A 55763-nucleotide genomic window follows, 5' to 3' on the forward strand; every position below is an offset into this window, starting at 1 on the left:
CGTCCGCCTCGTCCGCGCCTGCCGCTTCGAGACTCTCCCGCGTGAGTTTGAACTCGTCTTCGGCGTACGTCGGCACCGGGAGTGGGTCGCCGCCGGCGAATATCGCACCCGGCGTGTACGAGATGTACGACGGTTGCGGGATAGCGACCACGTCGCCGTCGTCGACGAACGCTCTGAACGCGAGGTCGACCGCTTCGCTGGCCCCTGTCGTGACGATAATCTCGCTTTCGGGGTCGTACTCCTGTCCGTAACGTGTCACGCGCTCCGAAATCGCCTCACGGAGTTCGCGCATCCCGCGGTTCGACGTGTAGGAGGTCTTCCCGCGTTCGAGCGAATCGATAGCGGCGGTTCGGGCGGCCCACGGCGCGGAGAAGTCGGGTTCACCGACACCGAGAGAGATGACGTCGTCTACCTCTTCGGCGAGTTCGAAGAACCGCCGGATACCGGATGGCGGAACCGCCTCGACGCGGCCGGAGATGTGGTCTCCGAGCGTCATGGGGACACAGACAGACGGTCGTCGTCGTCACCGTCACCGAGTTCGATGCCCTCCTCTTTGTAGGAGTCCATCACGAAGTGCGTCACCGTCTTGGTGACCTCCGGAATCGGGGCGATGCGCTCGGAGATGAAGTTCGAGATATCGTGCATCGAGTCGCCTTCGACTTCGATGAAGAAGTCGTAGTCACCGGAGACGAGTCGAAGCGTCGCGACTTCGGGGAACCGAGCGATACGACGGGCAATCTGTTCGTACCCCGTCTCTCGGTCGAGTTCCACGTCGACTTCGACTTGCGCGCGGACGTGTTCGTCGTCCACGCGGTTCCAGTCGACGACCGCTTGGTACCCGCGGACAACCCCGTCGTCTTCGAGTTCTTCGAGCGCTGCTGCCACTGCATCGGCGTCTGCGCCCAGTTGTCGGGCAATGTCGTCTACACTCTCTCGAGCGTCGTGACGCAGCAGGTCGAGCAGTGACTGCTTGTCCATGGGCAGTCCGTTGCAGGCATCAGTAAAATGGTTTGCCCAACCGGGATGAATTGTCGTGACAACCAATCGAGCGGACAGACCGCAAACCACCCCCACCAGTCTGCGGAAAACTATTCCAGTGCGGGCTGAGACGTGGCCGATATGGAAACCGAATTCGAGCCCTCCGAGTTCGATTGGCTGACCCTCGACGCCGACGAAGAAGTTCTCTGGGCAGACACGCCCCACCCCTACAGTCTCGTCCCTATCCTCGTCGTCGGTATCCCGCTCTCACTGTTCGTCATCGGCATCCCCCTCGTCGTGGGTGCGTACCTCTCGTTCAAGAACACGAACTACGTCGTCACCTCCGACGCACTGTACAAGAAGACGGGCGTCCTCTCGCGGAACGTCCAGCGAATAGAGTTCGACAAAGTACAGGACACCTCGTACAGTCAGTCGTTCCTCGGCGCGCAGTTCGGATTCGGGTCTGTGAACATCAGCACTGCCGGTGGAAGCGGTATCGAGATGAGTTTCCAGAACGTCTCGGAACCGCAGTCGCTGCAGACACTCGTCAACGAACGAATAAAACGTCGTGGTGGCCGCGACTCGGAGTCTGGAGGAAAAGCGGCCGTTCTCGACGACATCCTCGCAGAACTCCGAGCGATTCGCGGAGCGGTCGAAGGTGGCAACGGCGTGTCGGCGTCGGCGACGAATCCCGAAGACTCGCCAACTGACGACGCCCCCGAACCGGTCGAATCGAGCGACTTCGACTTCGACCAGTCGGTAACCGACGAACGATGACCGTCGACGAGTGGATGGCCCGCGCTCCCGACGAAGTCGTCGTCTGGGAGGGCCGGCCACGTGCTCAGACGATTATCCCGTCGCTCGTCGTCGGGGTGGTCATCGTCGCCGGTGCTATCGCCGGTGCGACGGTGACGAACGAACCCCTCGTGGGTCTCGTCGGTGTCTTCGGAGTGTTCCCACCGGTCTGGTCGTACGCCCGCGTGACCAACACTCGATTCGTCGTCACGGACCGAGCACTCTACCGAAAGACGGGCGTCCTCTCACGGAACGTCCAACGCGTCTCGCTGGACCGGGTACAGAACAGCACGTTCTCACAAGGTATCGCCGGGTCACTGTTCGACTACGGCACAGTCACCGTCGAAGCGGCCGGTGGCGGCAGAATCCAGTTCGAGAACGTGAACGACCCGCGGGCGGTCCGCACCGAAATCGACCGTCGACTGGACCGTGACGAGATTCCGGGAACTATCGACCAGTGGACTGCGGTCCTCGACGAAGTTCGAGCACTCCGGACTGCGCTCCGATAGGCAGTCGTCGGGGGGAGTTGTTCGCCGTTGCAGACGTTCTGAGCCCCGACGCTCGACTCGCACTGGTTACGCTTCGTCCTGACCCGGAATGCCGTGAGCGCCCTCGACGAGTTCACCGAACCGTTTGACGAACCGAGTCGCGGGCGCACCGTCGACGATGTCGTGGTCGAACGTCACAGTGAGGTGGAGGAACTCGCGGTTTTCGAGTTCTCCGTCGACGAACCGCGGTTTCGTACTGATGCCGCCCACGGCAACCTGCACCGTGTAGTTCGTCGGCGTAATCGCCCACCCGCCACCGCTCCCAAACATCCCCACAGAGGTCACAGAGACGGTCCCTGCCATCCGCTTCCACCGTCTGGGGAACGATTGCGGAAGTCGCCACACGAGACGGCGAACGAATCCGGGGAGGCGAAGACCCAACTCGCTCCACCGGGAGAGTTCGGTCGGGTCAGCGGACGATTGCGCAGTTCGGATTTCGTCGTGAATCGACCGCAGAGACCGGCGATTCGCGCCTCTGACGACGTGAGGTGCACCAACTTGTGTGCCTCGGATTGTCGTCTCGACGAGGACGTTCACGTCCACGTCGTCGAAGACGTGTACGCGACCACGCCAATCGCGGTACGCGTTGATGTGCGGGTGTTCGTCGATGGCGTCAGCGAGACAGACCACGACGAACGCGGTGAACGACAGTCGCTCACCAGTCTCTTCTTCGATCGTTCGAAGACGGTCTCTCGCGTCGGTCACGTCGAACTCGACGAGGCCGTGGACGTTGCTTCGCTTCCCTGCGACACGCATGTAATCGACTGTCCCCCGGCGACGGGTGGGAAGCGGTTCGATGCGCTCACCTCCTGTCCTCATGCGAATTCGTACTCCCGCGAGAAACATACCTCTTGAGTCGATATCGCTCTCGGAGAACGTCCGCCCTGTGTCTCAGGGACTCGGGAGGCAGATGGTCACGACGTTCCCGCGTGGTTCGTTCTCGTCGAACGTCAGCACTCCGTCGGAGTGCCGGACGATGAGCGTCACCAGCCACAATCCCATGCCACTCCCGTGGTACAGTGGTTCGATATCTTCGTCCCACGAGAGCACGTTTCGTTCCATCTCGGGAATCGGGTCACCGTCGTCGGCGACGTGAATCGTCGTGGTGTGTCCCCCCGGTTCGATTCGAACGCCCACAGACGGCGTTTCTCGGGGTGAGTGAACGACCGCATTTTCGAGGAGTTCCCGAATCGCCCGTTGGATGGCCCGTGTCGTGACGACACGACACTGGTCGGGGCAGGTGACCGAGATGTCTGCGTCTGGGTGCTGTGATTCGACGCGGGACACCACGGTTTCGACGATTGGAACGACGTCGATGGCCTCGTTCGCCGGCGGCGACGAGAGGAACGACGTGATTCGTCGCCACTTGGACGCAGTTCGGAGCAGTTTCTCACTGGTCTCGTATATCTTCTCGGCGTTCGACGCAGACTCCGTGTCGTCTATCAACTCCGCAGACCCCTGAATGACGTTCAAGTCGTTACGGAGGTTGTGTCGGAGGACTCGGTCGATAACCTTCATCTGCTGGAGTCGGTCTTCGCGGTCGGAGATGTCTCGAATGAGGCCGACGAATCCGCCTTCGACGTCGCGGGCGTTTCGGTCGAATATTGTCACCTCCGCCGGGAACACCTGCCCGGATTTCTTCTGGCAGTGTATCGTGGTGGATACCGTGTCGTTGTGGGACTTCGTTTCGAGCGTCTCGCCGACTGCTTCGAAGTCGTCTGCCTCTGCGTAGATGTATCTCACAGACTCTCCTTCGATTTCGGCGACGTCGTAGCCGAAGAGCGTCGAAAATGCCGAGTTCCCGTCGACGATTCGACGGTCGCTGTCGACGACTAATATCGCATCCTGAATGCTATCGAAGAGCGACGAGTACCGTTGCTTTTGTGCTCGAATCTCGCGTTCTCGCGCTTTCGCTTCGGTGATGTCCTTGACGACACCGACGCCGGTGAGCGCTCGCCCCGATTCGTCGAACTCGAGTTCTCCCTTCTCGCGGACCCACTTCGTCTCGCCGTCGACGACGATTCGGTGTTCGACGTCGTATGGTTCACCGTCGAGCGCCGTGTCCCACTCGTCTTGGACGTACGCCCGGTCATCCGGGTGGACGCGTTCTAAGAACCGTTCATACGTCATCTCCACGTCCTGCGGAATACCGAAGATTCGGTGACACTCGGCGGACCAATCGAGCGTCCCTTCCAAGAGATTTAACTCCCAACTGCCTACGTTCGCTATCTCTTGGGCTTGTGCGAGGTGTTTCTCTCGCTCACGAGCGTCGTCCATAGGGAGTGGTCCGTCGTTGGTAGTGACTGGTGTGAGAACAGTTATTGTAGTTGTCGGGACAATAATCTAATTTGATAATTCACGACGGGTGTTGAACCGCCCGACACCGGCTCACTCGGTGTATTCGTGGACGACGTGTTGGAGAAACGAAACGTTGTTGACGTCACCGGGTGCAGTTGACGAGTATGACCTCGTGGAAACACTTCGTCGCGTTCTTCGTGTTCGGGTCGCTGGTACTCGTCGGTGTTGCCCTCTTCGTCGTCCACGTCGACTACGACTACCACTACACGTACGAACGTGAGGTGGACGAATTTCCACGTGACACACTCACGATGGAGTACGCAGCACTCCAGCCCGACGAGCGACGAGTCGTCGACGAGGCGTTCGAGACTGGCGGTGTCGTGATGCAAGACGGGTCGACGATACCGGATGAAGGAATCAAAAAAGATGGCCACAAGTACCTGTTTTCGGCCTACAAATCGTTCGACTGGACCGACCCCGGAACGTTCGGGCCAACATTCGTCGGACTCGTCGGCGGGTTCGGCGTCCTCGCGACCATCAGGGCTGACATGAAGAACTCGTTGATTCGGTGAGGACGCCCGTGAGGTCAGTCGTCTGCGGGACTCGCCGGTGCGTCCCCTGCTCCCGTCGCGTTCCCGGCGAACCCGACTCCTGCGAGCACGAAGGCGAACAAGACGAGTGGCGAGAGATAGCCGAACAGGTAGTACGGGGCGTACGAGAGCGTCGCCACACCGAGGACGCCCGACATGTACGCGCCGCCTGCGTGCCACGGGAGGAGTGCACCCGTCGGCGTCCCGGCGGATTCGATGGCCTGCGAGAGGTCCGAACTGTCGAGGCCGAACTCGTCGTAGGTGTTCCGGAGCGTCATGCCCGGCACGACGATGCTCATGTACTGTTGGGCGGTGAGCGCGTTAGTCAGAATCGCGGAGACACCAGTGGCGGCGACGAGCGACCCAGTACTCCGAACGCCGCGTTCGAGGCGGTGCGCGAGGACGGCGAGGACACCCGTCTGTTCGAGGAGACCACCGAGGGTTAGCGCGGCGACGACGATGGCGATGGTCCACGCAGACCCGGAGACGCCGCCGGCGGCGAGGAGACTGTTGACGAGGTCAGACCCCGTCTCGGGGCTGGTTCCGCGCATGAAGACTTGCCACGCCGTGACGAACGTGGTGCCCTGAACGAGGAGACTCGTGAAGGCACCAGCGAACGCGCCGGCGAGGAGGACGTTGAGTGCCGGATAGCCGGCGGCGGCGAGGCTGAAGGTGACCGCGAGTGGGAGGAACGCGAGGAGTGAGATGTTGTACGAGGACGCGAGTGCGGTCTGAATCTCGTTGATTTGGCCGGCGGGAATCGACCCAGAGAAACCGAGGCTGAGGACGACGAACCCGACGACAGAGAGACCGAACGCGAGCAGCGTTCCGTTGCGCATCGCGCGGATGTGCTCGTAGAGGTCGGTGTTCGTCACCGCCGCGGCGAGGTTCGTCGTGTCCGAGAGGGGCGACTGCTTGTCACCCGCGTACGCGCCGGTGAGGATGGCACCGGCAGTCATCGGTTCGGGGACGCCGAGTCCAGACCCGATGCCGATGAACGCGACACCGAGTGTCCCGACTGCCGTCCACGACGACCCGATGGCGAACGTGGTGACGCCGACGAGGATGGCCGTCGCCGGCAGGAAGATTTCCGGCGTGAGCAGGTCGAGACCGAAGTACATCAGCGTCGGAATCGTCCCGGCGGAGACCCACGTCGCGACGACGCCGTAGATGATAAACAGGATGAGGAGCGCTTGCAGACCCATCGAGAGGCTTCGCTCGATACCCTCGTAGAGGTCCGTCCACGTGTAGCCCCAGACGTATCGGCCGAGGAGGCCGACGAGTGCGATACTCCAGATGAGCGGGATGTGCGGGTCGAGTTTCAATACAGCGGACCCGATGCCGAGGAACGCGACGAGACCCAAAACCGGAACCAGCGCCTGCAGGAAACTGGGGCGCGTCTCCGGGGAGAGGTCCTCGAACGACCGCGGCGTGTAACTGTCTGTTCTCATCGTACCTCAGCAAATAACTTTGGAGCATAAAATTGTGTCGTGTTATGAATCAAGAGCATTGTTATGCAGTCACGTAGTTAGAATTGACAAGTATATTAGTCTCAGTAATACAATATCGTCGGACTGTTCACGATTGTGGACAGGTCCGAATCTCAGAACGTGTCAACGAGGAAAAGTTCAATGCCCGTCGCGCGCGAGAAGTAACGATATGGTCCTCGACGAGTTCTTCTTGTTTCCCCTCGGGCTCGTGGCACTCCTCGGCGTCGTTCCACTCATCGTCCTCTACTTCCTGCGACCGGAACCGACGCGCCGAGTACTGCCCACGTTCCGGTTTCTCGCAGAATCTGCTGGACGAAGTGCGACGAACCCCCTCTTCGACAGATTGCTTCGGAGTCTCCTCCTCCTCATCCAACTGCTCGCTATCGTCGCCTTGGTCGCATCGCTCGCGACGCCGTACGTTCTGGTTCCGGAGTCCGAGACGGTCTCCGAGACAGTCGTCGTCCTCGACACCAGCGCGAGTATGGCCGTGCAGGACGGGGGTGGAACGCGATTCGACCGTGCGCTCGGTGCTGCACGTGACGAAGTAACCGGAACCACCTCCATCGTCGCGGCAGGGTCGACTGCCGACGTGGTGGTTCGGCGGGGGAGCGGAACCGACGCACGTGCAGCACTCGATGGCCTCGGCGTAACTGCCGTTCCGGGGGACCTCCGCACGGCGATTACGACGGCGACGACGATTGCCGGCGAGGACTCGCGTATCGTCGTTCTCAGTGACTTCGCAGACGACTCACCGTGGGAAGAGGCCGTCCGTGAGGCCCGTGCACGGGGACTCGTCGTCGAACTCCGCCAGTTCGCCGGCGGCGGCGCGAACAACGTCGGTATCGTCGACCGGCAGTTCTCGGGGACGAACGTCACCGTGACGGTCAAAAACTACGGCGATAGCCCGACTAGACGGTCGCTCTCGCTCGCTGGGGCCACAGAGCAGGTCGAACTCGACGCAGGTGGCGTCGCGACGGCGACGCTCCCAGTTCCTCCGGGTGGAGGCCAAGTCCAACTCTCACCGGGTGATGGGTTCCCGACCGACGACAGATTGTACGTCGCCGCACCGGAGGACGCATCGATAGACGTACTCGTCCTCACGAACGACGAGAACCGATACCTCACGGCGGCGTTGTCGGTCATCCCAGAGGTGTCGCTGACGGTCGACAACCCACCGACGAGCGTCTCGTCGTCGTACGACGTCGTCATCTACAGCAACGTCAACCCCGGACGCCTGCTCAGGGGGAACGTCGATGCGGGGCGTGCCGTGCTCGCAGACGGCGGTGGCGTCGCGATACAGGCCCAAGAAGAGACGCCCAATTACGGTGACCTCCTCCTCGTCGCCCCCGAACGAATCGGTACGACACCGACGGTTCGGTCTGTCGAGGAACACGACGTAACCCGTGATATCACGTTCCCGCCACCGACCGAATACGTCGTCGGGGACCTCCGTGACGGAGAGTCACTGGTGACCGCGACCGATGGAACGTCGCTGGTCGCCATCTCTGACCGCGGTGACGGTCGAATCGTCTACTACGGGTTCATAGAAGAGCAGTCTGCGTTCAAGTTCAACTACCAGTACCCGGTGTTCTGGAAGCGCACCGTGTTCTACCTCGCCGGACGCTCGACACTGACCGAACTCAACCGGCCGACTGGGGGGTCACTCGGCGTCAGTCCGAACCAGACAGTCGAGACGCCGACCGGTCCCGCATCCGGGCCGGAGATTCGACTCGACGACGCCGGATTCTACCGTGTCGGTGACGAACGGTTCGCGGCATCGCTCCTCAGCGAATCGGAGTCGGACGTGGTCGCACCGTCGCTGACGGACGAAGCCGCGCCCGACGATTTCCCGACGAGAGTCGAAGAACGACTCGTTCCCGACCCGTTGACCGAGTGGGTCGTCTTCGTCGCTCTCGGCATCACGTTCCTCGAACTCGTCTACCTACGACAGCGGGGTGACCTCTGATGACGTTCGTCGCGTGGACGACCGAACTGGGTGACATCACGCTCGGACTGTCGAGGCCCCTGTTCCTCGTCGCCTTCCCAGTCGCCGTCGTCCTCACGTGGTTCCTCATCTTCGGCCGTGCGAACGGGACCGCTGGAACGCGGTCACGGCGCTTGCTGTTCGCCTCGCGCCTGTTCGTCGCACTCTTGCTGGTCGTCGCCGCCGCAGGTCCGTACACGATTACGACCAGAGAGACAGACGGCGACCCACGAGTGACGCTCCTCGTCGACGAGTCCGACAGCATGACGGTGTCGTCCAGCATCGCAGAACAACTCGCAGAAGACATCGAAGACGAGGGGATTCCCGTGACTGTCTCGACTATCGCCCGCGGCGACGAATCCGCCCTCGGCGAGGCGTTGGCCGCAAACCTCCGACCGGAGGGGACAGTCGTCCTCGTCTCCGACGGACGGGTGACGAGGGGGCGAAGTCTCGGGTCTGCCGCCTCCCTCGCGAGCGACCTGAACGCGACGGTGAGCGCGGTTCCCCCGACGACGAGCGACCGTGAACAGTACGTCTCGGTGAGTGGCCCGTCGAAGACGAGTGTCGGCGTCGACAACGCGTTCCTCGCGCAGGTCAGTGGTATCTCCCCCGACGGTCCGTCTGACGTCGAACTCGTCGTCGAAATCGACGGCGAGGAAGTCGCCCGCGAGACTGTCCAGTCGTCGGGTGGCATCCAGTTCACTCGGACGTTCAATTCGACCGGTGTCCACCGAATCACCGCTCGAATCGACAGCGACGACCAGTTCGACCGAAACGACGTGTTCCGGAAGACGGTCCGCGTCGTCGAACCGCCGAAGGTACTCTACGTCTCGCGGAGCGCCTACCCATTCCGGTCGTACCTCTCTGAGTTGTACGAAGTCGACACCGCAGACCAGGTCCCCTCGGACCTCTCGCGGTACCACGCCGTCGTCCTTCAGGACGTTCACCGAGACGATGTCGGCGACGTGGACACACTCCAGCGGTTCGTCATCGACGGTGGTGGTCTCCTCGTCGTCGGTGGTCGCAACTCGTTCGAAAACGGTGAGTACGACGGTTCCAGTCTCGCGTCGATGCTCCCGGTCACGACTGGTGAAGGTGCGTCGCAGAGTACGAACCTCGTCTTCGCCATCGACGTGTCCGGGAGCGCCGAGTCCGGCATGCGCGTCCAGAAGAGCGTCGCGCTCAACGCACTCGACCAACTCGGCGACGAGAATCAAGTTGGCATCGTCGGGTTCAACTACCGCGCGTACGAGGTTGCGCCGCTTCGCCCGATTGGACCGAATCGAGAGTCGACTGCCGACCTGATTCGTCGCCTCGAATCTGGCGGTGCGACGGACATCGCTGTCGGACTTCGGGGGGCAGAACAGCAACTCGGCGAGCGTCGCGGGACGGTCATCCTCATCAGCGACGGTCAGGACCGGTTCGAAGACGCGGCAACCGTCGCCGACCAACTCGGCCGCAACGACATCCGCGTCATCGCTATCGGGACCGGACCGAGTCCGAACGAGAAGACGCTCCGTGAAATCGCCCGCGCGTCTGGCGGGAGTTACCTGCGCGCCGACGAGACGAATCGCCTGCGAATCCTCTTCGGCGGTGCTGACCGCCAGTACGCCGGCGACGGGTTGACCATCGTCGACCAGAACAACTTCGTCACCGCTGGGGTGGAGTTGACCGCGAACCCGGGCAACGTCAACGACGTGTCGATGCGTCGTGGAGCGTCGTTCCTCGTCGCGGCAGACGACGGGACGCCCGCGGTGGCGACGTGGCGCTACGGACTGGGCCGTGTGGCGACCATCACCTCCTACGGGGGCGATGGGTCGCTCGATGGACTCCTCAGTCGGCCTGACTCGTTGTTGCTCACGAAGTCGACGAACTACGTCATCGGTGACCCTGAGCGAAAAGCCGGGGGCGTGACGGATGTGAGCGACACCCGCGTAGGGTCGCCCGTCACCGTCGTCTACCGCGGAGAGGCACGCCCCGAAGCGACGGAGAACCTCTCGTTTTCGACGGTCGGTCCCGGCGTCTACGAGGCGACTATCGTTCCGACAGAACAGGGCTATCAGGACGTGCTCGACAGCGCGTTCGCGGTCAACTACCCCGTCGAGTACGGCGGATTCGGCACGTCACCAGCACTCGAAGCGGCCGTCGCCGACACTGGCGGCCAACTGTACAGCGAGAACGAAGCCGCCGAAATAGCCACGTCTGCGCGCGACAATGCGTCGGGTGTGAAGCCCGTTCGCGACGACTGGGCGAGATACCTCGTCCTCAGCGCCTTCCTCGTGTACCTCGGAGAGACCCTCCTCCGGCGTCTTCAAGTGTATCGGGGTCGAACCCAAAGTGAAGGTGGTTTGATATGAGTTCCATCGGCCGGTCCCTGAACCTCGGCCTCGTTGCCCTCGTCGTCCTCCTCACCGCTGGAACCGTCGGTGCGACGATGTTCTACCAACATTCCGTCGACACGCTCGACCAGCAAAACGAGCAGTTGCGGGAGCAAAACGAAGCGTTAGAGACTGACCTTTCACAGACCAGACAGAACCTCTCGGTGGCCAACGAAGAACTGGCCAACCTGAACGATAGCCTCGAACGGACGCGCGGCGACGTGTCGCAAGTCTCGACGAACCTCGAAGACACCGAGGCGAGACTCGATTCGACACAGACCGAACTCGAGTCGACTCGTGCGGTACTGACGCAGACTGAAGAAGAACTCAGTACCTCTCGGAACCGTATCGATGCACTCGTCGCCGACTTGAACGACCGGAGAGCGATTCAGGAGCGACTGGAGACCGAACTCAGCACGCTCGAACGGGTGAACGAAGACCTGGAATCGGCGAACGACAACCTCGAATCCCAAATCGACAACCTCGAAACCGACGTCGAACTGCTTGGAGCGGAAATCGACCGCCTCGAACAGCGTGTCGACCGCCTCGAATCAGACCTTCAATCTGCGTGTGCGGCCATCGAGGGCGACAAACCCCCTGCGTGTGATGGCGTCTGAATATCCCTCCTCCGACGACCCGAACGCCTCACCGTCAGCGACTGCTGCCGACCACCGTGCCAAGATGGCCACTGCCGTCGCCGACGTTCGACGCGAGGTCAAGAAGGCCGCAGTCGTCCCGAGTATCGTCGATGCCGCAGCGGTGACACTTCTCGCAAACGTCGTGTTGCGAGTCGTCGAGCTGCCGTTTTCGGACTCGCTCTCACTCGCGCGACTCCCCGTCGTCGACACGACTGCGATGGTCCACGTGGCCGTCCCAATCGCACTCGTCCTCGGACTCCTCGTCGCCGTCGCCGAGTACACACTGCGGATGTGGGAACCGCCAGTCGAACAGTTCGAGCAGGTCAACCCGTCGGTGGCCGAAGCCTTGCGGACTGCCCGCGATACGATGTCGTCCGACACCACCTCGGAGATGACGCTCGCACTCTACGACGACGTTACCACTCGGCTGAAGTCGACGTCGTCAGTGGAGTTGCTCCCGACCCGACGTGTCTTTTTGACGCTGGTGTTCGCACTCCTGCTCTCGGTTGCGAGCATACAGGTCGCTATCGAGGACATCCAACTCGACGTGCCCGGTGGACAAGCAGGCGACGGTGGGAACGAACTCGACGCGCAGGACCCATCGACCGAACTCCAGAACGGGAGTGCAATCCTCGGGGACCCCGAAGACGTGACCGCCGGGTCCGAAGAACTCAACGCGACGCTGTCCGGGGTGAGCGGTGGCAGTGACGACCCGAGTTCGTCCGCGGCGGCTTACGACTCGACTGGATTCAGCGGTGAGTCTGGCGTCGAGAGTCAACGCGCTGGCTACCTCGAAGACGACACCCTCGAAGAGGCCGAACTGATTCGCAACTACACCCTCAAGATACGTGACCAAGACGATGAGTGACGAACACAACTGGAATCCCGCAGACGACGCCGAAACGAAACTCTCGGACGATATCGACCGAGCGAACACGACTCTCGAAGACCTGACCATCGAAGACCTCCAGTCGAGCGTCGCGTCGGTCACAGACGAAGTCGGAAAACGAATCATCGGACAGGAAGACGTCGTCGAACGACTCTTGGTCTGCGTCCTCTGTGACGGTAACGCGCTCCTCGAATCCAACCCCGGCCTCGGGAAGACGACACTCGTGCGGACCCTCGCGGCGGCGACCGACCTGCAATTCTCGCGCGTCCAGAACACGCCCGACCTGATGCCGTCCGACATCACCGGGACCGAGATTATTCGGGAGACGCCGGAGGGCCGAGAGTTCGTCTTCGAGCGCGGGCCAATCTTCGCCAACGTCGTCCTCGCCGACGAGATAAACCGCGCGACGCCGAAGACCCAGTCCGCGCTCCTCGAAGCGATGCAAGAAAAGCAGGTGACGGCCGCCGGCCACACCTACACGCTCCCCAGACCGTTCTTCGTCCTCGCGACGCAGAACCCCATCGACCAAGGTGGGACGTACCCACTTCCGGAGGCACAGACCGACCGCTTCCTGATGAAAATCCTCGTCGATTATCCGGACTTCGACGACGAACGGACTATCGTCAAGCAGTACGCAGAAGGTGCGGTCCTCCCCGATGTCGAACGCGTGCTTCCGCGGATGCACCTCCTCGCCGCCCAAGAACTCGTCCGAAAGGTCCCCATCGCCGACGACATCCGCGACCGAACCATCGAGTTGGTCCGGCGGACCCGAGAAGACGAGGCAATCGAATTCGGTGCCAGTCCCCGCGCGAGCATGGCACTCGTCCTCGCCGCGAAGGCGCGAGCCTTCGTCAACGGTCGAACGTACGTCTCGTGGGAAGACGTTGCCGAGATGGCGGCACCAGTCATTCGACACCGCATCATCCTCGACTTCCGCGCGGAACGCGAGGGCCTCACGCCCGACGACGTGGTCCAGCGACTGTTGGAATGATAGACCCCGACTTCCTCGACGAACTCGACCGATTCGACACGGCGCTGAAGCGTACCTCGAACGCACCGCTTCAGGGCGACCAGCAGTCCCCAGACGTGGGTGAGGGCCTCACCTTCAGCGACTACCGGCGGTACGTCGCGGGCGACGACCCTCGACTCATCGACTGGCGAGTCTTCGCTCGAACAGAGGAGTTGTTCATCAAGCGATTCGAGGCAGAACGAAACCTGACCCTGCACGTCCTCCTCGACGCCACGGCGTCGATGGATTTCGGCGACGGTGACCGCAACAAGTTCGAGTACGCCGCGAAACTCGGTCTGGGCTTTTGTCACCTCACGGCCGAGGACCACAACGACTTCCAGTTCTCCCTCATCGGCGAGTTACCCGACCGAATCGACACCGACACCTCGACACAGGGTGAGGTGCTTCGACTCGTCGACCACCTGAACCAGACGACACCGAGTGGCGACGGCGACATCAAGACGGCCCTCGAAGCGTACGCCGACACGATTCACTCGCGTTCGCTCGTCCTTGTCGTCAGCGACTTCCTGTTCGACCCCGACGACATCGCGGACGGACTCGGCGCACTCTCCCGAAACGACGTGCTCGTCGCACAGGTACTGACGCCCGAAGAACTCGGGCCGGCGACGACTGGCGACGCAATCTTCGAAGACCCGGAGTCCGACGAGACGCGACGGACCTACTTCGGCGGGACGGCGGCACGACGCTACGGCGACCGACTCCGTGACCACCTCGACGCCGTCGACGAACGGTGCCGTATCCTCGGCGTCGAACGCGAACTAATCGATACGGGCAGCGACTTCTTCGACACGTTTGCGAGACTCTGGCTCGGTGCTCGACTCGGCGGCGAGCGTCGTGTCAAGCGATGACGACCGTTCCCACTCTGCACCGCGGTCGGTCTCGCCGCGGACGGCGCGCTTTTCACGACTGGAACTGACCACTCTCCTGTGACGGATACGCAGGAACGTCGGGTCGTCGGCCTCGTCGCCGGGTCGCACGTCGTCAACCACGCCTACTTGGTCGCGCTCGCGCCGGTCATCGGTGCCGTCGCGGCGGAGTTCGACGTGAGCATCGCGGCAGTCGGCCTCGCAATCGGCGTCCAAGGGGGCGTCGTGACGCTCTTACAACTCCCGTTCGGGTACCTCTCTGACACCAAGAGTCGCACGCTCGTCCTCGCCATCTCGCTCGTCGTCGGGACACTGGGCATCGTCGCGACGGCGTTCGCCCCGACCTATCGATGGCTGTTGGTCTCGCAGGCCCTCCTCGGTGTCGGTATCGCGGGCCACCACCCTGCGCACTATCCACTCCTCGCCACCGCCTCGTCGGAGACGAATCGCGGCCGCGCGTATTCCTTGCACGCACTCGGCGGGTCGCTCGGGTTCGCCGTCCCGTACGCAATCGCGGCGGGAACCGACTTCCTCGGCTTCGACTGGCGCTGGGTCATCGGCATCGTCGCGGTCCTCGGCGCGGGGTTCGCACTCGTCGCACTCCCGGTCGCCCGCGGGTTCGCACCGCGAATCGCCCGACCGGCAACGCCCGAACAGCCATCGTCTCGCCCGTCCCTCGCGGGTGTCCGCCGCGGTGCGCTCGCACTCGTTAAATCGTCCGGGTTGATGGGTCTCGCCCTGCTGTCGTTCCTCACCTCGGCGGCGGCGTGGTGTATCAGGACGTACTCCCCGCAACTCCTCTCCGACGGGTATGGTCTCGCACCCGGCACCGCGAACCTCCTCGTCTCCGGGATGCTCGTGACCGGTGCGGGAATGATTCTTCTCGGTGGCACGCTCACCGACCGAATCGGCCCCGGAGACGTTGCGCTCGGTGGCTACGCGGCACTCGCCGGCCTCGCAGCACTCCTCGCCAGTGGGTCGCTCCCGCTCGCACTTCTCGTCTTGGTACTCCCGTTCAGTGGGACGATTAGCGTCTCCCGGCCGGCACGCTCGACGCTCGCCGACCGACTCTCCGAGCGGAGTGACCTCGGCAAGAACTTCGCCGTCGTCACTATCGGCATCTCGCTGGGCGGTGCCATCGCCCCGCCCGCCTTCGGGGCACTCATCGACCTCGGGAGCGTCGAGGCGGCGTTCGGCGTCGTCGCCGTCCTCGGCGTCGTCTCACTCGGACTCACGCAGTGGTTGCTCGGGCACGTCGATGGGTCGGCGAGAGACCCAGAGGCCGCCGCGAGTGACTAGCGCTGCGCTCGGTCCGAATCCGCCTGAGGAAAGTCGCTGGGACGAACACGGCGAGTGGTGAAACCGTTGCGAGTGCTCTCACCCGATTAGTTTCTCTGTGGACGTTCGTGACGGGAAGAATCCATTACTAAGCCACCTCTCGGCGTCTGTTCTAGTGGTGGTAGAGATGGCGACACTTACCGAGAAGGAACAACAGAACAGGGAGACAGCACTTCGAGTGGCAGAAGAACTGTGGAACAAGCGCGACTACGGCATCGTGGACACCGAGTACGACCCTCTCATCGAGATGCATACGTTCTCCGAACCGGACGCAATCGTCGGGGCGCAAGCAGTCAAAGACTTCGCACAGAAGTACCACGACGCGTTCTCCGACTTCCACGTCGAACTGTACGACCTGCTGGCCGTGGACGACCACGTCTACGCGCGGTACCACATGACCGGGACGCACGATGGGACACTCGTAACCCCGTCCGGGGATATCCCGCCGACCCACCGCAAGATGGACACGTGGGGACTCGTCGAATCACGCTTCGAGGGCGGACTCTGTGTCGAAGAGTGGAACAGCACCGATCAGATGACGCTTATGCGGCAACTGGGCGTCGTGCCCGAGTGACCGCCGTTCTGGTCGGACGTGTTCATATTTCTATTCGCCTTCGTCTTTCATGACAGCAAGAATACACAATTATGTCGACACCTCGCGTCTGTACGACTGGTGACAACTGATGGCTGAACTAACCGAACAGGAACAAACGCACCGCGAGATGTCGTTTCGAATCATCGAAGAGTTGTGGAACAAGAGGAACTACGACATCGTCGACGTCGAGTACGACCCACTCGTCGAGGCGCACGTGTTCTCTGAACCGGAGGGAATCGTAGGGATACAGGCAGTGAAAGACTGGGCGAAAAAGTACCACGACGCATTCTCGGACTTACACGTTGAAGCGTTCGACGTGAAGGCGGTAGACGACCACGTCTATGGGCGGTATCGCCTGACTGGGACACACGATGGAACGCTTCACAGCGCACGAGGCGACATTCCAGCGACGAACAATACGATGGATACGTGGGGACTCTACGAGGTTCGCCTCGAAGGAGGACTCGTCGTCGAAGAGTGGAACAGCACTGACATCATGACGATGATGCGGCAACTCGGCGTCGGTCCGGAGTGAACACTCTTCGAACAGTCTTCTTTTGAAAAATGGTCGTATCCTGCTGAGCGTCGTGACTCAGCCTGACCACTCGCCGCCCACGTCGTCGGCGACTGCATCGCGCCACATGCCGAATCCCTGTTGGCAGATTGGACTCTCGTCGATGTGGTCGATGAAGCCTGCGCCTGCGCTCTCTAGTTCGGCGAGGCAAAACGGGCACCGAGTCGGGTCGTCCCACGTGTGTGCGATGACCGAGGGGGACACTTCCTGAGACATGTCTACTCATATGCGATAATACTTGATAAATCTATGTTCTTTTTGGGTTTTTAGAAACAGAGTATTATTCACCCAACGAATTTGTGTTCGAGTATTCAGTCCCTAACGGTGGGCTGTCTTCGAATCGTAACCCTATACCTGCTTCCCACCCGGTACTCGAACGGTGACCTCTCCGTGAACTACATCTCGTGGGCAGTCGTCGCACTCGGCGCGTACTCCCTCGTCGCTCCGTTGATGAAAGTGGCGACGACCGGACAGGGAAAGATTCCGAGCGACGTTGCCGCCCTCATCGCGAACGGCGTCCTCGTGGCGGCGACCATCGGTGTCATCGTCGTCTCCGGACAGAACGTCTCGGACTCGGTCGTGAGTTCGAAACTCCCGTACGTGCTCTTCGCCGGTGTCTGTCTGGCCGTCGGCATCCTCTCGTACTATCGGGCGTTGGCACTCGGCCCCGTCTCTATCGTCGCCCCTATCTTCGGGATGTTTCTGGCCCTCTCGTCGGTAGTCGGTATCGTCGCCCTCGGCGAACCCGTCACGATTCGGAAGGCGGCAGGTATCCTCTTCGCCGTCCTCGCCGTCGTCCTCGTCTCCGTCGAGTGAGTGGGTTCCGTCTCCACGGGCCAACGGCTTTTGGTTCTCGCGGGCTAACCTCGGCGTATGGTACTACTGGAATCCGACTCAGAACTCGAACGCGGTGACGGCGCGCCCGACTTCGAACTGCCGGGCACCGACGGCGAGACGTACTCACTGGAATCGTTCGCCGACTACGACGCCCTGCTCGTCGTGTTCACGTGTAACCACTGTCCCTACGCGAAGGCGAAGTTCGAAGAACTGAACCACCTCGCCGACGCCTACGACAACCTCGCCGTGGTCGGCATCAATCCGAACGACGCAGACGAGTACCCTGACGACTCGTTCGACCGGATGAAAGAACTCGTCTCCGACGGCACGATTCAGTACACCGCTTACCTCCGCGACGAGTCACAGGAAGTCGCCGCCGAGTACGGCGCGGTGTGTACGCCAGACCCGTTCCTCTTCGAGAACATCGGCGACGGGTTCGAACTCGTCTTCCACTCCCGCATCGACGACGCGATGAGTCCCGACGACGAGGTGACGGCCTACGAGATGCGCGAGGCAGTCGAAGCGGTCCTCGCCGGCGACGACATCCCTGTCGACGAATATCCGTCGCAGGGCTGTTCCATCAAGTGGAAAGACGAGTGAGACCCGTCAGTTCGTGAGAAACCGTTACTCGTCGTCGAGAAGTGCCTCGCGGGCGTTCTCGACCGCTGCCTCCTTCTTCGCCGGGTAGGCTTCGACCTTCGCGCGGAGCGTCAGACCGCCACCACGGCGGGCCTCGCCTTTGAACGCGGCCTGCTTGTCCAGTCGCAAGAAGAACTCGGTGTTCTCCGTGACTCGGTCGTCGAGTTCGTCCAACAACCCTTCGAAGTCGGGGAGTTCCCGAATCTTCGAGAGGATGTGGCGAACGTCGTCTGCTCGCTCGGCGCGTGCCGAGAAGACGACGATTCTGTCGCCGTGGTGGCCGGTACTCTCCATCCGGTCTATCTCGAAGTCGTCGGGGAGGAAGGTCCGAAGCGCCTCCTCGACCCGCTTTTCGTCTTCTGTCTCGTAACAGAACGCTCGTAGGTCGACGTAGTGAAACGGAACGCGTGGCATTGTAAGGGTCTTTTCGGAGGCGGCGGTGCGGTCGGCTTACGCTTCGTCTTCGTCGACTGCTTCGAGCTGGTCTTCTGGGATGCCGACTTCCTGACCCTCGTCGAAGCTAATCGTGTAGGTCGGTTCGCCGAACATGCTCTCGATGACCTGCGTGACCGTTCCGGTCTCGCCGTCGAATTCGCTGTGCTGGTCGTGCAGGATGACTTTGTCGTCTTTCTCGAAGCTCATAGAGACAGGTTCCGCCCCGCCGAATAAAAGGGCGATGGTTAGCCGCGAGTCCGTCGTCGCGGGCGGGCGTGGCGACACCGTTCCAGCGACGTGTCGAAGCCGATTTGTGAACCCACGTCCAACTGCGCGTATGCGGAGTCGTCTGCTCGCACACCGACCGCCGGACGGAAGTCGATGACTGTCGACGACCTGTGGTTTCTCGCCGACCAGGCACGACAGCGGGCCGAACAGGCGTATCACCGCCTCCGACGGAATCACACTGATTTTCTCGAACCGGTCCACACGCGGCGCGTCTCACGCGAGCGGTTTCGAACACTCGCGACGCGTGTCAAGTCGACGGGGACCCCCTACGGCGCGCACACTGTCGTCCGCCGCGGTGACGACGAGGTCCTGTTAGTTCGCCACGAGGGCGTCGATATGTGGGTCCTCCCCGGCGGCGGCGTCGACGAGGGTGAGGGCTTCCGAGAAGCAGCACGGCGAGAACTGGTCGAAGAAGCGGGCATCACCGCCGACTACGGCGGGTTGGCGATGGCGACACGAGTCGATATTCGGTGCGGCGGCCACCAGACGTGGGGTATCATGCCCATCTATCGGGCGCGGGCCGAGGGCGAATCGACTCCATCGGCCGACGACCCCGACGGCGAAATCTCTGCGGCACGGTGGTTCTCCGTCGATAACGTGCCCGCCGACACCCGCGACAGAGCGGACCTTCGGGCGTGGTTCGACCACGTCACCGACGACTGACCGGTGGTTCGACCACGTCGTCAGTCGGTGGTGTCGTCGGTGACGTGCTGACCCCAAAAGCCTGGATACTTCTCGACGGTGAGGTCACCCAACACGAGCGTCTGGCACGCCAGTCTGAGTCCCGTGTCCCGGTCGTGCGGAGGGAAGCGAAGTCGCAATCGCTCTTTTTTCGTCCGGTAGGTGACGGGTCCACGAATGCGGACGGCACAGGTCCCACAGGACCCGCCGCCGCGACAGTTGAACCACGTGGAATTCCCGTTGTGGGGGGATTCACCGGCTGCTCGAAGCACGTCTCGGAGGACGGCTCCTCGTTCACACGAAATCTCGCGGCCACGAAATCGGACGGTCGGCACGTCTGTCGGGAGGAACTACGCTGATTAATCGGTATCGTTCTGCGCGCCACCGACGGTTCGGTCGGTCGGTCGTCCCCGGTGAGTCTAAGTACGACACATCCCTCCGTCAACGTATGCGACAGACACGACGCGCGTATCTCGCCGCGACGGCGGGTGCGTTGACCCTCGGCACCGCGGGGTGTCTCGGCGGGTCTGGCGGTTCCGGTAGTGACGACGGTTCCGTCGCTGCCGTTGGTTGTGACGTCCCCGAACGAGAGACGGTCGACTCCCTCCCGACTCCGCAGATGGGTCCCGACGACGCCGCTGTCGTCGTCGAGGGATGGGAAGACTTCGCGTGCCCCCACTGTGCGACGTTCAGTCTCGAAGTCCTCCCCAAACTCGAATCGGAGTACGTCTCCGAAGGCATCGTCGCGTACCGCCACCACGACTTCCCGATTCCGGTCGACGAGTGGTGGTCGTGGGTCGGTGCCTCCGCCGCCCGTGCGGTTCAAGACGAAGCCGACGACGCGACGTTCTTCGACTTCTCGCACACGCTCTACGAGAACCAGTCCACGTTCCGTGGGAGTGACGACGAAGAGGCACTCTCGACCCTCCAGGACTTCGCCGACGACGCCGGCCTCGATGGCTGTTCTATCGTCGCCGCCGCCGCACGCGAGCGGTACCGTCCCCTCATCGAAGCAGAGCGAGAAGACGCCGTCGAGGACCGCGGGTTCCAAGGGACGCCGACCATCCTCGTCAACGGCGAACAGGTCGCCCCTCGATGGGAAGACCTCAAATCGGCTATCGAGAACGCCCGATAAGCCCGATTCGAGGCGTACACTACCTCTCGCGCACGATTCGCGCACGACACCAGCGCTTCTTTAGGTCGAGGTTGTCTAGCCAGATGTATGAGAGCGATGCGAGTGTCTCCCGGGACGCGCCGGAGTGGTGATAGATGAATCGGCGTGACCTCCTCGGCGTCCTCGCGGGCGCGGGCCTCACCGGTCTCGCGGGATGTCTCGGCGGGGAAACCGGCGGTTCGTCTTCCGAAGCGACGACTGACGAGTCTGGGACTGCGTCGTCTGCCACCCCGTCCGACACCGGAGACCTTCCGCTCGTCGTCGACACCATCGAGGCGCAGGGGTCGTCCGTCGGCGCGATGCAAATTCCCGTCGACGGGACGCCGACAGTCCTCGACCTCTTCGCGACGTGGTGTGCCCCGTGTGTCGCGCAGATGGAATCGCTCCGGGCACTCCACACGGAGTTCGGCGACGATGTGGCGTTCGTCTCCGTGACGAACGAGCGACTCGGTGGCGGCCTGACGATGGACGACATCCGCGACTGGTGGGCGGACAACGACGGTAACTGGACGGTCGGACACGACCCAGAGAGTCGGTTGATGCGTGCCGTCCGAGCGAGTGGCCTGCCGTATCTCGTCGTGTTCGACGGCGACGGCGAAGTGACGTGGACCCACCGCGGACTCGCCAGTGAACCGAACCTTCGAGAGGCTATCGAGGACGCGCGTTGATGCTCGGCCTCGACCCCGCATTCGCTGGCACGCTGGCGTTCGCACTCAGTGCGGGCGTCGCCACGTTCTTCGCCCCGTGTGCGTACCCACTGCTTCCGGGGTACGTCGGGTACTATCTCTCGCGGGACGACGCTGACCTCGGCGGTGCAATCACACGCGGCGGTGTCGCATCGCTCGCCGCCCTCACTGCACTCGCGGGTATCGGTGTGATTCTCGCACTCGTCGGCGGGCGAATCGCGTCGCACATCGCACTGTTCGAACCCATCGTCGGCGGCGCACTCGTCGTCTTTGGCCTCCTCTTGTTCACTGGTCGCGCGCCGAGTCTGCACGTCGTCCTCCCCGAATACCGCTCTTCAGTTGCCGGGTTTGGCATCTTCGGTGCCGTGTACGGCCTCGCCGCCGCGGGGTGTGTCGTCCCCATCTTCCTCGGCGTCGTCGCCCAGTCGCTGGCCCTCCCGACTGCACAAGCCGTCATCTCACTCGCCGCGTACGCCACTGCGGCGGCGCTTCCGCTGGCAATCGTGACGGTGCTCGCCGCACTCGGCGGCGACCGAATCCGGTCGCTCTCGGGATACGTCGGGTCAGTTCAGAAAGTCGCCGCCGGCGTGATGGTCGCCGCCGGCGTCTGGCAGATTTGGCTGGCGCTGTCGTTCCTCGGGTACGTCTGAAAGGGTATTTCAGTCTTCGATTACAGACCTCTTTGCCCCAAGAATATCCTCGTATAATTTGATGGCCTGATCGACAGTTCCATCTCTTTCTGCAGGTGTCTTCTGAATCTGATGATATAGTTCGATGTCGTGTGCATAGTCGTTCCGGGAGTCACGTATCGAATTCACAATTCTGAACTCGCTGTCATCAATTATCCCAAAGTACCAACACTGGTGGAGGATTCGTTCAAATGGGGTATCCTTATCGATAATTGGGCTTGGTAGGTCGTTTTCTCGAAATGATTCGACCTTAGAGAGAAGTTTGTTGTAATAGTGGGATTCAAAGAACACTGATAAAAGAATAATCAACAGTCCAGTTTGGCCATTTTTATACGCCCTTGCAACCTCCTCGCGGTGGAACACCCTTGATTCAATAGATTCGAGGAACTGACTAATATGTGGAACATCACTCACCTTAGTAGATTGCAGTTCCATCAAATACGTTGAAATTACAGGACATACATTCGATCTAATTGACCTAGGTTCTGTTAGGTCTACAGAGATTGTCTCCTTGTCTTTTACCTTCTTTGGGGGTGTGTCACGCGGATTATCTCTGTGTAGTAACCTAATAATTGGAATAGTAGCTCCAGATTTTTCAGTTCGCTCGGAGTATTCTGCTTGAGTCTGATGCGGTGAGTTATATTCAACTTCGATGCCTAAAACGGGTATCTGTCTAGAGTATTTACTGATCCAATCGTCAAGTTCCCCGATCTCATAGAGATGTTTAAATTCTTTTGAGACATCGATGTAGACTACGATGTCGGTTGGCCTTCCAAGCCCGATATATTCGTGTGAGTAGTAATCGCCATCCAAGCCAAACTCGGGGAATCCGGATTCAATAACCTCGCCCTGTATCTCGGACACTACTGTAGAGACAATACCCTTGAAAGGTATCATTTAGTCACTGACACAAGTGGCGGGGATTAGAGTGTTTCCCCAGTCGGCGTCGGCAACGCCCGAATCCGACGCGGTGGGACGAGGAAGTTCCCGCGGTGCTTGGTAAAGAGGTACTCCAAGATGCCGTTGTTGACCCGTTGGCGGATAGTCGGAATGTCGGTCAAGTTGGTGCCGTTCATCGCTTCACGGACGTCTTCGAAGTCGGAGATGCCCCGCTGAAGCGACGGGAAGTGGAGGCTTGCGATGCCGTCGTCGGCCGACTCGAAGTGTCGGCGGAGGAGTTTGACGTTGCCGTCCTCGTCGCGGTTGGCACGGGCCGCCTTCTGCGCGTGGCCGACGTGGCCGAACTGCTCGGCGTCGTCGCGGATTCGGTCGAGCATCGCGTCGATACCGCTGTCGTCACCGAGGTTCTCCCCGATACCGTCGACGAGGCCTTGCTCGGCGTGTCCCGGCGAGAACAACTTCATGATGCGGTGGTACTGGTCTTCTTCGTCGTACCAGTCGGCGAGTCGCTGACGGACGTTCGCGACGTGTTTCGTCGTGCCACCGGCGAACGGGCCGTCTGGGATGGTGACGTACTCCTCGGTGGCTTGGTTCTTGGCGAACCCGGCTTTGAAACCCATGAACAGCGGCGAGTGCTCGGGGACCGGGTTCCCGTCGGGGATGCCGTTGAGGTCCGACTGGTGCTCTGCGGGCAACCCGGCACCGACGAACCCGGTCCGCCGAGCATCGACCGAGAAGAGACCGGAGAGGTCGGCATCGACGGCGACACTGTTCGCCGACTCGACTTCGCCGAAGAGCGCCTGTTCTGCTTCGAGAACGACGTCGGCGCGGTCAGACGCGAGGTGAACGAGTGCGTCCTGTCGGTCGAACTCTGGTGTCTCGAACGGTGAGAGCGCCCGCGGTTCTGGGAGGTCGATGGCTCCCGGGAGCGGTTCGTCGAAGCGTTCGAAGTAGCGTGGGGAGTAGGCGACAGACCAGAGGAGGCCCTCGTGACTCCGTTCGTACGCCCGGTCGAGGACGCGGAAGGCGTTCTCGGCCGTCGAGCGGTCGGACTCTGTCGGCGGACCGTCGTGGTTCAAATCGAGGTACAAGAGAATCTGATGGCGCGGCACCTCGACGTTTCCATACTCGTCGGTCCGACAGGCGTCGTTCCACGCGTGCTGACTGGCCGGAAGCGTGTCGAAGGCGTCGGTTCCCGCCGGCACGGGGTCGTCGGGTGCCCTGTCGAGACAGGCCGAAAGCGCCGCTGCGCCACCTGCTGCGACGGCCGCTTTCAGGAACTCTCGGCGGGAGGGAGACCCGTCGAACATACCTCGGCTAGGGACTTCTGCGGCAAGTCCGTTCTGGTGTGCGTGTCGAAGAATTGGTTCGGTTCTCGAATCGAATTCAGCCGCCTGTGCGTTCGAAACACACACCAAACGGCATTTGAAGCTCTGGCCGATAGAGAGAGTAATGAATCGACGAACCTATCTCCGCGCTGTGGGGACGGGCGCGGCAGTCGGACTCGCCGGGTGTCTCGGTGGGGGCGGCAATCCGAACGTCTCGCTCTCCAAGCCAGACCGTGAGAACGACGTTTCGAGCGAGGATCTGCCCTACCCCGCGTGGGGCCAGCAGGTCCCCGACGTGACGCTCACGGACCCAATCAACGGGTCCGAAATCGCGGTCCGCGATATCGACACGCCGCACTTCCACACGTTCTTCTTCACGAACTGTATGACCGTCTGTCCGGTCCTCATCAGTGCGCTCCGTGAAGTGCAGATTCACTCGGTCACCGAAGGCTACGCCGACGAGGTGTCGTTCTACCCCATCACGTTCGACCCCGCCCGCGACGACGCGGCCGCGTTCGAGAAAGAAGCAGCCCAGATGAACGTCGACATGGACGTCGGCAACTGGCACTTCCTCCGAACCGCCGACGAGGCAGCAGCGAAGTCCGTCGTCGAAGACCAGTTCGGCGTCTTCTTCCAGAAGAACGAACCGAACGAAGACGGGAACTACATGTTCACCCACCTCGGCCTCGTCATGCTCGTCAACGGCGACGGCTACGTCGAGCGAACCTACCGCGGGAACCAACCGGACGAACAGACGCTCATCGACGACCTGACTGCTCTTCGGGAGGCGTGATGCGACGGCGTCAGTTCCTCGCCGCGACAGGGACTGCCGCGGCAGTCGGACTCTCTGGGTGCCTCGCCGAACTCGGGCGACTCTACACCTCGAACGAACCGCCCGTCGTCAGGAACCGACCGAACGAGGCGTACGTCCCGACTCACGTCGAGGGGATGAAGATGGTCGGCACCGCCGACGCCGGTGACTACCGCGTCGGCCTCTTCTACAGTTATCCACACCGCTTCTGGGTGATGGACGACGAAGACGGCGACTACGCAACGAGCAAGACGGCCGTCGAACCGGGTGACGACGTACACCTCATGGCGTCGGTGTGGGACCCCGAGACGGGGACCACCGTCCCCGACACCGGGTTGTCTGTCGAACTCAGTCGTGACGATGAACTCGTGAGCGAAGAGGTCATCTACGCGATGCTCTCACAACGGATGGGATTCCACTACGGGGCGAACTTCGGCCTCGGCGGGGACGGGACCTACGAGGTTCGCGTGAACGTCGGCGCGACGTCACTGAACCGCTTCGGCGAGTTAGCCGGCCGATTCGAATCACCTGCTTCCGCCACGCTCGACTTCGAATTCACCGAGCGAGACAGAGACGACATCCCGTACACGATGCTCGACGACAAGAAAGGCGACCCGGGTGCGGTCAAACCGATGGAGATGGAGATGGTGCCACTCGGCCGCGCCCCCGAGACACTCCCCGGTGACCGCCTCGGGTCCGGGATGGCGAGTGGTCTCCGACTGGTCGGGACAGCCATCTCGGAACCGAGGTTCGGCGAGGATACCTACCTCGCCATCTCGGCACAGACGCCGTACAACCGCCTCGTCGTCCCACGGATGGGTCTCTCGGCGACCGTCTCCGGCGGCGGTCTAGTCCGATTCGACGACCGACTCGAACCCGGACTCGACCCCGAACTCGGGTTCCACTACGGAGCGACGGTCCCCAGTCTCTCGGCAGACGACACAGTCGAGGTTCTGGTCGACACCCCGCCGCAGGTTGCCCGCCACGAGGGCTACGAGACGGCATTCCTCGAATTCGACACCACTCGCCTCACGTAGACAGCCCTATTTTCGCCGAGTTTCTACCTCTCGTATATGACCGCGACGCGCCGAGAACGAGTGACGCTCGCCCTCGCCGTCTGGGGCGTACTCGTCTCGCAGGTGTTACTCTACCCCGGGGTGGCCGACCTCGTCTCCGCACTCGGGGGAAGCGGCGATATCTCGGCGGGGATGTTGTTCCTCGTCGCCGAGTTCGCCGCGTTCGTCACCTTCGCGAGCGTCTGGGGTGCCGCCTCAGATGCACTCGGCCGGCGAACCCCGCTCATCGTCGTGGGCGCACTGGGTGGCGCGACGAGTTACGTGTTGCTCGCCGGCCTCGCGACGTTTGGTGCGCCGTTTAACGTCGCACTCGTCGTTCGCCTGTTCGGCGGCGCGATGACCATCGGTGCCTTCTCGCTGGCGATTACGATGCTCGCTGACCTCTCGGGCGGGAACGGTCGGAACATGGGTGCCGCCGGCATCGCCATCGGCCTCGGTGCCGCCCTCGGGTCGGTCGTCGGTGGCAGACTCACGACGCTCGACCCACTCGCGCCCCTGTACGCCGCCGCCGCCGTCCTCGTCGGTGTCGCACTCCTCGTCGCAACCGTCCCCGACAGGTCTCCCGACACGGTCCGCGTCGGTATCGGGACCGTCCTGCGAAAGTTGGCCGCCAAGCCAGCCTTCGGCGTTCCGTACGCCTTCGGCTTCATCGACCGGATGACGGCCGGGTTCTTCGCACTCGTCGGCGTGTTCTACTTCCGGGAGACGTTCGGTGTCGACGCCGCCGTCGCGGGGGCCGTCCTCGCGCTCTTCTTCGTCCCGTTCGCACTCCTCCAGTACCCCTTCGGGTCGCTCTCGGACCGCGTCGGGCGGTTCAGACCGGTCGTCCTCGGGTCGATGCTGTACGGCGTCGCCATCGTCGCTGTTGGCCTCGCACCAACGTTCGAACTCGCGGCGGGACTGATGGTCGTCGTCGGCGTCTTCGGCGCACTCGTCGCACCGGCGACGATGGCACTCGTGACGGACCTCGCACCGGCCGGTGAACGCGGCGCGGCGCTGGGTGGGTTCAACGTGTTCGGGAGTCTGGGTTTCCTCACGGGATTCGTCGTCGGCGGCGTCGTCGCCGACGTGGTCGGGTATCTCCCGTCGTTCCTCGTCGTCGGGTTCGCAGAAGTCGCCATCGCTATCGTCGCACTTCGAGCGGTCAAGCGACTCGACTCGCTCGGAGAGACACAGACGCCAGCGAGTGCGGACTGAGACAGACTGAAGGGGGACAGAGAGACTGAACTCAGACGCCGCCGAGTGCCGCTTGAATCTCGGCGTTCACCACGCGCCACATCCCGCGAAGGCACACGATGACCGCGAGGCCGACGCCCGAGAGGATGAGTGCGAAAAAGAGGCCGACGAAGACGCCGCCACCGCGAGGGTTCGGGACGGACAGTGCGAACTCTCCGAGTTGAATCGTGAGCGCGACGATTCCGGCGACGAGAAACGCGAGCATCAGTTCGAGCATCCGCCAGAACGACTCGATTTCGAGGCCGCCACGACCGGTGACGAACCGGACGAATCGACGCGACCCGGCGAGCAACGACGTGACGGTGAGTAACACTGTTGCGACGGCGGCGGTCGGAAACCCAACGTCGGCGAGTGGAATCGAGGGAGTAAGCGGAGAGACGAGCGTCAACCCCACGCCGCAGAGAACGAAGGCCGCAAGTAGCAACTCGGCTCCGAGGAATCCCATCTCTGGGTCGTCACGGACCGTCTCGACGAGTCGCCTGTGCACGGTCGAATCTCTCGATAGGGAGTGAAGTGTTTTCCCCTTATTCGTGCCCGGAGACGCGCACCGGTTGGTAGGGTTCTTCGAGGTAGTCGATGTCGGACGACGAGAGTTTGATGTCGAGGGCTTCGACGGCGTCTTCGAGGTGTTCGATGGTCGTCGTGCCGACGATTGGGGCGTCCACCCAGTCTTTGTGGAGGACCCACGACAGCGCGATTTGCGCCATCTTCACGTCCTTCTCCTCGGCGAGTTCCTCCACGCGTTCGTTCACCTCACGACCGCCGCCTTCGAAGTAGGGGTGGCCCTTGGCGTGTTCGTCAGTTTCGCCGCGGGTCGTCGCGTCGAACTCCTCGTGGGGACGAGTGAGGTACCCGCGGGCGAGCGGCGACCACGGGATGACGCCCACGCCCTGCTTCTCACAGAAGGGAAGCATCTCGCGTTCTTCTTCCCGATAGAGCAAGTTGTAGTGGTTCTGCATCGTGGCGAACCGGTCGAGTCCGAGCGAATCCGCTGTGTACTGTGCCTCGGCGAACTGGTGGGCCCACATCGACGACCCGCCGACGTACCGCGTCTTCCCGCGGCGAATCGCGTCGTCGAGGGCGCGCATCGTCGTCTCGATGGGCGTGTCGTAATCCCAGCGGTGAATCTGCAACAGGTCGAGGGTGTCCATCCCGAGTCTGTCGAGCGAGTTGTCGAGTTCCTGCTCGATGGCCTTCCGCGAGAGGCCGCCCGAGTTCGGGTCGTCGTCGTCCATCTGGAAGTACACTTTGGACGCGACGACCATCTCGTCGCGGCGGCCGTCGAGGGCCTTTCCGAGGACGCGTTCGGACTCCCCGTTGGAGTACATATTCGCGGTGTCGAAGAAGTTGATACCGAGGTCGATTGCCCGTTCGACTAGTTCGAGACCTGCTTCCTCGTCCAAGACCCACTCCCTCCAGTCCGGGGTGCCGAAACTCATACAACCGAGACAGATTCGCGAGACTTCCATGCCGGTGTCTCCGAGTGTCGTGTACTCCATGCCCACAGGCACACGGGGGAGGGGCAAAAAGGTGGACCTCCGTGCACAGCAGTATCAGTAATTTGGGACGAACGTCCGAGTTGCCGACTGATTCCCTGTTGATGAGAGACTCTACGGCAGTTTATCCCCTGACGAGTCGTATCACCAACTTGAGGCAAAGCCTCGGTGATTCCGATGTTTAGTACAAACAAACTGGTCGCCCTGTTCCTCGTAGCCCTCGTGGTGGGGTCTCTCGCGGGCGTGGCGACTGCACAACAAGGACCGACTGCCGGCGGTGCAGTGGTCATCGACGAAGGTGAAACCTACGTCGGTGACCTCGAAGCCACCGGTGGGACGGTCATCATCGCTGGGACAGTAGACGGCGACGTATCGACCGCAGCAGGCAACGTCGTCGTGACCGAAACCGGTGCAGTAACCGGGTCGCTCGAAGGCGTCGCAGGAAGCGTGACAATCGAGGGAACAGTCGACGGTGACGTGAACCTCGCCGCCGGTGCCATCTTCGTCCGCGACACCGCCACTGTCGGCGGGTCGATGGAAGCCGCAGGTGGCGACGTGCGACTTGACGGTGCCATCGGCGGTGACGTGAGAGTCGGTGCTGAGACCCTCACTGTCGGCCCGAGCGCACAGATTGGTGGCTCGATGGAGTACGACGCCGGAACGGCGGCCATCGATTCCAGTGCCGCCATCGCCGGCGGCGCGACGCAAGTCGACAACATCGAAATCGTCGGTCCGTCCGTCTTCGGTGTGTCGGTCAGCCAGTTCGAAGGCCCCGTCATCCCGGCGTGGGTGTTCACTGGCTACTGGCTCATCGCAAACTTCGTCCTCGGCGCGATTATCATCCTCGTCGCTCCCCAGTTCGCCCGCCGCGTGACGGGTCTCGGGACGAAGAAGGCCGTTCGCAGTGGTGGTGTTGGGCTCTTGCTCGTCGTCGCCATCCCCATCCTCCTGCTCGTGTTGCTCCTGACCATCATCGGCATCCCGCTGTCGTTCGCTGGTGGCGTTGGATTCGCGCTGACTCTCTGGGTCGCCAGCATCTATGGCGCACTCGTCCTCGGGACGTGGCTCCTCTCGCTGGCGGACTACGACAACCGCTGGGTGGCCCTCTTCGCAGGGCTGTTCATCCTCGCGTTGCTCGACTTCGTCCCGCTCGGTGGGGTCATCGACTTCGTCGTCCTCCTCGTGGGTCTCGGCGCGTTCGCGCTAGCACTCCGTGGTGAGTCGGGCGACGACGGTGACGAGAGCGTCTCGACACCCGACGAGGGACCGCAAGAAGGCTCTCCGATGGCCTGACGGCGGTCCGACACCCTCAAAATCGCGGACGAACAATTATTATGGTCCTCTCTGTCTGTCGAGTCATGGAAGTCGATTACGAGTCCGAGTTGGAATCGTTCGAATGGGACATCCCGGAAGACTACAACATTCCGGCAGTCATCGAGTCCCACGCCGACTCGTTCGGTGACCGGGTGGCACTGAAGTTCCGCGACGCGGAGGGAACACGCGAAGAGCGGACGTACGAAGACCTTCGACGAGACATGAATCGATTCGCGAACGCGCTCGAATCGATGGGCGTCGGCAAGGGTGACCGTGTAATCCATCTTCTCCCGCGCGACCCGGACGTCTTCGCCATTCAACTCGGCGCGCTCAAACGTGGCGCACTGCTCGTCCCGAGTTCGTCGATGCTCAAGCCGAAAGACATCGAGTTCCGCGCCAACGACTGTGAGGCGACGACGGCCGTCGTCCACGAATCGCTCGTTGACATGGTGGACGACGTGCGTGACGACACACCACTGGAGAACTTCATCTCGCTTGGGGGCGCACCCGACGGGTGGACCGACTTCGCCGAACTCGTCGCTGACGAATCTGACGAACACGACGGCCCAGACCTGAAGGCCGAAGACCCGATGTCCATCAACTACACCTCCGGGACGACTGGCCAACCGAAACCCGTCCGCCACCGCCACCGCTGGATGCGCTGCTTCGAACTCATCAACGCACCGTACTGGTGGGGCGTCACGGCAGACGACGACCTCTCGGACAAACTCCTCTGGGCCACCACCGGAACTGGGTGGGCGAAGTGGTTCTGGAGTCCAGTCGGCGTCGGCCTCACGACGGGCGCGACGCAGTTCGTCTACCGCGGTGACTTCGAGCCCGACACGTTCCTCGAAATCATGGAAGAAGAGGGTGTCACGCACCTCTGTGCCGTCCCGACGCAGTACCGGATGTTCGCCCAGCGTGACCTCGCCTCGTACGACCTGCGGATTGAGGAAGTCCTCTCCGCCGGCGAACCCCTCAACCGCGAACCAATCGAGGCGTTCCGGGAAGCCTTCGACGTGATTCCACGCGACGGATACGGCCAGACGGAGACAGTGGCACTTCTCACCAACTACCCCGGTATCGACGTGAAACCCGGTAGCATGGGTAAGCCTACGCCGGGACTCGGGACGACCATCATCGACGAAGACGAGAACGAAGTCGAGACCGGCGAAATCGGTGAAATCGCCATCCCGGTCGGCTGTCCGGGTATCTTCGACGGCTACTACGACAAGCCCAACCTCGACGCGAAGACGTTCTCCGGCGACTACTACCGGACCGGTGACCTCGCCTCGCGTGACGAAGACGGGTACTTCTTCTTCGAAGGCCGCGCCGACGACATCATCATCTCGTCCGGCTACCGTATCGGCCCGTTCGAAGTCGAAGACGCCCTCGTCTCCCACGAGGCTGTCGCCGAAGCGGCAGCAGTCGCGAGTCCGCACGACGAGCGTGGTAACATCGTCAAGGCGTTCGTCGTCCTCACGGATGGCCACGAGGGGTCCGACGAACTCGTCACCGAACTCCAGGAGTTCATGAAAGAGCAGACGGCACCGTACAAGTACCCGCGTGAAATCGAGTTCGTCGACGAACTCCCGAAGACATCTTCCGGCAAGATTCGCCGCATCGAACTCCGCTCCCAAGAGAAGTAATTCCACTTGGGCGGTGCAGACGGTTCACTTTCTTTAGGTGTCGCTTCGTGGTGACTCGCATGTACATCGCGGACCAGACGTGGCCGGAACTCGGGAACTACGTCGCAGCGGAGTCGTTGGCCGTCGTCCCCCTCGGGTCGACCGAACAACACGGACCACACCTCCCACTCGCGACGGACCACCTCATCGCGGAGTCGTTGGCCCGCGCAGCGACGGACCGAACCGGCCACCTCTGTACCCCCACGGTGAACGTCGGGGTGAGTCCACACCACCGGCAGTTCCACGGGACGATGTGGGTCGACCCGCCGCAGTTCCGGGACTACGTGGAGTCGATGACGCGGAACCTCGCGTACCACGGCATCGACCGGGTCATCTTCGTCAACGCCCACGGCGGTAACGCCCAGCACCTCCGCGAAGTCGGGCGACGACTGCGCGACGACGGCACCATGTACGCCATCGAGTGGATGTGGGACGAGTCGATTCCGGACCTCGTGACCGACCTGTTCGACCACCCCGGACCGCACGGCGGCCCGAAGGAGACGGCGATGATTATGCACATCGCCCGCGAACTCGTGAGAGAAGATAGACTCGGCGACGCACGTGACGGCGGTGTCGTAGACCTCTCTTCCGACCACCTCCGTGAACACGGTGCGCGGACCTTCTACGACGCAATCGAGAACTCCGAAAACGGCGTCTTCGGCGACCAGACCGACGCGACACCCGAAGCGGGTGCGAAACTGTTCGAGGCCGCGACGGACCAGTTGGTCCACCTCATCGAGTGGCTGGACGCCCAACCACGAGACGCACTCATGGCACCCGCACACGTAGACCCGCAACCGGGCGAACGACGCTGAGGCCGGAATCGGACCCTGTCTGGCGCGACGAGGGCCGACACGCTCTTTCCTGTTCCACCGAACCGACACGTATGACCGTCTGGGTCCTCGGCGACCAACTCGACCCGGAGGCCACCCCACTCCAGCACGACGACCACGTGCTCATGATAGAGGCACACGCCTTCGGTGAGCGGATGGCCTACCACCCACAGAAACTGGCGCTCGTCTTCGCCGCGATGCGGCACTTCCGCGACGAACTCCGCGACCGAGGATACGACGTGACCTACCTGACCGCAGAGACGTTCGGCGAGGGCCTCGACCAGTTCTACGAGGCGGCACCGGGAACGGACCTCGTCGCGATGGACCCACCGAGTCACGGTGCTGGGGAGCGGTTACGTGAACTCGTCGAATCCCGCGGCGGGTCGCTCACCCTCGTCGAAAACGACCTGTTTCTGACGACGCCCGCCGAGTTCGACGCGTGGGCGGGCGATTCGGACACCTACCGACAGGAACACTGGTACCGGCACGTTCGTCGGAAGACTGGTATCCTGATGGACGGTGACGAACCCGTCGGCGGCGAGTGGAACTACGACGACCAGAACCGGGAAACGCCGCCAGACGACTGGATACCGCCGGAAGCGCCGCGCTTCACACCAGACGAGACGACGAAGGAAGCCATCGGGTTCGTCCGCGAACGCTACCCCAACGCGTGGGGGTCGGTAGACGACTTCGTCTGGCCGGTGACCCGTGACGACGCACGACAGGCGCTCGACCACTTCGTCGAGACGCGACTCACCGAGTTCGGCCCGTATCAAGACGCGATGGTCGACGGCGAGTGGGCGCTCAGTCGCTCACTCCTCTCGGCCGCCATCAACCTCGGGTTGCTCACGCCCCACGATGTCGTTGAGGCCGTCGAGGCCGCCTACTGGGACGGTGACGCACCGCTCAACAGCGTCGAAGGGTTCGTCCGACAGGTGGTCGGGTGGCGAGAGTTCGTGCGGCACGTCTACCGGCGGTCCATGCCCGCGTTGGCCGACGCGAACCAACTCGACCAGACCGAGTCGCTACCGACGGCCTACTGGACCGGCGAGACGGATATGCGGTGTCTGTCGGAGGCCGTCGGCCACGTCTACGACCACGGCTACGCCCACCACATCGAACGCCTGATGGTTCTGTCGAACTTTGCGCTGGTCTACGGTGTCGACCCGCAGGAACTGAATCGGTGGTTCCACCTCGGGTTCGTCGACGCGTTCCACTGGGTGACGACACCGAACGTCGTCGGCATGGGGTCGTTCGCCACCGACGTACTCTCGTCGAAGCCCTACGCCTCGTCGGGCAACTACGTGAACAAGATGTCCGACTACTGTTCGTCGTGTTCCTACGCGGTGTCGAAGACGACGGGTGAGAACGCCTGTCCGTTCAACGCACTCTACTGGGACTTCTTGAAAGACAACGAAGAACTGCTGCGCGGGACGGGGCGGATGGGTCTGATGTACTCCCACATCGATAGAAAGGACGACGACGAGTGGGACGCGATTCGGTCGCGTGCGGACGAACTCAGGCGGATGGGGAGGGAAGGGACGCTCTGAGTGTCGCGTGGCGACGACAGCGGACAGCAGTCGCTCACACCGTGAAAATGGAAAACTCTGTTCTCGAACGCGTCTCTCTCCGGTCGGAACGCCGCAACTCAGAGTCGCGTTACGTTGACCGCACGCGGGCCTTTGTCGGCCTGCTCGATGTCGAACTCCACTTCTTGGCCCTCTTCGAGGTCCGGGCCGCCGATGTCCTCCATGTGGAAGAACACGTCGTCGTCGTGGTCTTCTGTCTCGATGAAGCCGTATCCGCCGGAGGACTTGAAGAATGCAACCTTACCTTTCGCCATTGCGTATCGAGAGTCGGTAGAGAAGATGATAAGGTTTCCGCCAATTGACACCAATTCACGTGGTCTCCGCAGTCCGATACTGCGTTAGTCGCGGCGTTCGCGCCCCAGCGTGTGGAATTCTTCGTTTGGCCGCATGTCGGCGAACATCGCCATCCGGTTGCTCAGGTTGAAGAAGGCGGTGACGGCCCCGATGTCCCAGACTTCCTCTTCGGAGAAGCCGACGTCACGGAGGCGCTGGAGGTCGTCGTCGCCGACTTCGACCGGACGCTCGGTGAGTTTGACGGCCACGTCGAGCATCGTCTTGTGCTTCTCGGAGATGTCTGCCGACCGGTAGTTGGCGACGAGTTGGTCCGCCAGCAGTGGGTCTTTGGCGTAGATTCGCAGGAGTGCGCCGTGAGCGACGTTACAGTAGTAACAGTGGTTGACGCCGGAGACGGCGACGATAATCATCTCGACTTCGTGGCGTTCCAAGTCGGTGTCGTCGACGAGGGCGTCGTGGTAGTCGAAGAACGCTCGCCAGTGCGACGGCTTGTACGCGAATCCGGCGAAGACGTTGGGGGTGAAGCCCGCGCGTTCGGTCTCGTCTTCGATTCGCTCGCGGAGGTCGTCTGGGAGTTCGTCGAGGTCCGGAACCGGGAATCGGGTCATCGCGTCGTCGTCCATGTCTCGGTGGTCTCCCGGACGGACCTTAACGATTCCTCAGGTTCGAGAACCGATACGCCGGGTCGAGCGTCGGTCCCAGTCAGACGACGAGCGACAGGTACGCCGCCGCAGCGACTGCGAACACGCCCAGACCGAACAGCCCGTAGTTGGCGATGGTGTTGTCCGCTGTCCAGAGTGAGAGGGTGAACTTCCGCGAGGAGAGCGGCCACAGTGGCCGGATTCCCATGGGCGTGAGGAGGTCGCCGAGGAGGTGCGCGAGGACGGTGAGCGTGCCGACGGCGAATCCGAACGCGCCGAGTGTCGTTGCGACGGACTCCGGTTGCCCGGCGTTGCTGGCGAGGACGAACGCGGCGGCACCTCCCACACCGCCGACGAGGACGGCGAACAAGAACGTGTGCGTGGGCCCGCGGTGGGAGATTCCCGGCACACGCACGTCGAGGTCCGGAAGCATCGCGAGCCAACACATCACCCCACCGGCGACGAGTGCGAGTTCGGGATAGCCCGTCTGAACCAGCGCGAATCCGAGCGGCGCGAACACGACGAGGGAGACACCCCAGTGACCGAATCGGTACATCTGCTTCGTTCTGGTCGCGGTATCGTACATAACCTTTCGGCCCGCGGTGAATCAGCCTTCGAAGAGTGTCAGCAACTCAGAGCAATGGTTAACCCTGACGGCCGCGACGTGCGTTCCATGAGCCAGCACATCTCTGAACTCCTCTCGGGTCTCTCGGCGGTGGAGGCCACACTCCTCGTGTTGCTCATCTCTCTCGGGGGCGCGTTCGTGATGGAGGCAGTCGTCGTCCGTCTCTTGTTGCAGTACACGAAGCGCACGAAGACTAGCATCGACAACATCGTCGTCCAGGAACTCCGATGGCCACTCGTCGTCACCATGTCGCTGGCCGGTGTCTACTTGTTCGCCCAAGCACCGGCGGTGGCGACGGCACTCGTCGTCGACGAGACAGTGCTCGACAGGTTCTTTGGCCTCCCGTCGATTTCCGTCGGCATCGTCGTCTGGGCGTGGGCGCTCAACCGCCTCGTCAACCGCGTCGTCGAGTCGGTCAAAGACAAGGGGAGTCGCTTCGACTTCGCGCCGGTCTTTTCGAACGTCTGGACCATCGTCGTCGCGGCCGGGACCATCGGTGCGCTGTTGTACCTCTGGGGCATCGAAATCACTCCACTGTTCGCCGGCGCGGGCATCGCCGGCATCGCCGTCGGGTTCGCCGCGAAGGACACCGTCGCCAACTTTTTCGGTGGCATCGCGCTCTACTTCGACGACACGTACAAGATTGGCGACTACGTCGTCCTCGACTCCGGCGAGGCGGGAACGGTGGTCAAAGTCGGCATCCGCTCGACGACGCTCCTCACCCGCGACGAACTCCTCGTCACCGTCCCGAACTCCGTCCTCAACGCGGCGAAGATTATCAACGAGTCGGCACCGAATCGCCGTCGTCGGATGAAAGTCCCCATCGGTGTCGCGTACGGCACGGATATCGACGAGTTCGAAGAGATTCTCGTCGATATCGCTATCGACGAACCACTCGTCCTCGATTCGCCGCGACCACGCGCCCGCCTCCGCCGGTTCGGTCCCGACGCACTGGAGTACGAACTCGTCTGCTGGGTCAACAGTCCACTCAAGCGCGGGAAGGCGACGCACAACGTCAACCGAGCCATCTACAACCGACTCAACGCCGCGGGTATCGGCATTCCGTTCCCGCAACGAGACGTTCACGTACACACTGGCGATGCAACCGACTCGTCTCGCCAGTCGGTCGTCTCGGAGATGTCCAACGGCGGCCGAACTCGCTCGCGGACGGACGACACGTTCGACGAGAGTGATGCCGAAGACGACTCCTACGGCGACCTCGTCGGCGACGAGTAACCGCCGAGAACGTTAACCCCGGGGCGTCCCATCCTCGGATATGCTCCAACTCGGACCGCTGGACACGCTCATCCAGACGTTCGGGCCGTTCGTCATCCCGGTCGTGCTGTTCGCTCTCGGACTCGTCGGGTATCTCCTTCTTCTCGTACTCGGACGAACCGGACGGGGCAGCGACTGACCAGACTCCGCCCCACCCGGGAACCGAGCAGAATGCCAGCATCGTCGCACCGGGAGAAACAGAACACGCCGGTGCCGCGTGTCCCGATTACTCTTCGACGACGACGGTGCCGGTCATGCCCGCCGCCTCGTGCGGGATGCAGAGGTACGCGTGCTCACCGGCCGTCTCGAAGGTGTGGACGTAGGATTGGCCGGATTGCACAGCACCCTCGCCGTCGTCCCACCCCGCTTCGGCGGCCTCCTGCGACTCGAAGCCACCGGATGCCCAGTACGCGGCACCTTTGGGGAGGCCACTCTCGGAGGCAGTCGCGGTGTGTGCTTCGCCCGCCGTATGTTCGAAGGCGACAGTGTCGCCGACCGTCACCGTCAGCTCCTCGGGTTCGAAGGCGACGGCCGTCAACTTCACCACGTGGTCGGCGTCCTCGGGGACGCCTTCGACGACGTTGGGACCGCCGGTCAGCTTGGTTTCACCGTCGCCGTGACTGTGGTCGTGCGACGAGTGGTCGATGGGTGCCTCGTCGGCGGCACCGACCACTGCGAACTGCGCGCGAAGCGTCGACGCCGCGTAGGCGTTGGCTGACGTATCGACGTCGGCACCCTCGTCGAGTGCGTCGACGTAGGTCGAAAGCGCCTCCTCGAACCCTTCGTAGGCCTCGTGGTCCGATTCTTCGAGCGTCTCGTGGACACGTGCGCCTTCGAACGTCTCGAACACGCCGCTCATGTGTTCGGATGCGGTGGCCGAGAGACCGGCGTCCGCGGCGGCGGTTGCGACGACGGCGTACATCGAGTCGATGGATTGCTGGTTGTAGGTCTTAGCCGCGCCGTAGGCGTCGCCGTCTTCCTCGGCCGCCATTCGAATGCCTCCGAGTGCGCCTTCGAACGACTCATAGAGGTCGTGGTCGGCGTGTTCGAGTGCTTCGTGATAGCCGCCGGCACCCTCCTCGAAGAACGAGAACGTCTCCTGTACGACTGCGGCGGCACGGTCGGTCGCCCCGACCTGTGCGAGGCCAGCGGCGTCGAATCCGCGGGCACCGAAGAACGCCGCTTCGGCGGCCGACACTTCGGCAGTCGTCCCGACGGCAGTCTCGAACTCGAAGAGCGCGTCCATCGCGCCTTGCGCGTGAGTCACCGCCGACTCGGAGTCACCGGCTTTCGTGGCGTCGACGAGGCCTTCGAGGTGTTCCTCTTCGAAGCGGTGGTAGAGGTCTTCGGACTCGTGTTCGATGGCTTCGTGGAGGTTCCCCTCGTTCTCTTCGAAGCGGGCGAAGAGGCCCTCTGCGACAGATGCGGCGCGGTCGGTGGCACCGAGAGCGACGAGTTCTCGGGCGTCGGCGAGGCGGGCACGGAAGAACGCCGCTTCGAAGAGTGTCGCCGAGTCGCCACCGGTGAGGGCCGAGACACCAATGAGGAGGTTGTCGTCTACGGTCTGGAGTGCGTCTTCGGTGGCCGCGAGGTCACCCGACTCGGCCGCTTCTTTGAGTGATTCGAGGCCGCCTTCGAAGCCTTCGTAGGCGTCGTGGTCTGCGTGTTCCAGTGCTTCGTGAGCGCGTGCACCCTCGAAGTGGGCGTAGATGTCGCCCGCGAGCGTCGCGGCGAAGTCGGTCTGCCCCTGTGCGACCAGCCACGCAACGTCGGCGGCGCGGGCGCGGTACAGCGTGAGTGCCGCGGCGTGGGCGTACTCGTCACCGGGACCACCGAGGCCAGCGAGGACTTCTGCGTCGAATCCGACCGACTGCATGAGCGCGAGGTGGCCCGCACCGGCGACAGACTTCGGAGCGACTTCGTAACTCGCGTCGACCATCGCGGTGGCGGCGTTCCGCGAGGATTGCTGAATCGTGCTCGCGTCGTTCGCCTCCGCCGCGCCTTCGATTCCAGCCTCGAACGTCTCGTAGAGTTCGCTGGACGCGTCTTCGATGACTTCGTGTGCGGGTGCGTCCTCGAACGATTCGTAGACACTGTGTGCGAGTTCCGCGGCGGCCGCTGCCTCGCCGGCGGCGGCGAGCATCTCCACGTCGCGGGCGCGGGACGCGAAGGTGTAGAGACCGAGTGCGTCGACCACAGCAGGGTCGACGCGGCCACGCTGAGCGGCGAGGAGGTTGTCCGACGCCTGCATCGCGAGGTCGATTCCCTCGTCGGCGTGTCCGTCCGAGAGGGCAGTTGCCGCGGCCCCGAGGTGTTCTTCGAACGTCTCGTAGTTCTGCTCGTTCGTCGCTTCGAGTTGCTCGTGTGCCCCCCACTCGCCGGAAGACTGCTCGAACCGGGCGAACACGTCTTCGGCCACGCGTCCCGCAGTTCCCAGTCGTCCGGCGGTGGCGAGCGCAACCGAGTCGTACAGACGGGCGCGCATCGCGTTCCACTCGGCGGCCACGGCAGTCGTCGCGTCGACGGTCACAGACGACTCGGCGTCCGTCGTCTCGGCGTCTTCTGTCGACTGCGTGGTGGTCGCCGTCGATTCTTCAGACTGACTGCTACAACCCGCGAGACCGGCGGACGCGACCGCCAATCCCGTCGTCTTCAAGAGTGTCCGTCGGGAATAGCCCATACTTTTAGGCCAGCCTAAATTAATAAAAGACCTTCGATTTTTAGGTCTGCCTAAACTGGGGTGTTGGGTCGTAACTCGGTGACTTCTTCGAGCTTTTGGTCCTCCTAAACGTTCTTAACGCCGTCGATTGTCTGGTCGTGGCTAGTGTTTGGCCGTGGGTCGTGGGGTGGCGACCACGAGCGTGAGAGAGAAAAAACTCTCGTCGAATCTGCGTCTCGAAAGGAAGTGGCAGCGTCGAATCGGAACGAAGCGTCAGAAGGCCGACGACGGTAGTCGCCGGTACAGTGGTCGGTCGTCAGTCAGTCGGCCGTCGTCGTCTCGTCGCCGCGGAGACGGTCGAACGCCGACTGGAATTCGCCGTCTTCCTCGACGGTGTCTTCCCACTCTTCGAGGCCGCGTTCGACGCGAGTCCCCTGGATGGTGTTGTCGAAGAAGAACGCGAACAGGCCACCGACGGCCATCCCCGTCGACCCGATGACGAAGATGGTGTCGGCGACGAGTTGCGTGCCGAGGATGGGGCCGACGAATGCGACCTGACTCATGCCCTGCCGGAACGCCTCTGCACTGCCGACGTTACCCATGTACGCCGGGATTGCGAGGCCGGCGAACATGGCGACGCCGATGATGAAGATGTTGCGCGAGGAGTCGAGGTCCACGTACTTCAGGTTCGAGAGACCGACGGCGACGATTTGCCCGAACATGGCGATGTAGAGACCACCGACAATGGGGCCGGGAATCGTCGCGATGAGTTGACCGAAGTAGCCGACGAACCCCATGACGAGCATCAGTGCGGCACCGACCTGCACGACGTAGCGCGACGCGACGCCGGTGAGGCCGATAGCACCGATGTTCTCGGAGTAAGAGGTGGACCCGCTTCCGCCCATGACGGCCGAGAAGATGTTCATCAGGCCCTCCATGCCGATACCGTGGTTGATACGGCGCTTCGAGGGCGCACCGACGCCCGAGAGACGGGCGACGGCGTGGTAGTCACCGAAGGACTCGACCATCGAAGCGGCAACGCCGGCGAGCATCCCGATGATGAACGACGAGGTGAACTGCGGGATACCGAACGCGATGCTTCCGACGATGGGCAGTGCGACTTCCATCGTGCCCGGACCGCCCGCGAAGCCCCACTGGAACGGGTAGATTGGCATGAACGCCGGGGCGGTGAGGACGGACTGGAAGTCCACGAATCCGGGTGCACCCGCGGCGATGACGCCCGTGACGGACAGGATGGCCGCCACGATGTACGAGACGATGACGCCGAGGAGCACCGGGAAGAGTTTGAACGCCGGGTGGGCGGTGTCGAGGTACTGCGAGAACAGGACGATGAGTGCGAGCGTCAGGCCGAGGAGCCACCAGTTGTTAGTGGCCGACGTGACCTGTGGGACGCTGAACAGCGACAGGCCGATGAGGGCAATCGTGGGCGCGATGACGACGGGCGAGATGAACTTTCGGAGGCGTCCGAGCAGTCCGAAGTACCCGACCAGCACCTCGACGGCAGCGGCCACGATGATGGCACCTTGGAGTTGTAAGAGCGCTGTCTGCCACCCGGCCCCTGCCGGGTCTGTCGCGTTCACGACGCCGATGACGGCGATTGCCGGTGCGAGCATCGAGAACGGTGCTCCCTGCACGATGGGGTAGCGGTTTCCGAACGTCGTCTGCATCAGCGTGGCGATGCCAGAGACGACGAAGAACGTCCCGACGAACCGCGGAATCACGTCGCCGGGCATACCGAGGACTCCGGCGAGAATGAGAGGAACGGCGATGTTTGCGCCCACCATCGTGAGGTAGTGTTGGGCGCCGAGAAGGAGAGCGGTTGGAAGGGGTGGTTTGTCGTCGATACCGTACTGCACGAACGAAGAGGGTGATGAGTCGTCCGTCACGACCATCCCCCCGTATGCGGCGGTTCTCTCCCGAACATGGTTGTTCCAGCATTCTACCGAGACTATATATGTCCTACTTTTTCGCGCGATGGCGGGGTAACGACTTTATCTCATCGGTTTGACTCGTAGTCGTGTTCAATCGACCATCGTCTTCTACAACTGGGCGGGACCGATGGCTCGTCGGGTGGGCACTCGGGTACGCCGCCGTCGGAGCGTCGTCCCTCGTCGTTCCACTCTACGCCATCGAATTAGGTGCCAGTGCGCTCTTCGTCGGCCTCATCGCCGCGACTGCGGCCTTCGCTGGCGCACCCGGGGCGATACTCTGGGGCCGCCTCGCCGCCCGAACGAAACGGAGACGACCGTTCGTCCTCGTCGCCCTCGTCTCGGCCGCCGGTGTCTTCGGAATTCTCACGCAGGTCGACTCACCGCTCGCAGTCCTCGTCGCGAACACACTCCTGTGGTTCGTCGTCGCCGCCGCCGCACCGGTGTTGAACCTCATCGTCGTCGAGGGTGTCCCCGCGGACCAGTGGGACCGTCGGTTCGGCGTCCTGAACCACTATCAGGGGTACGGGTGGTTGAGCGGACTCGTCGTCGGTGCAGTCTGGTCGGCGCTCGCCCCACGAGTCTTCGACCTCAGCGCTCTCGCCGTCCAGCGGTGGTTCCTCGTGATTTCCGCAGTCGCCGCCGGAGCGGGGGCACTCCTCGTTCGCGTGTGGTACCCGGACCAGTCGACCCTCTCGGCCACACGGTTCGCGCGTCTCTCTGCCGGAATCCGTCGACAGAGCGGTCTCATCGGGCGCTCAGTCCGTGCGGTTCCCTACGGTCCGTCGCGGATGTACTGGGCACTGCAAGGACTCGATATCGGCGACTTGCGGAGTCGTGTCGGTCCCACGCTCCTCTCTTATCTCGCGGCCGCGACCCTCTTTTTCGTCGGCTTCTCGGTCTTCTTCGGCCCACTTCCGGCGTACCTCGTCTCGTCGGGCCGAACGGCAGACGAGGTGTTCGTCCTCTTCGTCCTCTCCAGTCTCGGGTCGGCGGTGAGTTACGCCCGCGTCGGAACGTTGACCGCAACGCACGATTCGCGGCAGTTACAGGTCGGCGCACTGGCGACGCGTGGACTCGCGTTCCCACTCGTCGCCATCGTCGGGGCGCGTCTCACTGCGGGGACGAGCCTCGTCGTCCTCGGCGCGATATTCGTCGTCGTCGGCGTCACGTGGGCCATCATCGCAGTAACGGCCACGGGAATCGTCACTCGTCTCGCCCCCGAGCAGGTTCGGGGTGACGCGCTCGGTGCGTACACGGCACTCGCCAGCCTCGGTGGGGGTATCGGGTCGGCACTCGGCGGTGTCGTCGCCGATGCGTTCGGGTACGTCGTCACCTTCGTCCTCGCCGGAGGCGTCGTGGTGACGGCGCTCGTCATCGTCTGGTCGTCGGGCGAAAAAACAGTGCGGGGCCAGTTGCTCTCAGTCGAGTGATTACTCGATTGCGTGGACTGGCGAAATCCAGACCACGAGTTCGCCATCGCGCTTGATGACGCCCTCGATGGAGTCGTCTTTCTCTAACGGCGGTTCTTCCACGTCGTTCATCGAGACGCGGACGACCTGATACACTTCGTCGACGAGCCATCCCGTCGCCGCTTCGTCTTCGAACTTGTTGGGGTCGAAGATGACGATACGTTTGGACTCTCCTTCGGCGTCGATACTGAGGAGTTCTTTCGGGTTGATGATGGACGTCGTCCGTCCGCGGAGGTCCATCACGCCCTCGACGTACTCGGGGGCGTTCGGAACGGCTGTGAGTTGTCCTTTGTCGACGATTTCGCTCACGTACTCGATGTCGACGCAGTACGTCTCCGGACCCAGTTGGAACTCGAGGACTTGCACCTCTTCTGCGGAGTCCTCCTCGACGTCGTCCTCTGCCATGTCGGTAGTGATTGCATCCTGTCGCATGGTGATTCTCGGCGGGCACACCGCCGCCTGTCTGCCTCACAGTGGACAGATTCGCTCCATAAAGGTACGTACCCGATTATCAGCCCTGATTCTTCTCGGCGAGCGTTTATATATCCGATTTCCGAACCTCGGAGATAGATGAGCGGTCAACGAAACGGCACTCCGACGACTTCTAAACGCCATCGACAGGAGGCACTCCCGACGCCTCTTTCGTCGCCTCGGCACGGCCTCCTCGGGTGGGGACGATGAGTACGTCCGCCGCCGGCGGGCCGACGCGTGCTGTCGTCGTCGACGATTCGCGGTTCATGCGGACGCTGATTCGAACACTCCTCGAAGACGCGGACGTGGAAGTCGTCGCCGACGCAAGCAACGGGAAAGAGGCGATATCGGTGGTCGATGAACATCGACCCGACGTGGTGACGATGGACATCGAGATGCCCGAGATGAACGGCCTCGACGCAGTCGAAGGCATCATGGACGAGTGTCCGACACCCGTCCTCATGCTCTCGGCCCACGCCGAAGAGGACGCAGACGTCACCTTCGAAGCACTCGACAGAGGGGCGGTGGACTTCGTCACCAAACCCGGTGGGGAAGTGACCTCCGAGATGCCTCGCGTGAAACGCGAACTCGTCGAGAAGATTCAGTCGGCGGCGGCAGTGGACCTCAGTGCGACACAGCGACGGACGCGACCACCGAAGGCCGAGTCGGAACCGCAGACCAAACCCGATTCGTCCGGTTCGGCCGCCACGTCGACGGCGCTCCCACAGGAGGGTTCGACACTCGTCGTCGGTGCATCGACCGGCGGCCCGAACGTTGTCGAACGCGTCCTCGCGGCGCTTCCTGCCGACGCGGGACTTCGCGTCCTCGTCGTACAGCACATGCCGAAGGGGTTCACCAAACGGTTCGCCGCCCGTCTCGACGGGCGGTGTGACTACGACGTCCGAGAGGCCGAAGACGGTGAACGGGTCGGTCCCGGACAGATTCGCGTCGCTCCGGGTGGCTCACACCTCCTCGTCACGGGTGACCGCGCTGGCCGACTCAAACTCGAACTCTCCGACGACGACCCACTCCACGGCGTCAAGCCAGCTATCGACCTCACGATGGCGTCTGCCGCCGAAGTCGTGGACGCACCCCTCGCCGGGGTGCTGTTGACCGGAATGGGACGCGACGGCGTCGAAGGGATGACCCGAATCAGTCGCGCAGGCGGGCACACGGTTGCACAGGACGAAGAGACGTCAGCAATCTTCGGGATGCCGAAGCGAGCCATCGAGGCAGGGTGCGTCGACGTCGTCGCACCCGACGGGCGCATCACCGAAGAAACGCTTCGCGGAATCACTACCTGACCATGGACGAAGAACTCTACCAGGCATTCATCACCGAGAGCGAAGAGAGCATCACGCAGTTGAACAACTCCCTGTTGTCGTTAGAGTCCAACCCGGAGGACACGGACGCCATCGACGACATCTTCCGACAGGCACACACCCTGAAGGGGAACTTCGGTGCGATGGGGTTCGACAACGCCGCGACGGTGGCCCACGCAGTCGAGGACCTCCTCGACGAGATTCGGCACGACCGTCTCGACGTGACGCCCGAACGGATGGACCTCGTCTTCGACGGAATGGACCTCATCGTCGACATCCTCCACGACATCGAAGAGAACGGTGAATCCACCATCGACCCGTCGGACACGGTCGAAGAGATTCGTGCCGCCGCCGAGACCGGTGGTGACGCGGGAAACTCGAATCCGGCGGCATCTGACGAGGACGACCGCGAAGACGTCGACTTCGTCTCACTCGCCGCCGAGTGCGTCGACACCGATACTATCGACGCGGCGACGCTCGCACACGCCCACGTCGAACTGGACGCTGGCCAGATGAAGAGCGTCGACGCGGGTATCTTCCTCAGCAACATCCCCGACGTGGTCGATGTCGTCGGGTACGCCCCGTCACGAGACGCTATCGAAGGCGGGGAGTTCGACGATGGATTCGACCTGTTCGTGGCGAACCTCGCGCCCAAAGCAGTCGAATCGAGACTCGGCGACCTCTGGAAGGTCGACTCGGTCGAGACGAACGACGTATCGGACGTCCTCGACGGAGTCGTGTCGGCCGGAACGTCGCAGGAAGCGGCGCCCGATAGTTCTGACGCCGAGGCAGTACCCGGCGAGAGCGACGACGGTGCGGGCGTGGAACCAGAAGCGGATGTCGACGAATCCGCAGAGGCCACGCCTGCTGACAGTGACGGTATCGAAGACGGGCCAGCAACCGACGGTGACCTTCCGACAAGCGACGAGACGGTGGACGACGGCGGTGACGACGACGGAAGTGACACCGACGGCGGTGACACTGATGGCAGCGCCGACGCCGACAGCGACGACACCAGCACCGACGCCGACGACTCGGACGATGAAGACGACGCGTCGGACGACGAAGACGACGACTCGGAAGAAGCCCGGTCTATCTCCGCGGTCAAGTCCGTCCGCGTCGACGTCGACCAACTCGACGAACTTCACGAACTCGTCGAACAACTCGTCACGAGTCGCATCAAACTCCGCAACGCTATCGACGAAGAACAGAACACGGCGCTGGACACCCTCGACGAACTCGACAAAATCTCGTCGAACCTCCAGAACACCGTCATGGACATGCGGCTTATCCCGCTCAAGAAGGTGTTCGACAAGTTCCCGCGACTGGTTCGTGACCTCGCGCGCGAACAGGACAAACGCGTCTCGTTCAAGGTCGAAGGTGCGGACATCGAACTCGACCGGACTATCCTCGACGAGATTTCCGACCCGTTGATGCACGTCCTCCGGAACGCCGTCGACCACGGCATCGAAGAACCGGACGTGCGCGAGGCGAACGGCAAGCCACGGACGGGGACCATCAGACTCTCGGCCCAGCGACAACACGACACGGTCATCGTGACCGTCGAAGACGACGGGAGTGGTATCGACGCAGACGCCGTCCGCGACAAAGTCGTCGCCGAGGGCGTCGAGACACGCGAAGAGATGAACGCGATGCCCGACTCGGAGGTGTACGATTACATCTTCCACCCCGGTCTCTCGACCAACGATGAGATTACCGACGTCTCGGGTCGCGGTGTCGGGATGGACGTGGTGAAGACCACCGTCGAGTCACTCGACGGGTCCGTCTCCGTCGAGAGCGAACCCGGGCAGGGAAGTACGGTCAACATCCGTCTGCCGGTCTCCGTCGCGATTATCAAGGTCCTCTTCGTGCAGGTCGACGACCGCGAGTTCGGTGTGCCCATCAAGTACATCGACGAGATTAGCCGCCGCGACCGCGTCCAGACGGTCAACGGCGCAGAAGTCATCGTCCACGAAGACACCATCTTCCCGTTGATTCGACTCCGGGAAGCGCTGGAAATCGACACGGACGAACGCGACCACGGGATGGTCGTCCGCATCCGCCCCGACGACAGACAGGTCGCGCTTCACTGCGACGGCGTGACGAAACAAGAAGAAGTCGTCGTGACGCCACTGCAAGGTCCACTCTCGGGTGTCGGTGGCCTCTCCGGAACTGCGGTCATCGGCGACGGGAACGTCATCCCGATTCTGGACGTGTCGACGCTCGAACTCCCCGACGACGGGAAACAGGCGATGCGCGAGTTCGACCCGAGTGAACTCCCCGACACGGCCGAGGAGGCAGCAGACTGATGCCGTCGTCGAGCACCGACGACCCGGCATTCGACCGACTCCTCGAGTACGTCGAAGACTCGCTCCAGTTCCAGACGAGTTCGTACAACGACGCCTACCTCGACCGGCGTATCTCTGCACGGATGCGGCGACGACGCGTCGACGAGTACGAGACGTATCAGGAGATGCTCCGGGAGGACGAAGAGGAACAGCAAGCGCTTCTCGACGCACTCTCTGTCAACGTGACGAGTTTCTTCCGGAACCCGGACGTGTGGGAAGCACTGCGCGAGGTACTCCGAGACCTGAGTTCGAAAGGGAGCAGACGCGACCCAATCAAGGTGTGGAGTGCGGCCTGTTCGGACGGCCGAGAGGCGTACTCACTCGCGATGCTCGCCCACGACGACGACCAGGTCGACGAACGCCGTATCGAAATCGTCGGCACGGACATCAAGCGCGAGATTCTTCGCGCGGCGCGAACGGCCGAGTACCGCGCGTCGGAGACGAACGACGTCGCCGAGCAACTCGACCCAATCGGTGACTGGAAACGCTACGTGGACAAGGATGGCGACACGTTCCGCGTCAAGGACAAGGTCACGGATATGGTCAGGTTCAACCGCCGCGACCTGATTCGTGAAGACCCGCCGGGGACGTTCGACCTCGTGGTCTGTCGAAACCTGTTCATCTACATCAACGCCGAATCGAAGCGAGCGGTGTTCGAGACGCTCGGGTCTGCCCTCGAACCCGAAGGCTACCTCACGATTGGGATGACCGAGACGATTCCGCCACGTGTCCGAAAACAGTTCGACCCCGTCGAGAAACGACTCCGTATCTACCGCGCGACGGATGCCGCGGTCCAGAGGTAAGCAATGAAACCCGGTGAACACAAACTTGGAGACACTCGCGGCCGCTTCCTCCAGGTTATCAAGAACGGCCGGGAGATACACGACGTCGATTGGACGAGTGGGCGCATTCTGCTGTCGAACAGACGACTCATCCTCGCTGGGACGGCAGGGAAGCGAACGATAGAGTTGAGCGCAATCGAGAAACTCGGCGGGCGGTTCGACGTCAATCAGCGAATCGCGACGGTCTCTGATTACTTCAGCATCCACATCCCGTCTGGTGTCGTCCTCCTCGCACCGGTCGACTACGACGAGTTCGAAATCGACTTTTTCGGTGCGTTGCTCAACTCGAAACAGTTCCTCGCTCGACACCCGGCAGTCGCCGGTGGTGTCGTCCAGAACACCGAGTGGGAGAAGGCCCGACTGAAGGTCGAAGAAGAGGCCGTGAGTATGGCGACTGTCGGCGGAAAGTTCGTCGAGATTCGCCTCGACGACATCGGCGCAATCAAGACTGGTGAACGGAAGGTCGTCGACGACGTTCGGAGCCTCATCGAAGTCGAACACTCCGACGACGAAGGGACGAGTCTCCAGACGTACATCTCCGGGCCGGACAGGGCGATTACGTTCCTCTACTCGCTCTTGCGCGAAGGTGAGGAACTCTCAGAGACCTCTATCGAGTTGAGCGAGACGGACAAACAGGTTCTCACCGCGCTCTACTCCGGGGTTGCACCGTTCGACATCCCCGACTTCCTCGGCCTCGACGTAGACCAAGTCGAGGAACTCTTCGAACGCCTCATCGACCACAACGTCGTCGAAGAGGTCCGTATCCGACACGAGGTTCAACTCAACGCTCGTGGCCGTAACATCGCTTCGGAAGCCATCAACGAGCAGTAACCCTCTTTTCGGCGTTCTGACTGACAAACCGGTTGTAGGTGCGATACGTCCGTTCTCATACTCGTAGTTGGGAGTCGCGGTTGCCTCCGTTCAAACTTTCAGTCGCTGATAGTTTGTTGAAACCGTGCTGAATACACGGCGCGTTTGTCTCGTTAGCGAACGGTCTGCATGGAGTCAGACAGTACTTGATGAACAACGCCAACGAGACCCCCGACAAAGAGTGCGAGGCCAAATAGTGACGCAACTGATGAGACGAGATTTTCGAGTAGTGGATTTGGGATGATGAAGAATCCTCCCTGTGAAAAATCAACAAGAAACCATCCCAGTGCAGCCACGACGTACAGTTTCACCAATTCGGGATTGAGTGCATACCGAAACGAATCGACAGCGGTGTCTTCGGACATATAATGAAATTCAGTCTAATTTACAAATGTATTGTCTTATTCAACTACAGACAGGTAATCTGTGCCGGGTCTTTGTTTCATCTCATAACACGTAGGCCAAGCAATGCCCGTTTGCTGAACTCTCCCGCTGCCCCTCACCAATCGCACCACTCAGGAACCCGACTCGGTTGCAGAAAAGGGTGACCGAATCACCGAATTAGACGTTCACGTCTTCTATCTCTTCGTTCACGACGAAGCGGCCTTGCGGCGTGAGCGACGTCGGAAGCGAGTCGTCCTCGATGAGTTCCTCGTCGTTGAGCGTCTCCAGTGCCTCGTCGAGGACCGCTTCCTCGACGCCAAGGAGTTCACTGAAGTCCACTTCTGCGGCCATCTCACCCGCAGAGTAGAGGCCGACGAGAACTTCGAGGCCCTGTTCTGTGACTTCCACGTCGCGGACGTTGGACTTGATCCAGTGGTAGACGAGTCGGAGGTACCGCCCGAGGATGTTCATCTTCCGCCGTGATTTGAGAGAAATCTCCGACGTGACCGTTCGCCCCTGCTCGACGTGTTGCACCGAGAGGACGAGGCGTTTTTCGTCGTCGACGGTCCGTTCGAGCACCTCGAAGAAGATGACGCTCGCGAGGTCGATGTGGAACGGGTCGCCGTCTTCCGTGAGTGGGCCGTCGTCGTCGGGGAACGTGACTGCCTCGTAATCGAGGTGAAGTCCGGTCGGGCGACGCGGCGTGTCCATGACGCGCCCACCGATTCGGGCGGGGTGCGTGACCTGCGCCTCTGACCCGTTGAGGACGGCGCGGAACAAGAGCAAAGTGAACTTCTCGATAGTCTCTCTATCGCCGCCGATGACGGTGGTCCGTCGCTGACTCCCGATGATGTACCCGACCATCACGGTGTAGTCGAAGAACTCCTCGACTTCCGGGGGGACCTGCCCGACGGCGATGTCGAAGATGGACGTAATCGGGATGTCTGTCTTCGACTTCGAGGTGGCGAGGATGAGTCTGCGCTGACTCATCAGGACACGGCCCTTGACGGGTTCGAACGAGGCGTTGCCCCCGGCGACGAAACTCGCGACGAAGTCCACGACGATGGACTCTCCGTTGGCGGTGCGCCGTTGTTGGCGCTGCTTAGACTTCTCGCGTTCTGCCTGCTCGCGTTCGTCCTCGGGTTCCGACTTCTGGCGGCGGTACGCTTGCAGCAGGTCACTCTCTGCAACGTCACCTCCCTCGGGCGTTCGCGCGCGAGCATTTTCGACCATCTGGTCGTCCGACTCCCCAGAATCTGCAGTTCGTGGGTGTGTTGAATCGTCCGTCATATGCTGATCAGTGCTCCTGCGAGCGACGAGGTGGCGACTGCCATGAGCGAACCAACCCAGACGAGTGCCACGAAGTGGAGATACGCGTTCGCTTTGTGGCCACCGTCGACCATGCGGATCATGAGCGAAGAGAGGAGGGCGTTGAACAGGATGATGAGCGTGAGCATGTACTCGATGAACGGCACGTCGTAGACGCCTGCGTAGATGAGCGTCCCGAACTGGAGGCTATCGAGGTTCATCTGGGTCGAGAAGGACGCCAGAATCTCCACGACTTCGAGGCCGATGAAGAACGCGAACGACGCAGACGCGGTGATACCGTAGAGGACACCGATGAGCGTAATCGTCGACTGCTTGCGCTGCCGACGGAGTTTGATAATCTCGTTCATGTTCCGACTGATGAGTTCACCGAGGACTTTCGGCTTCCCACCCATCGAACGCCCGACGTTGTACATCTCACTGAACTTCTGGATGAGGTACGAGTTCGTCTCGGCGGTGAAGAAGAACCACGACCTGTCTGGGTCGAGACGCATCCGGAGTCTGGTGTGCAGACGACCAATCTCACGCGAGAGGACGCCGAAGTCCTTCTTCCGCAGAGTCTCCAAGACAGCGGTGGTCGTACTCTGTTTTGCCGTCTCGGACGCACCCAGCGCACGAATGAACCCCGGGTACTCCTCGTCACGTTCGCCGATGCGTTTCTCGTGACGACGGGCGACGATACCGGGGACGGCCAGTGGCGTCAGTGGGGTCGAGATGAGGAGTGGAATCGGCAGGTCGACCATGATTGGCCGGACGATTTCGCCGACGATAGTCAGGTTGAACGTCCCCATCGCCAGCACGAACACCATCACGATAGAGAGGCCAACGGCACCGTACAACGTGATGTCGATTTGTCGGTCCGCCTTCGTCCGGTACTCACGCTGGTGGAACCACAGTGGGTCGTACGGGGACATCGTCCGAATGACGAAGTAGAACCCCATCTGCACGAAGACGAACAGCACGATGACTGCACCAATCGTCATCGTCGCGTCCGTCCCGGTCAGGATGGGGAGGACGATGGCGTTGATAATAGCGAACGTCATCGAGAGAATCATCGAGAGATAGAGGTCTTTCATGACCTCGAGGTTCCCGAGTGCACTCTCGTAGACGGTGATGTACTTTTGAATCATCGCGTTCTGCTCGCCGAGCAGGAAGTCGTCGATGCTCTGCCCGGCGTTGATTGCGTACGCGAGACGGTCGAGGAAGTCTGAAAGCGGTTTCGACGGGACCTCACGCGCCCGACGCACACAGGCGTCGTCGAGCGACTGGTTCCACGCGTCGACCAACTGGACGATGCGGTTCATCTCCGTCGCCAGTTCGCCGTACTCTTCTTCGCGCGCGAGGGTACGGAAGACGGCCACACGGTCGATGTTCGTGGTCGAAAGGACCGTCATGTGCGTGATGAGCAGGTGAATCTGGTTTTCGAGGCTTCGCCTCGTCTGCTCGACGAGGAGTCGTGGATACAGCACTGCGCCACCGAGGAGCAGTGCCCCTAGCATGAAGATAGGGATGCGAACGAGGATGGGGAGCGGAAGTGCAATCGTGCCCGCGATAGAGATGAAGAAAAACACGATGGACGGACCCAGCACCAACAAGAGGTACCGGGAGAGTTCCATCGGCATCTTCTCGTACGACTCGATGACGTCGCTGACGAAGTCTCGAACCTGAACCGCTTGCACCGATGCACTCGTTTCCCCAGACATGTGTTTACACCCTCGCCATATCGAACGGCAGTCCTTCGGTGCCGTCGCGGTAGTAGTCCTCGATGAGTTCGTTCACTTCGTGGTACCCGAGGACGTTCTCCTGTATCGCACGACGGATGAGTTCCGCCCGGAACTTGATGTCCTCGTAAATTTTCCGCGTGTCGTCGTACCCGAGGAGGGTCGCGACTTTCTGTTCCATGATGAACGAGTTGTTCATCCCCTGGAAGACGATGTCGTCGTTGACCGGGTCCCAGTAGAATACCTCGCGGGTGACGACGCCGCCCATCTCTTTCGAGTACCCCTCTATCTCTTGGACACTCGTCACCCGCCGGAGGATGTCGTTTCCGCGCTTGACCCGGTTCTGGAACAGCGCGATGTCACAGTTCGACATGAACGTCTCGGGGACGTTGATGGGGTCACCGGTGAAACGCTGAATCATCGACACGATGTCGGATGCGTGGAACGTGAGCATGACGGGGTGGCCGGTCTGTGCGGCCTGGAAGGCCATCCGACCCTCTTCACCACGAACCTCCCCGACGATGATGTAGTCGGGACGAGAACGGAGTGCTGCGGCGACCAGGTCGAACATGTCGACTTCGGAGTCTGACCCACGGCCCTCACGCGTGAGGAGTTGCTGCCACGTGTCGTGCGGCGGCAACACCTCGGCAGTGTCCTCTGCAGTGTAAATCTTCGAGTCCTGCGGGATGAACGAGAGGATGGCGTTGAGCGTCGTGGTCTTCCCCGACGCCGTCTCGCCGACGACGAACACCGTCCGTTCGTTCTCCAGTGCAATCCAGAGGTACGCCGAGAGTTCGGGCGAGAGCGTCCCCCACTTCGTAATCTGGAGGATGGAGAGTGGAACGTCGTCACCCTGACGAATCGTAAGCGACGACCCTTTCAGCGACACGTCGTCGGAGTAGATGATGTTGATACGTGACCCGTCGGGGAGCGTCGAGTCCACGATGGGGTGTGCGTCGGAGACAGGGTCACCGATACGCTCACCCATGTTGCGAAGCCAGTTGTCGAACTGCTCGGTGCTGTCGAACTCGACACTGGTCTCGAGTAAGCCGAACGTCCCGTGGTCGACGTCGACCTGGTTGGGACCAATCACGTGAATGTCCTCGTTCTCCGGGTCGCGCATGATGGGTTCGAGTGGCCCGAGTCCCACGATGTCGCGGACGAGTCGGTACTCGATTTTGTCGTACGTGACCTGCGGAACCTCGATACCGACCACGTCGAGTCGTTTCGCCACCGACCCGAGTGGACCGTTATCCTCGCCTTCGATGTGGACGATCTCTTCGAGGAGTTCGCCGATGCGCTCTTCGTAGTCGGCGCTCTCTTCGGGTGCCGGCTTCGAGACACTGCGTTCGAGCAGTTTGTCTTTGACCCGCGCGAACACTTCGAGTTCGTCTTCGTCCATCTCCGGTTCGATGACGTAGTACTTGGTCGTCTCACCGAAGTTACCGTAGATTTGGCAGAACACGGGCCCACCGAGGTGGTAGATGATGTTCGGACGCCGCGACTCGTAGTCGCCGGGGTCTTCGACGAGCATCGGGAACTCACCCGTGATCTGACGGAAGCGCTTGAGGTGGTCCCGGAGGTGGGGCCACTTCATAGCGAGGCGTTTGAGGTCGTCCGAGAGTCTGGCAGAGCCGTGTTCGGTCGCCATCTATGCCACACTCCTGGACTCGATGACGAGCCCGATTCCCGACCGCACCGAGAACCCGACGCGGTCACCGACCTGCTGGCCCATCCCCGCGAACCGCTTCACGAAGATGTTCCGGCGAACGTCGTTCCCGACTTCGACCATCTCCAGTTCGAAGTACACGTCGGCGATAGACCGGAACGGCCCGATAGAACCCTCGTCGACCGACGACGGGTCGACGGTGAGGATGATGGTCTTGCCTTTCGTCGTCAACTCGCGGAAGAACGAGATGATTTCGAGGGCCGCCTGTCGTTCTTCGTTCTGCCGAACCAGCGCTTCGAACTGCGGGTCGTTGCGGAGGATGGCGTCGAACGTATCGATGATGATGACGTCTGCGTCCCAGAGCGTCTCTGCGTCCATCAGACGGCGGAGGAGTTGCTTGCGCTCCTGTTGGCCGCCGGAGAGCGCACCACTACTGTCGATTTCGGCCTGTAAGAACAGGATTTCCTCGTTCAGCAGGTGCTTGACGACGTCGTAGGACAACGAGTGCATCTGGTCGAGGAAGCCACGGACGCCCAACTCCGTCGAGACGAGCGTCACGACGGTGTCTTCCTGGCAGAAGCCGTAGCTAAATCGCTGTGACAGCACGCTCTTTCCGGCACCGTAGTCCCCTTCGATGAGGACGATGGCGCCTTTCGGCATGCCGCCACCTAGTTCCTTTTCGAGACGGTCGTGCCCGGATAATCCGAGAGAGAATTGACTGCTCATGGTACGTAGAATTCGAACACCTCCTCGTCACCGTCGACGACGACGTTCAGTCGGTGGTCGGCGGATTGCGTGAGGGTGAGGTTGGTTATCTCCAGTTCAACGACGTTGCTTGGACGCCACTCCGTGCCGTCCACGACGCTCACGGCCACGTCAGACTGGGAGCGGTACTGTGAATCGACGATGACATCGAACCCGCCACTCGTCGCTGGGAGCGTCCGCAACCCGGTGTTTTTGACGTACACGGTCAGCGTGCCGCTACCGGTATCGTAGACGCTGCTCTCGGGGTCGCTGATGATTTCGATGTCCGTTCGGATTTCCGTACTCACGTCACCGCCACGCTCGTCTACCGAGCTACTGATTCCAGTCACCGTATCGATGAGCACACCGGCGACACCTGCCGCGACGACGATGCTGGCGATGAACAAGATGAGGCTCGGAACGGAGATGTCTGCCATCTAGTTCACTCCCTCCGTCGAGG

General features: G+C 62.1%; 58 protein-coding genes (2 of these 58 running past the window's edge). 32 read left to right on the forward strand and 26 right to left on the reverse strand.

From position 1 onward, the window contains the following. Together GJR96_RS14085 and GJR96_RS14090 are read right to left on the reverse strand one after the other, a co-directional pair. Positions 1-496 carry the 5' end (the start) of a pyridoxal phosphate-dependent aminotransferase gene (locus tag GJR96_RS14085; RefSeq protein ID WP_151163508.1) on the reverse strand. Its footprint begins 656 nt before the window's first position, so only the first 496 of its 1152 coding nucleotides appear in the window; the start codon lies at positions 494-496; its stop codon lies beyond the left edge, outside the window. Further along, positions 493-978 carry an Lrp/AsnC family transcriptional regulator gene (locus GJR96_RS14090; RefSeq protein WP_058573703.1) on the reverse strand — a complete coding sequence of 162 codons (486 nt, stop codon included), beginning with the start codon at positions 976-978 and terminating at the stop codon, positions 493-495. Before GJR96_RS14090 ends, GJR96_RS14085 begins: the two co-directional genes overlap by 4 nt. A gap of 141 nt (positions 979-1119) precedes the next feature. Here GJR96_RS14090 and GJR96_RS14095 point away from each other — a divergent pair, with 141 nt between their 5' ends. Both GJR96_RS14095 and GJR96_RS14100 read left to right on the forward strand, forming a co-directional pair. Then, a complete protein-coding gene (locus GJR96_RS14095) occupies positions 1120-1755 on the forward strand; it encodes a PH domain-containing protein (protein ID WP_151163509.1) in 636 nt (211 codons plus the stop codon). Further along, positions 1752-2282: a PH domain-containing protein gene (locus GJR96_RS14100; protein ID WP_151163510.1), complete on the forward strand. Its 531-nt coding sequence runs from the start codon at positions 1752-1754 to the stop codon at positions 2280-2282. The genes GJR96_RS14095 and GJR96_RS14100 overlap by 4 nt, the downstream gene beginning before the upstream one ends. Positions 2283-2348: 66 nt before the next feature. On the opposite strand, the gene GJR96_RS14105 is transcribed toward GJR96_RS14100, so the two are convergent. Continuing rightward, a complete protein-coding gene (locus tag GJR96_RS14105) occupies positions 2349-3140 on the reverse strand; it encodes a 2-oxo acid dehydrogenase subunit E2 (RefSeq protein WP_151163511.1) in 792 nt (263 codons plus the stop codon). A 72-nt stretch (positions 3141-3212) separates the two neighbouring features. Next, on the reverse strand, positions 3213-4598 hold the full coding sequence (locus GJR96_RS14110) for a sensor histidine kinase (RefSeq protein WP_151163512.1): 1386 nt from the start codon (positions 4596-4598) through the stop codon (positions 3213-3215). Positions 4599-4783: 185 nt separating this feature from the next. Between GJR96_RS14110 and GJR96_RS14115 the strand changes: the two genes are divergently transcribed. Then, positions 4784-5191, forward strand: coding sequence for a hypothetical protein (locus GJR96_RS14115; RefSeq protein WP_151163513.1), 408 nt, complete (start codon positions 4784-4786; stop codon positions 5189-5191). Between the two features lie 14 nt (positions 5192-5205). Here the strand turns inward: GJR96_RS14115 and arcD are convergent, their stop codons facing one another. Continuing rightward, a complete protein-coding gene (arcD, locus tag GJR96_RS14120; RefSeq protein ID WP_151163514.1) occupies positions 5206-6660 on the reverse strand; it encodes an arginine/ornithine antiporter ArcD in 1455 nt (484 codons plus the stop codon). A 208-nt stretch (positions 6661-6868) separates the two neighbouring features. Between arcD and GJR96_RS14125 the strand changes: the two genes are divergently transcribed. The 9 genes from GJR96_RS14125 (at position 6869) to GJR96_RS14165 (ending at position 16952) form a co-directional block, all read left to right on the forward strand. Beyond that, positions 6869-8665, forward strand: coding sequence for a vWA domain-containing protein (locus tag GJR96_RS14125; RefSeq protein WP_151163515.1), 1797 nt, complete (start codon positions 6869-6871; stop codon positions 8663-8665). Then, a complete protein-coding gene (locus GJR96_RS14130; protein WP_151163516.1) occupies positions 8665-11040 on the forward strand; it encodes a vWA domain-containing protein in 2376 nt (791 codons plus the stop codon). Before GJR96_RS14125 ends, GJR96_RS14130 begins: the two co-directional genes overlap by 1 nt. Further along, complete coding sequence (locus GJR96_RS14135; RefSeq protein ID WP_151163517.1) at positions 11037-11678, forward strand: chromosome partitioning protein; 642 nt, start codon at positions 11037-11039, stop codon at positions 11676-11678. The genes GJR96_RS14130 and GJR96_RS14135 overlap by 4 nt, the downstream gene beginning before the upstream one ends. Further along, positions 11668-12567: a DUF7502 family protein gene (locus tag GJR96_RS14140; RefSeq protein ID WP_191965869.1), complete on the forward strand. Its 900-nt coding sequence runs from the start codon at positions 11668-11670 to the stop codon at positions 12565-12567. Before GJR96_RS14135 ends, GJR96_RS14140 begins: the two co-directional genes overlap by 11 nt. Further along, the gene (locus GJR96_RS14145; RefSeq protein ID WP_151163518.1) at positions 12560-13579 is read left to right on the forward strand and encodes an AAA family ATPase; all 1020 of its coding nucleotides are present in this window, start codon (positions 12560-12562) and stop codon (positions 13577-13579) included. Before GJR96_RS14140 ends, GJR96_RS14145 begins: the two co-directional genes overlap by 8 nt. Continuing rightward, entirely contained in the window at positions 13576-14466 is an 891-nt protein-coding gene (locus tag GJR96_RS14150) for a DUF58 domain-containing protein (protein ID WP_151163519.1), read from the forward strand. Before GJR96_RS14145 ends, GJR96_RS14150 begins: the two co-directional genes overlap by 4 nt. 78 nt (positions 14467-14544) lie before the next feature. Continuing rightward, positions 14545-15783, forward strand: coding sequence for an MFS transporter (locus tag GJR96_RS14155; RefSeq protein ID WP_151163520.1), 1239 nt, complete (start codon positions 14545-14547; stop codon positions 15781-15783). Between the two features lie 166 nt (positions 15784-15949). Next, positions 15950-16396 (forward strand): ester cyclase, encoded by a 447-nt coding sequence (locus tag GJR96_RS14160; RefSeq protein WP_151163521.1) that lies wholly within the window; start codon positions 15950-15952, stop codon positions 16394-16396. 109 nt (positions 16397-16505) lie between these two features. Next, positions 16506-16952 (forward strand): ester cyclase, encoded by a 447-nt coding sequence (locus GJR96_RS14165; protein WP_151163522.1) that lies wholly within the window; start codon positions 16506-16508, stop codon positions 16950-16952. Between the two features lie 57 nt (positions 16953-17009). Here GJR96_RS14165 and GJR96_RS14170 read toward each other — a convergent pair whose 3' ends face one another. Beyond that, positions 17010-17207, reverse strand: coding sequence for a DUF7501 family protein (locus tag GJR96_RS14170; protein ID WP_151163523.1), 198 nt, complete (start codon positions 17205-17207; stop codon positions 17010-17012). Between the two features lie 174 nt (positions 17208-17381). On the opposite strand from GJR96_RS14170, the gene GJR96_RS14175 reads away from it, so the two are divergent. After that, positions 17382-17807, forward strand: a complete 426-nt coding sequence (locus tag GJR96_RS14175) for an EamA family transporter (RefSeq protein WP_151164061.1) — start codon at positions 17382-17384, stop codon at positions 17805-17807. 57 nt (positions 17808-17864) lie between these two features. Beyond that, positions 17865-18428: a thioredoxin family protein gene (locus GJR96_RS14180; RefSeq protein WP_151163524.1), complete on the forward strand. Its 564-nt coding sequence runs from the start codon at positions 17865-17867 to the stop codon at positions 18426-18428. Between the two features lie 24 nt (positions 18429-18452). On the opposite strand, the gene GJR96_RS14185 is transcribed toward GJR96_RS14180, so the two are convergent. Then, positions 18453-18881 carry an RNA-binding protein gene (locus tag GJR96_RS14185; RefSeq protein WP_151163525.1) on the reverse strand — a complete coding sequence of 143 codons (429 nt, stop codon included), beginning with the start codon at positions 18879-18881 and terminating at the stop codon, positions 18453-18455. 36 nt (positions 18882-18917) lie between these two features. Next, on the reverse strand, positions 18918-19109 hold the full coding sequence (locus GJR96_RS14190; RefSeq protein WP_151163526.1) for a DUF1918 domain-containing protein: 192 nt from the start codon (positions 19107-19109) through the stop codon (positions 18918-18920). 174 nt (positions 19110-19283) lie between these two features. Between GJR96_RS14190 and GJR96_RS14195 the strand changes: the two genes are divergently transcribed. Continuing rightward, positions 19284-19853 carry an NUDIX hydrolase gene (locus GJR96_RS14195; RefSeq protein ID WP_151163527.1) on the forward strand — a complete coding sequence of 190 codons (570 nt, stop codon included), beginning with the start codon at positions 19284-19286 and terminating at the stop codon, positions 19851-19853. 20 nt (positions 19854-19873) lie between these two features. Here GJR96_RS14195 and GJR96_RS14200 read toward each other — a convergent pair whose 3' ends face one another. Beyond that, positions 19874-20206: a 2Fe-2S iron-sulfur cluster-binding protein gene (locus GJR96_RS14200; protein WP_151163528.1), complete on the reverse strand. Its 333-nt coding sequence runs from the start codon at positions 20204-20206 to the stop codon at positions 19874-19876. Between the two features lie 113 nt (positions 20207-20319). Between GJR96_RS14200 and GJR96_RS14205 the strand changes: the two genes are divergently transcribed. From GJR96_RS14205 to GJR96_RS14215, 3 genes are all read left to right on the forward strand, one after another. Then, entirely contained in the window at positions 20320-21006 is a 687-nt protein-coding gene (locus tag GJR96_RS14205) for a thioredoxin domain-containing protein (protein WP_151163529.1), read from the forward strand. Positions 21007-21140: 134 nt separating this feature from the next. Next, positions 21141-21713 carry a TlpA family protein disulfide reductase gene (locus GJR96_RS14210; RefSeq protein ID WP_151163530.1) on the forward strand — a complete coding sequence of 191 codons (573 nt, stop codon included), beginning with the start codon at positions 21141-21143 and terminating at the stop codon, positions 21711-21713. After that, the gene (locus tag GJR96_RS14215) at positions 21713-22381 is read left to right on the forward strand and encodes a cytochrome c biogenesis CcdA family protein (RefSeq protein WP_151163531.1); all 669 of its coding nucleotides are present in this window, start codon (positions 21713-21715) and stop codon (positions 22379-22381) included. The genes GJR96_RS14210 and GJR96_RS14215 overlap by 1 nt, the downstream gene beginning before the upstream one ends. Before the next feature lie 9 nt (positions 22382-22390). On the opposite strand, the gene GJR96_RS14220 is transcribed toward GJR96_RS14215, so the two are convergent. Next, a complete protein-coding gene (locus tag GJR96_RS14220) occupies positions 22391-23317 on the reverse strand; it encodes a hypothetical protein (RefSeq protein WP_151163532.1) in 927 nt (308 codons plus the stop codon). Positions 23318-23343: 26 nt separating this feature from the next. Continuing rightward, positions 23344-24630 carry a DUF7405 family protein gene (locus GJR96_RS14225; protein ID WP_151163533.1) on the reverse strand — a complete coding sequence of 429 codons (1287 nt, stop codon included), beginning with the start codon at positions 24628-24630 and terminating at the stop codon, positions 23344-23346. 142 nt (positions 24631-24772) lie between these two features. Here GJR96_RS14225 and GJR96_RS14230 point away from each other — a divergent pair, with 142 nt between their 5' ends. Genes GJR96_RS14230 through GJR96_RS14240 form a run of 3 tightly spaced genes read left to right on the forward strand, consistent with a single transcriptional unit; the run spans position 24773 to position 27732 of the window. Further along, complete coding sequence (locus GJR96_RS14230; protein WP_151163534.1) at positions 24773-25441, forward strand: SCO family protein; 669 nt, start codon at positions 24773-24775, stop codon at positions 25439-25441. Continuing rightward, positions 25438-26496 (forward strand): iron transporter, encoded by a 1059-nt coding sequence (locus GJR96_RS14235; RefSeq protein ID WP_191965870.1) that lies wholly within the window; start codon positions 25438-25440, stop codon positions 26494-26496. The genes GJR96_RS14230 and GJR96_RS14235 overlap by 4 nt, the downstream gene beginning before the upstream one ends. Positions 26497-26532: 36 nt before the next feature. Then, positions 26533-27732, forward strand: a complete 1200-nt coding sequence (locus GJR96_RS14240) for an MFS transporter (protein WP_151163536.1) — start codon at positions 26533-26535, stop codon at positions 27730-27732. Between the two features lie 31 nt (positions 27733-27763). Here GJR96_RS14240 and GJR96_RS14245 read toward each other — a convergent pair whose 3' ends face one another. Together GJR96_RS14245 and GJR96_RS14250 are read right to left on the reverse strand one after the other, a co-directional pair. Continuing rightward, positions 27764-28216 (reverse strand): hypothetical protein, encoded by a 453-nt coding sequence (locus GJR96_RS14245; RefSeq protein WP_151164063.1) that lies wholly within the window; start codon positions 28214-28216, stop codon positions 27764-27766. Between the two features lie 79 nt (positions 28217-28295). Continuing rightward, complete coding sequence (locus GJR96_RS14250) at positions 28296-29270, reverse strand: aldo/keto reductase (protein ID WP_151163537.1); 975 nt, start codon at positions 29268-29270, stop codon at positions 28296-28298. A gap of 174 nt (positions 29271-29444) precedes the next feature. Between GJR96_RS14250 and GJR96_RS14255 the strand changes: the two genes are divergently transcribed. The 4 genes from GJR96_RS14255 to GJR96_RS14270 all read left to right on the forward strand — a co-directional run bounded on the left by GJR96_RS14255 (position 29445) and on the right by GJR96_RS14270 (position 34652). Next, entirely contained in the window at positions 29445-30560 is a 1116-nt protein-coding gene (locus GJR96_RS14255; RefSeq protein ID WP_151163538.1) for a bactofilin family protein, read from the forward strand. 65 nt (positions 30561-30625) lie between these two features. Beyond that, entirely contained in the window at positions 30626-32230 is a 1605-nt protein-coding gene (locus GJR96_RS14260) for an acyl-CoA synthetase (RefSeq protein WP_151163539.1), read from the forward strand. A gap of 59 nt (positions 32231-32289) precedes the next feature. Beyond that, positions 32290-33084, forward strand: coding sequence for a creatininase family protein (locus GJR96_RS14265; protein WP_151163540.1), 795 nt, complete (start codon positions 32290-32292; stop codon positions 33082-33084). A 71-nt stretch (positions 33085-33155) separates the two neighbouring features. After that, complete coding sequence (locus GJR96_RS14270; protein WP_151163541.1) at positions 33156-34652, forward strand: cryptochrome/photolyase family protein; 1497 nt, start codon at positions 33156-33158, stop codon at positions 34650-34652. Between the two features lie 98 nt (positions 34653-34750). Here GJR96_RS14270 and GJR96_RS14275 read toward each other — a convergent pair whose 3' ends face one another. The 3 genes from GJR96_RS14275 to GJR96_RS14285 form a co-directional block, all read right to left on the reverse strand. Beyond that, complete coding sequence (locus tag GJR96_RS14275; protein WP_004967996.1) at positions 34751-34945, reverse strand: cold-shock protein; 195 nt, start codon at positions 34943-34945, stop codon at positions 34751-34753. Between the two features lie 84 nt (positions 34946-35029). Beyond that, the gene (locus GJR96_RS14280; protein WP_058573667.1) at positions 35030-35608 is read right to left on the reverse strand and encodes a peroxidase-related enzyme; all 579 of its coding nucleotides are present in this window, start codon (positions 35606-35608) and stop codon (positions 35030-35032) included. Positions 35609-35687: 79 nt separating this feature from the next. Continuing rightward, entirely contained in the window at positions 35688-36182 is a 495-nt protein-coding gene (locus tag GJR96_RS14285; protein WP_151163542.1) for a metal-dependent hydrolase, read from the reverse strand. A 117-nt stretch (positions 36183-36299) separates the two neighbouring features. Here GJR96_RS14285 and GJR96_RS14290 point away from each other — a divergent pair, with 117 nt between their 5' ends. Further along, the gene (locus tag GJR96_RS14290; RefSeq protein WP_151163543.1) at positions 36300-37487 is read left to right on the forward strand and encodes a mechanosensitive ion channel family protein; all 1188 of its coding nucleotides are present in this window, start codon (positions 36300-36302) and stop codon (positions 37485-37487) included. Positions 37488-37527: 40 nt separating this feature from the next. Beyond that, positions 37528-37665, forward strand: a complete 138-nt coding sequence (locus GJR96_RS18185; protein ID WP_191965871.1) for a hypothetical protein — start codon at positions 37528-37530, stop codon at positions 37663-37665. An 87-nt stretch (positions 37666-37752) separates the two neighbouring features. Here GJR96_RS18185 and GJR96_RS14295 read toward each other — a convergent pair whose 3' ends face one another. Together GJR96_RS14295 and GJR96_RS14300 are read right to left on the reverse strand one after the other, a co-directional pair. Next, positions 37753-40206, reverse strand: coding sequence for a DUF5059 domain-containing protein (locus GJR96_RS14295; protein WP_151163544.1), 2454 nt, complete (start codon positions 40204-40206; stop codon positions 37753-37755). Between the two features lie 299 nt (positions 40207-40505). Continuing rightward, positions 40506-42098: a uracil-xanthine permease family protein gene (locus tag GJR96_RS14300; RefSeq protein ID WP_151163545.1), complete on the reverse strand. Its 1593-nt coding sequence runs from the start codon at positions 42096-42098 to the stop codon at positions 40506-40508. A 125-nt stretch (positions 42099-42223) separates the two neighbouring features. Between GJR96_RS14300 and GJR96_RS14305 the strand changes: the two genes are divergently transcribed. After that, positions 42224-43567: an MFS transporter gene (locus GJR96_RS14305; protein ID WP_151163546.1), complete on the forward strand. Its 1344-nt coding sequence runs from the start codon at positions 42224-42226 to the stop codon at positions 43565-43567. On the opposite strand, the gene GJR96_RS14310 is transcribed toward GJR96_RS14305, so the two are convergent. Next, on the reverse strand, positions 43568-44038 hold the full coding sequence (locus tag GJR96_RS14310) for a chemotaxis protein CheW (protein ID WP_151163547.1): 471 nt from the start codon (positions 44036-44038) through the stop codon (positions 43568-43570). A gap of 245 nt (positions 44039-44283) precedes the next feature. Between GJR96_RS14310 and GJR96_RS14315 the strand changes: the two genes are divergently transcribed. From GJR96_RS14315 to GJR96_RS14330, 4 genes are read left to right on the forward strand one after another with little or no spacing between them, the layout of a single operon-like run. Further along, positions 44284-45381, forward strand: a complete 1098-nt coding sequence (locus tag GJR96_RS14315; RefSeq protein WP_154326237.1) for a protein-glutamate methylesterase/protein-glutamine glutaminase — start codon at positions 44284-44286, stop codon at positions 45379-45381. A 2-nt stretch (positions 45382-45383) separates the two neighbouring features. Continuing rightward, positions 45384-47708: a chemotaxis protein CheA gene (locus GJR96_RS14320; RefSeq protein WP_151163549.1), complete on the forward strand. Its 2325-nt coding sequence runs from the start codon at positions 45384-45386 to the stop codon at positions 47706-47708. Next, complete coding sequence (locus tag GJR96_RS14325; protein WP_151163550.1) at positions 47708-48550, forward strand: CheR family methyltransferase; 843 nt, start codon at positions 47708-47710, stop codon at positions 48548-48550. The genes GJR96_RS14320 and GJR96_RS14325 overlap by 1 nt, the downstream gene beginning before the upstream one ends. Before the next feature lie 3 nt (positions 48551-48553). Then, the gene (locus GJR96_RS14330) at positions 48554-49420 is read left to right on the forward strand and encodes a CheF family chemotaxis protein (RefSeq protein ID WP_151163551.1); all 867 of its coding nucleotides are present in this window, start codon (positions 48554-48556) and stop codon (positions 49418-49420) included. Between the two features lie 152 nt (positions 49421-49572). Here GJR96_RS14330 and GJR96_RS14335 read toward each other — a convergent pair whose 3' ends face one another. The 7 genes from GJR96_RS14335 to GJR96_RS14365 form a co-directional block, all read right to left on the reverse strand. Then, positions 49573-49824 carry a hypothetical protein gene (locus tag GJR96_RS14335; protein WP_151163552.1) on the reverse strand — a complete coding sequence of 84 codons (252 nt, stop codon included), beginning with the start codon at positions 49822-49824 and terminating at the stop codon, positions 49573-49575. Positions 49825-50020: 196 nt separating this feature from the next. Beyond that, positions 50021-51076: a CheF family chemotaxis protein gene (locus tag GJR96_RS14340; protein ID WP_191965903.1), complete on the reverse strand. Its 1056-nt coding sequence runs from the start codon at positions 51074-51076 to the stop codon at positions 50021-50023. A gap of 53 nt (positions 51077-51129) precedes the next feature. Beyond that, a complete protein-coding gene (gene flaJ / locus GJR96_RS14345; protein ID WP_151163554.1) occupies positions 51130-52872 on the reverse strand; it encodes an archaellar assembly protein FlaJ in 1743 nt (580 codons plus the stop codon). Positions 52873-52876: 4 nt separating this feature from the next. Continuing rightward, entirely contained in the window at positions 52877-54541 is a 1665-nt protein-coding gene (locus GJR96_RS14350; RefSeq protein ID WP_151163555.1) for a type II/IV secretion system ATPase subunit, read from the reverse strand. Continuing rightward, a complete protein-coding gene (locus GJR96_RS14355; protein WP_151163556.1) occupies positions 54542-55285 on the reverse strand; it encodes an ATPase domain-containing protein in 744 nt (247 codons plus the stop codon). Further along, positions 55282-55740, reverse strand: coding sequence for a CARDB domain-containing protein (locus GJR96_RS14360; protein WP_151163557.1), 459 nt, complete (start codon positions 55738-55740; stop codon positions 55282-55284). The genes GJR96_RS14355 and GJR96_RS14360 overlap by 4 nt, the downstream gene beginning before the upstream one ends. Beyond that, positions 55741-55763, reverse strand: the 3' end of a protein-coding gene (locus tag GJR96_RS14365) for a fla cluster protein FlaF (RefSeq protein ID WP_151163558.1). 415 nt of this gene lie beyond the right edge of the window; only the last 23 of its 438 coding nucleotides appear in the window; its start codon lies off the right edge, out of view; its stop codon occupies positions 55741-55743.

It is taken from the genome of Haloferax litoreum, from assembly GCF_009674605.1.
Lineage (GTDB): Archaea > Halobacteriota > Halobacteria > Halobacteriales > Haloferacaceae > Haloferax > Haloferax litoreum.

What these genes read in the sequence shown, in the direction of transcription:
- GJR96_RS14090 (WP_058573703.1), bottom strand. Translation starts at nt 978, where the DNA reads ATGGACAAGCAGTCACTGCTCGACCTGCTGCGTCACGACGCTCGAGAG.
- GJR96_RS14095 (WP_151163509.1), top strand. Translation starts at nt 1,120, where the DNA reads ATGGAAACCGAATTCGAGCCCTCCGAGTTCGATTGGCTGACCCTCGAC.
- GJR96_RS14100 (WP_151163510.1), top strand. Translation starts at nt 1,752, where the DNA reads ATGACCGTCGACGAGTGGATGGCCCGCGCTCCCGACGAAGTCGTCGTC.
- GJR96_RS14105 (WP_151163511.1), bottom strand. Translation starts at nt 3,140, where the DNA reads ATGAGGACAGGAGGTGAGCGCATCGAACCGCTTCCCACCCGTCGCCGG.
- GJR96_RS14110 (WP_151163512.1), bottom strand. Translation starts at nt 4,598, where the DNA reads ATGGACGACGCTCGTGAGCGAGAGAAACACCTCGCACAAGCCCAAGAG.
- GJR96_RS14115 (WP_151163513.1), top strand. Translation starts at nt 4,784, where the DNA reads ATGACCTCGTGGAAACACTTCGTCGCGTTCTTCGTGTTCGGGTCGCTG.
- arcD (WP_151163514.1), bottom strand. Translation starts at nt 6,660, where the DNA reads ATGAGAACAGACAGTTACACGCCGCGGTCGTTCGAGGACCTCTCCCCG.
- GJR96_RS14125 (WP_151163515.1), top strand. Translation starts at nt 6,869, where the DNA reads ATGGTCCTCGACGAGTTCTTCTTGTTTCCCCTCGGGCTCGTGGCACTC.
- GJR96_RS14130 (WP_151163516.1), top strand. Translation starts at nt 8,665, where the DNA reads ATGACGTTCGTCGCGTGGACGACCGAACTGGGTGACATCACGCTCGGA.
- GJR96_RS14135 (WP_151163517.1), top strand. Translation starts at nt 11,037, where the DNA reads ATGAGTTCCATCGGCCGGTCCCTGAACCTCGGCCTCGTTGCCCTCGTC.
- GJR96_RS14140 (WP_191965869.1), top strand. Translation starts at nt 11,668, where the DNA reads ATGGCGTCTGAATATCCCTCCTCCGACGACCCGAACGCCTCACCGTCA.
- GJR96_RS14145 (WP_151163518.1), top strand. Translation starts at nt 12,560, where the DNA reads ATGAGTGACGAACACAACTGGAATCCCGCAGACGACGCCGAAACGAAA.
- GJR96_RS14150 (WP_151163519.1), top strand. Translation starts at nt 13,576, where the DNA reads ATGATAGACCCCGACTTCCTCGACGAACTCGACCGATTCGACACGGCG.
- GJR96_RS14160 (WP_151163521.1), top strand. Translation starts at nt 15,950, where the DNA reads ATGGCGACACTTACCGAGAAGGAACAACAGAACAGGGAGACAGCACTT.
- GJR96_RS14165 (WP_151163522.1), top strand. Translation starts at nt 16,506, where the DNA reads ATGGCTGAACTAACCGAACAGGAACAAACGCACCGCGAGATGTCGTTT.
- GJR96_RS14170 (WP_151163523.1), bottom strand. Translation starts at nt 17,207, where the DNA reads ATGTCTCAGGAAGTGTCCCCCTCGGTCATCGCACACACGTGGGACGAC.
- GJR96_RS14180 (WP_151163524.1), top strand. Translation starts at nt 17,865, where the DNA reads ATGGTACTACTGGAATCCGACTCAGAACTCGAACGCGGTGACGGCGCG.
- GJR96_RS14185 (WP_151163525.1), bottom strand. Translation starts at nt 18,881, where the DNA reads ATGCCACGCGTTCCGTTTCACTACGTCGACCTACGAGCGTTCTGTTAC.
- GJR96_RS14190 (WP_151163526.1), bottom strand. Translation starts at nt 19,109, where the DNA reads ATGAGCTTCGAGAAAGACGACAAAGTCATCCTGCACGACCAGCACAGC.
- GJR96_RS14195 (WP_151163527.1), top strand. Translation starts at nt 19,284, where the DNA reads ATGACTGTCGACGACCTGTGGTTTCTCGCCGACCAGGCACGACAGCGG.
- GJR96_RS14205 (WP_151163529.1), top strand. Translation starts at nt 20,320, where the DNA reads ATGCGACAGACACGACGCGCGTATCTCGCCGCGACGGCGGGTGCGTTG.
- GJR96_RS14210 (WP_151163530.1), top strand. Translation starts at nt 21,141, where the DNA reads ATGAATCGGCGTGACCTCCTCGGCGTCCTCGCGGGCGCGGGCCTCACC.
- GJR96_RS14215 (WP_151163531.1), top strand. Translation starts at nt 21,713, where the DNA reads ATGCTCGGCCTCGACCCCGCATTCGCTGGCACGCTGGCGTTCGCACTC.
- GJR96_RS14220 (WP_151163532.1), bottom strand. Translation starts at nt 23,317, where the DNA reads ATGATACCTTTCAAGGGTATTGTCTCTACAGTAGTGTCCGAGATACAG.
- GJR96_RS14225 (WP_151163533.1), bottom strand. Translation starts at nt 24,630, where the DNA reads ATGTTCGACGGGTCTCCCTCCCGCCGAGAGTTCCTGAAAGCGGCCGTC.
- GJR96_RS14230 (WP_151163534.1), top strand. Translation starts at nt 24,773, where the DNA reads ATGAATCGACGAACCTATCTCCGCGCTGTGGGGACGGGCGCGGCAGTC.
- GJR96_RS14240 (WP_151163536.1), top strand. Translation starts at nt 26,533, where the DNA reads ATGACCGCGACGCGCCGAGAACGAGTGACGCTCGCCCTCGCCGTCTGG.
- GJR96_RS14245 (WP_151164063.1), bottom strand. Translation starts at nt 28,216, where the DNA reads ATGGGATTCCTCGGAGCCGAGTTGCTACTTGCGGCCTTCGTTCTCTGC.
- GJR96_RS14250 (WP_151163537.1), bottom strand. Translation starts at nt 29,270, where the DNA reads ATGGAGTACACGACACTCGGAGACACCGGCATGGAAGTCTCGCGAATC.
- GJR96_RS14255 (WP_151163538.1), top strand. Translation starts at nt 29,445, where the DNA reads ATGTTTAGTACAAACAAACTGGTCGCCCTGTTCCTCGTAGCCCTCGTG.
- GJR96_RS14260 (WP_151163539.1), top strand. Translation starts at nt 30,626, where the DNA reads ATGGAAGTCGATTACGAGTCCGAGTTGGAATCGTTCGAATGGGACATC.
- GJR96_RS14265 (WP_151163540.1), top strand. Translation starts at nt 32,290, where the DNA reads ATGTACATCGCGGACCAGACGTGGCCGGAACTCGGGAACTACGTCGCA.
- GJR96_RS14270 (WP_151163541.1), top strand. Translation starts at nt 33,156, where the DNA reads ATGACCGTCTGGGTCCTCGGCGACCAACTCGACCCGGAGGCCACCCCA.
- GJR96_RS14275 (WP_004967996.1), bottom strand. Translation starts at nt 34,945, where the DNA reads ATGGCGAAAGGTAAGGTTGCATTCTTCAAGTCCTCCGGCGGATACGGC.
- GJR96_RS14280 (WP_058573667.1), bottom strand. Translation starts at nt 35,608, where the DNA reads ATGGACGACGACGCGATGACCCGATTCCCGGTTCCGGACCTCGACGAA.
- GJR96_RS14285 (WP_151163542.1), bottom strand. Translation starts at nt 36,182, where the DNA reads ATGTACCGATTCGGTCACTGGGGTGTCTCCCTCGTCGTGTTCGCGCCG.
- GJR96_RS14290 (WP_151163543.1), top strand. Translation starts at nt 36,300, where the DNA reads ATGAGCCAGCACATCTCTGAACTCCTCTCGGGTCTCTCGGCGGTGGAG.
- GJR96_RS18185 (WP_191965871.1), top strand. Translation starts at nt 37,528, where the DNA reads ATGCTCCAACTCGGACCGCTGGACACGCTCATCCAGACGTTCGGGCCG.
- GJR96_RS14295 (WP_151163544.1), bottom strand. Translation starts at nt 40,206, where the DNA reads ATGGGCTATTCCCGACGGACACTCTTGAAGACGACGGGATTGGCGGTC.
- GJR96_RS14300 (WP_151163545.1), bottom strand. Translation starts at nt 42,098, where the DNA reads ATGGTCGTGACGGACGACTCATCACCCTCTTCGTTCGTGCAGTACGGT.
- GJR96_RS14310 (WP_151163547.1), bottom strand. Translation starts at nt 44,038, where the DNA reads ATGCGACAGGATGCAATCACTACCGACATGGCAGAGGACGACGTCGAG.
- GJR96_RS14315 (WP_154326237.1), top strand. Translation starts at nt 44,284, where the DNA reads ATGAGTACGTCCGCCGCCGGCGGGCCGACGCGTGCTGTCGTCGTCGAC.
- GJR96_RS14320 (WP_151163549.1), top strand. Translation starts at nt 45,384, where the DNA reads ATGGACGAAGAACTCTACCAGGCATTCATCACCGAGAGCGAAGAGAGC.
- GJR96_RS14325 (WP_151163550.1), top strand. Translation starts at nt 47,708, where the DNA reads ATGCCGTCGTCGAGCACCGACGACCCGGCATTCGACCGACTCCTCGAG.
- GJR96_RS14330 (WP_151163551.1), top strand. Translation starts at nt 48,554, where the DNA reads ATGAAACCCGGTGAACACAAACTTGGAGACACTCGCGGCCGCTTCCTC.
- GJR96_RS14335 (WP_151163552.1), bottom strand. Translation starts at nt 49,824, where the DNA reads ATGTCCGAAGACACCGCTGTCGATTCGTTTCGGTATGCACTCAATCCC.
- GJR96_RS14340 (WP_191965903.1), bottom strand. Translation starts at nt 51,076, where the DNA reads ATGGTCGAAAATGCTCGCGCGCGAACGCCCGAGGGAGGTGACGTTGCA.
- flaJ (WP_151163554.1), bottom strand. Translation starts at nt 52,872, where the DNA reads ATGTCTGGGGAAACGAGTGCATCGGTGCAAGCGGTTCAGGTTCGAGAC.
- GJR96_RS14350 (WP_151163555.1), bottom strand. Translation starts at nt 54,541, where the DNA reads ATGGCGACCGAACACGGCTCTGCCAGACTCTCGGACGACCTCAAACGC.
- GJR96_RS14355 (WP_151163556.1), bottom strand. Translation starts at nt 55,285, where the DNA reads ATGAGCAGTCAATTCTCTCTCGGATTATCCGGGCACGACCGTCTCGAA.
- GJR96_RS14360 (WP_151163557.1), bottom strand. Translation starts at nt 55,740, where the DNA reads ATGGCAGACATCTCCGTTCCGAGCCTCATCTTGTTCATCGCCAGCATC.